Below are 57671 nucleotides of genomic sequence, written 5' to 3' on the forward strand. Positions count from 1 at the left end.
TGCCCTCGCACTGGCTAGGAAAGGAGTAACTTGAACCTTCGGACTTAGTGTCCGCAAGGAGCTGCTGTCGAAGATGATCTATTTCATTCGGCCAGTAATTCTGCTGTTTTAGAATCCATGCATGCAACATGGCCATGCCTATGCCGGGCGCTACGACCTTGTCCTGCTCGTGCTGGTAATGATCGAGCAGGCATAGTCCTTGGACCGGATAACCGGCCATGCCCAAGGTTGCGGCGCCTTTAAGTGCGACAGCCGGCCGTATTTTGCGATCCAATGCCTCAGTAAAGTCGTTCAAGGCCAGGTCGGGTTTCTTATCGACCAGCGCGATGCGTCCGCGCGCAAAGATGAAATCTTGCTGATAACCGGCGGCATCCAGGCGAGGGTTTTGCAACCCTGCATCGATAACATTCCGGATGTCCTGTAGGTTGAAGCCTGGGCAGCTTCCATCCCGTGCGATGGGCAAGACGCGATCGAACCAGTGCGTGAACAAACTGCTCATGCTCGACGTCGTTCGCATGGAAGTTAGTGCCGCTTCGATGTCCTCGTTGCTGACGCCGCCTGTCATGCAGCGAGCACCAAGCATATTCAAAGCGATTTGTGGCTCATTGGGATCTTTCTGCAGAGCGACTTCCAACCGTTGGAGCGCCTTCCGTGGTGCCCCGTTTTCCATTTCCACTTGCGCTGCGTGTGTTTGCGCACGAGGTGAGTCTGGATTGATGCGCGCCCAGATGAGGGCCTGTTCCTTTTCGTTTCCCCATATCTGAGCGGAGATATAGGTCATCGAAGCCAAGCCGAGTGGCAATACAGCCATCAGGATGTATTTAGGTACCGGCATGGAACGCAAGTCGGCCAGCCATAACCCGAGGGGCCAGAACATCAACAATGCCGGCACGTAATTACGATGCTCGTAATACAGTTCAAGCGGTATGGACGTGGATTCCATCAAATGTCCGGCAAAAAAGAACAGAATGGCCAGCGTCAATGCCGGGTGCTTGCGGCGTACCCCATAGCCATAGCCAATGAGAGCAGATACGGCGAGCAACCCGGTTAGTGTAGACATGGGATGCCATAACGAAGCGGACACTATGTATTGATCGTTGAAAAGTCCGCTCGAAAAAGGGCGGGGAAGCCATAGCAGAGAGAGGTAGTCCATGACGATGCGCGGCTCTGTCAAAAGCCTCTGCGCATAAGTCCACGAGCGCCCACTAGCGTTGCCGCCAGACAACATGCCATGCACGCCAATGTAAGCCAGATAGAGCAAGACAGCGGCAGTAGGTGCAACGCTCAACCATTGCATGATATTGCAATAGAGGCGCCTCGGTGCATCGGAAACTATCGCTTGGCGTTTGCTTAGCAGAACGGTTTCGATAAGAAGGGTATACAACGGCAGCAAGGCACCGTTGGCCTTGGAGAGTATGCCCAAGGCCGTGAAGAAAACCAGGCTGATCACGCAATAAGCGATGCCGAGTTTGCTGCGCCCCTCCGCAATATGTTGGCGACCCTGCAGCCAGGTCAGCAATCCTGCTAGCACGCAGGTGGCTGGCAGCATGGCTTCACGTTGCACAATGTATAGGGTGGTGGATACCAGCAAAGGATGGAGTAACCACAATGCGGTACCGATTAGAGCTGCGATGTAGGGACGTGCTGTCCGCGAATGGGTAAGTAATTGGCCCAGGCGTACCAATAGGGTATACAGCAGCACACCGTTGAACAGGTGTAACGCCAGATTTGAATACTTGAATGGGAGCGGACTGGTTGGCCAATGCCGCGCGTTAAGTAGGAACGTCAGCAAGGTCAGCGGTCGACCAGTAGGGTCGGCGGTGCCCGATGTGATATAGCGCCAAAAGGCCGGCCAATTATCGATCGGACCGCTATCGCCCAGAGCGGGTAAGTTGGCGAAATCGTCAAAAAGAAAGCCACCGTGCAAGCCTGGGCCATAGGCTGCGGCGGTGAGCAGCAAGACCATGGCCAGAATCAGCCATGCTCTGATGGGGGTCAAATGAGTAAACATCGGGATAATCTAAAAGAGAGAAGGGCCGCACAAGGCGGCCCTTCGATAGGCGGTCATGCTAAGCCTGTTATCAGCCGCCGTTACGGCAGCTAGTGGGCAGGTACTTCTGGGGAACGGTGGTTTGGGTGCTGCCGCAGTGCCAAACGATGCTGCCCGCACTGGTAATGGGCGACAGCGCAAAAATGTCACTATAGATGGCAGCGTTGGTGGCGGCCTGACTGAAGGCTGCGGTGATTCCGGTGCCGGCGACTGTAACGGAGCTGACGTACTTACCGGTGATGCTGGTGGACGCCGCGAGACCAGCAGAGGTGTTGTTGCCTGGCAGGCGGCCCGTATTGGTAAAGAACTCGCCTACAGCCGTCTTGGCGCCATCGGCTAGCACCGCACCTTCAGAAACTTGTGCGCGGATCAGGTAGTTCTGATAAGCCGGGATGGCAATGGCCGCTAGGATGGCAATGATCGCAACTACGATCATCAGTTCGATAAGGGTGAAGCCCTGCTGGATTTTCTTCATGGTAGTTCCTCTTATTACGTTTGGTTAGCTAACCGCTGTTGATGCCACCTGAACCCCAGCCCCGAATCCCTAGGCGGGATCAGGCTCCATGCAAGTGTAGTCAGGAATACCAGGAAGCGAGGAAGCAGCATATATGCCATGTATATGGTTGCTCTAGCAGTTCTGGCTCTGAGTTCTTGATTGCGTGGTGAGGTTCACGAAATTTGGATCTTTTTTTCACTGTGGTGAAGGGCGGATGTCACTGCAACAAGGTATTGGCGGCGAAATCGGTTATTTTGTGTCAATAAGTGACGTTGAATGTCACGTTAATAGTGGGGCGTGACGACTATTGGCGACCTGCTGGCGTTACGCGGTGGTTGACTGGATCGTAAGTCCATGCTGACACGGTGAAACACGTGCTGGCTCACCCGTTATTTATGGCAAGGGATGGGCAGGTATGTGGCGGGTATCGTGGTCTTGTCGGCGCAGTTCCAAGTAATGCTTCCCGCAGCAGTGATTGGCGACAGCACAAATAGATCACTCACGATAGCTGTATTCGTGTTGTTGGTGTTGAAAGTGACGGTGATCAATCCCGAGGTAACGGTGACCGAGGATACGTATTTGCCGACGATGGAGGAACTTGAAGTCAAGTCCGCCGATTGGTTGTTTCCGGGAAAGCGGCCAGTATTCGCGATAAAGTCCCCCACGGCATCCTTGGCCCCGGTGGCCAGGTCGATACCCTCCGATACCTGTGCGCGGATCAAGTAGTTCTTGTAGGCCGGTATGGCGATGGCTGCCAGGATGGCAATGATCGCGACCACGATCATCAGTTCGATCAAGGTAAAGCCATTGGAAATAGGTTGGCTGTGCATGATGAGACCCCGTTGACCCTCATCTATTCAGGCAGGATCCGTACCAGCTTTTGCCGTTGGATAGGGGGGGGCTTGTCGAAACGGTTTGTTAGGCCGGATGCTCGGTAGCGTGATCTGCATCACGAGAGCTTTGGCGTACGCGCCTCGCCCATAAGGTGGATGAAACAGTGGTTGGCAGAGACTGCTACATAGAATGATGAATTGATCTCCTGATTTAACATTTCATAAGCAATGGCAGGCGTGATTGGGATGAGTTTGGCGGTTGTTTCCGGCTGCGCGTACGGAGTTTAGGCCATTGTGCTATCAGCCAGTAAGCAGCGAAAACACCGAGCAAAATTTCAGCGCAGCGGTAAGGAATCGAATAGCGCGGTTCGGCCTGCAAGGCAGTATGAATGGCTGTAACGGTGAGAAGTAGCAGTGCGACACCCGCCATGCTCGAGTGATTGGATTTGCGCAAAGCCAACAGGCCCCCCGTCAGAGCGAGCAACGCAAGCACCCCATTGCCTCCATGGCACGCTGCTTCCACCGCACGCCACAACGGATTGTCGTCAAAAGGCGAGTGGTAGGTGACATAAACATAGATATCCCCAACACCGATACGGATACTCCAATCCCAAAGCATTGCTGGCTTTTGCAAATACCAGAGGATGTAGTAGCCAGGATCGCGTGACATACGTTCCAGCATCATTGATACTCCTGCTTTGCGATCAGCCTCGATGACCGCGATTTCGCTGTTGATCTGATTCATGATGTCGACGGCTTGTGGGTCATGCGAAAGGGTGCTGGCCATGTCCGCCTTGTGATACAGCGGCCATGAGCCTTCCACCAAGTTCATAAGTGCTCGATTCGCCGATGATGCTGGGCTGGGTGGCAGCCTGCTGTTGCGGATCAGCCATGGTGCGGTGAGACATAGTGTGCTTGCCATCAGCGCGACCCCGATCCAAGGCGGAAATTTTCGCCGGATCAGCATGTAAAGCATCAACAACACGGAAAAGGGAAGCAATACGCTATTTGTCAGCGCAGCCGCTGCAAAGCACGCGCCGCAGATAAGAGCCCAGCGGATGTTGGGTTTATCCACTCCCAGGCTATAGACAAACATGGCAAGCGCCACTAGGAAGCCGTAGAGGGTCTCCGAAAGAAGGTGGCTACTCATGGAAATGCTATGTGGCCACACCGCCATAAGCACGCCGGCGACAGTGAGCCATCTCCAGGGCATCCAATATCTTCCCACTCCTAGCCACAACATGACCGTTGCGGTGCTGAGAATGACCTGGCTGAAAATGATGGCGACATACCAGCTATCCCATTGCGGGAAGATCTTCATCCATGCCGCCATGAACACCGGATACCCGGGGTCGCGAAAACTGTCACTAACAGGGAGGGAATTACCTGGTGCTTCGACCGAGTAAATGCCATGCTGGACAAGGTTTCGGGCATAATTGTAGTACTGAACAGCGTTACCCTTGGCGCCGTGTGCATTGGCTGGCTGAAACATGACCACGTGGGTGACATAGTAAAAACGCAGCCCAAGCGCGAGCACTGAGAGTAATGTAAAACAAAGCCACCCATGCCTTGGAACACGTGCCGGCTTGGTGACACTTAGCAATGAGTCATTGCGCATATCTTGAGGTCGCAAGTTTTCGGTCTAGGGAGTTCTCATGAAACTGTTGTTCGCAGCGATGTTGCTGGCCGTCACAGGCATATCTTTGGCGGCAAGTGTTCCGGCCACCGGAGGCGTATTGATTGAAAGCCATTCCTCGCACCCTTTCGACATCAGTGATCTGGTGATGATGGATCGCGTCAGTGATCCGCAACTTTCCGCTGATGGCCGTTACGCTGCCTTCAGCGTGCGAAGCACCGACTACGCTGGCAACAAGGGTGTCAACGCGATCTACGTGCAGGACCTTGGTGCGAGCGGCAGTCAGCCTATCAGGGTTGTGTCGAAGCAGGCATCTTCCCCTCGCTGGTCCCCAGATGGACATAGTCTTTACTACGTATCACCCGCTGGGGACGTAGCGCAGCTATGGCGATTGGATTTTTCGGTGTCGGCACGTGGGTGGAGCCTGGATAGAGCAAGCGCTCCAGTACAGGTAACTCATGGTCCTCTGGATATCGAAAATTTCAAGCTTTCCCCCGATGGGAAAAGCGTGCTGCTTTCCTACGCTGTTTTCACCGACTGCAACGACCTGGCCTGCACCAAGGAACGCCTGGAGGGTCACGCCAGGGACAAATCCTCCGGCATGCTCTACAACAAACTGTTCGTGCGGCATTGGGACACTTGGTTGGATGGTCGTCGCAATCAGCTTTACATCGCCCGCTTTGGTGTCGATGGCACTCTGCCGGTTGAGCCGACTCTGCTAAGTCGCGGCATCGAAGGAGATGTTCCCAGCAAGCCGTTTGGTGACGAAAGCGAATTTGCGTTCTCGTCCGATAGCCATACGGTGTACTTCAATGCACGTATTGCCGGCGATAGCGAGCCATGGTCCACTAACTTCGATGTGTTCAAGGTGCCGGCGGATGGCTCTTCCGCCCCGCAGAATCTGACCGAGGCGAACAAGGCTTGGGATGCTTATCCAGTGCCTTCACCGGATGGCAAGACGTTATATTACCTTGCTATGAAGACGCCGGCTTTCGAAGCGGATCGTTTTGGTATCATGGCGATGGATTTGACCACCGGCGTCACGCGAGAAGTGGATCCATCATGGGATCACTCTGCTGGCAGTATGCAGATCAGCGCGGATGGCAAGACGTTATTCGTGACAACAGACGATGAAGGTCAGCATCCTTTGTTCACCGTGGACGTTGCCACCGGCAGGATCGACAAGCTGGTGGATAACGGTTCCGTGAGCGCGTACTCCATCTCCGACAAGCGCATTTTGCTGGCACGAGACGATCTCAAGCACCCTTCTGATCTCTATACGGTCTCTACCAATGGAAAGGATCTCAAGCAGATAACACGCTTTAATTCGGCACGCTTGATGAACGCCAAGATGGGTGATGTGCAATTCTTCACCTTCCAGGGTTGGAACAACGAAGCGGTGCAGGGTTATGTGGTGAAGCCTGTCAACTATAAAGCAGGCCATAAATACCCGGTCGCTTTCATCATTCATGGTGGTCCGCAGGGGGCGATGAACAACGACTGGAGCTATCGCTGGAATCCGCAGACGTACGCAGGACAGGGCTTTGCGGTGGTTACCATCAACTTCCATGGCTCGACCGGCTACGGTCAAGCTTTCACCGATTCCATTTCAGGTGACTGGGGTGGTAAGCCATTGGATGATCTCAAGCTTGGCTGGCAAGCTGCGTTGGACAAATACCACTTCTTGGATGGTGATCGTGCATGCGCGCTCGGTGCCAGCTATGGTGGTTACATGACATATTGGATTGCAGGCGTGTGGAACAAGCCATGGAAGTGTCTAGTGGATCACGACGGTGTGTTTGATACCCGCATGATGTACTACGCAACCGATGAGTTGTGGTTCGAAGAACATGAAAATGGCGGACGCCAGTTTGACGTGCCCGAGAATTACGAGAAATTCAACCCGCTCAATGACGTCAAGGATTGGCGTGTGCCCATGCTGGTGATCCACTCCGGCGATGACTTTCGCATCCCGATCACCCAGGGCTTGGGTGCGTTCACCGCGCTGCAACGCCAAGGCATCCCCAGCGAATTTCTCACCTTTCCGGACGAAAATCACTGGGTACTGAAGCCGCAGAACAGTGTGCAGTGGCACGAGGCGGTGAATGCTTGGCTGAAGAGGTGGACAGCCCCGAACGCCTCGTCCGTGGCCCCATAAAACCGTTCAGACTTGTTTGGTTTGCCTAAGCGCCCACGCCAGCGCCAGCCAGCAGGGTAGTGCGAAGAGAATCCACGGCTGGTTTTGCTGCACGACATCGGGCAGCAGGTGTAGAAGCATGGCTGCTAACAGCGCGATCAATTGAAGCAGCAGTGCACCGTTGGCGAATCGTGATAGCCCCACGCCGCGGCGTGCGCGCCAAAGCGGGCGTAGCCATGCAAAGGCGAATGGGTTGAATAGCAGCAGGTTGGCGTTGGCCCAGGCGGAGTGGTGTGTGGTGAGGGTCCACAGGATCAGCATCAGCAGGCCGGCAGCGCCTGCAAGCAGTAAGAACAATTCACTCAGTAGTGCGTAGATAAGCGGTGCGTGATGCCATGTCAGCACGATCAGTGCAGCCAGCAGCAAGCCGGCGATGCCTAGTGGAATGCGTAAATCCGGTGGTGTGGTGGGCGGTGCGCTGAGGCGGTTGGGGGATAGCAGTTCTTCGCTCTGTACCAGTGGCTGGGTAACGCCGTGGTTATCGGGGATGGTGATATGGCGAAGGTTCTTTTGTAGTTCTTCTGGCAGGAAGCTTTCCTGCCAGGCATTGAGCGGATGATCGGCGTACGGTCCTAGACCGAGATCGAGAATCAGCATCAGCCACGGCTGGGCGCTCATCAGGCGTACGGTTTGCTGGCGGTAGGTCATTCCGCTGGGCAGGGTGGTCAGGCGGGATTGGACGGCGCCGCCGAGCGCACGATCCAGCGCGTCGCGAACACGGGTGGTGCAATTGTCGACGTAGTAGTCGTAGTTGTAAACGGCGTTTTTGGGACGCAGGTTCCAGAACAGGAAATCGCGTAGTGCGACGGCTTGTGCGGGTGTGAGTGCAAGGCGTTGCTTGGTGATGGAACGGCCGGCTTGTTTGTAGAAATCTTCTTCGTCGCGGGTGACTTCGGCATTGATCAGGTAGTGCATCTGGCCGCGTGCGAAGTTGATAAAGAAGTTCTTCTCGTCGAAGTTGAAGACGCCGTAGTTGAAGTCGATTTCTTCGCCGCTGGCGGTGTCGCGTAGTTCGATGGCGTCGTGGCCGAAGCGTTCCCAGTAAATGTCGCCGGGGCCGTAGGTGATGAGTGAGACTTCGAGGTTGCTGCCGGAGGCTTCGCTGACGCTGGCCCATGCGTACGCGCTACACAGGAGCAAGGCAAGGGTCAGCAGCAGGCGGCTGGCGAGCTTCATGGGCGGAACCGATGGGGAGAAAGTGGGTAGCTTATCGGGAGATGGGTAGGGCGAGAGTCTCTCTCCCTCCGGGAGAGGGGAAAGCACTTAGTGGTGCACGACGCGGAATTGCTGCACGCGGCGATCATCTGCTTGCGTGACATAGAACTCGAAGTCGCCGATAGCGATCTGCTCGGCAACTTCCGGCAGGTGGCCGAATTCGGAGGTGACCATGCCGCCGATGGTATCGAATTCTTCGTCGGAGAAGGATGCGCCGATTTCTTCGTTGAAGTCCGCGATCGGGGTGAGTGCATCCACGATCCATTCGCCCTCGGCCTGGGCGTGCATCAGGTCGGGCTCTTCCTCGTCGTCGTGCTCGTCGTCGATTTCGCCGACGATTTCTTCCAGCACGTCTTCGATGGTGATCAGGCCGGCGACGCCGCCGTATTCGTCCACGACCAGTGCCATGTGGTTGCGGCTGCGGCGGAACTCGGCCAGTAGTACGTTCAGGCGCATGGATTCGGGAATCAGCACCGCTGGACGCAAGATCGCGCGGATGTCGAAGTCGTGGCCGTTACCGAAGTACTTCAGCAGGTCCTTGGCGAGCAGGATGCCGAGGATGTCGTCCTTGTCTTCACCATGCACCGGGAAGCGCGAGTGCCCGGATTCGACCACGGCGGCAAGGATGTCGGGGAGGGGGGCATCGACGTCGAGCATCACGATCTGTACGCGTGGCACCATCACGTCATCGACGTTGAGCTCGGTGACCCGCAGCGCGCCTTCCAGCATGGGAAGGGTGTCGGCGCCAAGTAGGCCGTTGGCCTGGGCGGTGCGCAACTCGTCGATCAGCTCTTCGCGGTTGCGGGGTTCGCCGGAAAACAAATGGCCCAGTCGATCCCACCATTTTCGGTGGACCGGGCCGCTGGTACTGCCAGGGTCCTCGTTCATTACTCTTGGAAAAACTGCCCGGATATGGGCGGGAGACAGAGTCTAGCGGAAAAGTCGTGACGATTCAGGAACAAGGCTTCAGGAAGCCGCGGAGCCGGGCCTTGGACGGTCCGGCTCAACCTATTACTAGGGAGATTGCTGCGGCCCTCCTGTCTGCCATATGGGTGTGAGCGCTGGGTGCCCGGGTTCCCGCCAGCCACCACCTAAGGCCTTGTACAGATTGACGTGGTTGACCGTTTGGTTCAGCTCCAGGCTCTCCCGTTTCTGCTAGGTGGCATAGAACGAATGCTGGGCATCCAGGGTGCCGACTAGGAAGCGATGTTGTGTGTTGTCCCACATCGAGCGGACGAAATCGCCTGCGAACTTTGCCTGCTTAGGTGTCGCGTTCAACGGCATAGGGATTGTCAATCCCAAGTTTGGCGAGGATGCGTGTTTCCAGTGCTTCCATCGCTTCCGCTTCGGCATCTTCGATGTGATCGTAGCCCAGCAGATGCAATACGCCATGCACGGTCAGGTGGGCCCAGTGATGGTTCGGGAGTTTGTTTTGCTCGACCGCTTCGCGAGCAACGACGGGGGCGCACATCGCAAGATCACCGATCAGCGGCAAGCTCACGCCGGGTGGTAGCTCGACAGGAAACGACAGCACGTTGGTGGCGTAATCCTTGTCGCGATAGTTACGGTTGAGGCGGCGACCTTCGCGCGTGCCGACGATGCGAATGGCCAACTCAGCGGGGGGGCGTCGCTTCGCACCCGCGAGCGCGGCGTCTACCCAACGGCGGAAGCTTAGTGCGGAAGGCAAGCCTTTGCGAGCCACGCCGTAGTTGAGGTGGACGATGGCGGGATTCGGGACCCGGGACCCGGGACTCGGCAAAGCGGCAAAACGGTGTTGGGTGGGCATAGGCGCTGGTTGGTTTGTCAGCGGTTGGGGTTCTGTTTTTCCCGGGTCCCGGGTCCCGCATCCCGCGTCCCGTCACTCTCTTCAAACGTTTCATACGCACGCACGATCTTCGCCACCAGCGGATGGCGCACGACATCGCGCGAGGTGAAGAAGGTGAAGCTGATGCCATCCACGCCACGCAGCACTTCGACCGCGTGGCGCAGGCCCGAGCGCACGTGATGGGGTAGGTCGATCTGACTGACATCACCGGTAATCACAGCCACCGAGCCGAAACCAATGCGGGTAAGGAACATCTTCATCTGCTCGACCGTGGTGTTCTGCGCTTCGTCCAGAATCACGTAGGAATCATTAAGCGTGCGACCGCGCATATAGGCCAGCGGCGCAATCTCGATCACGTTGCGCTCGATCAGCTTGGCGACTTTTTCGAAGCCGAGCATTTCATAGAGCGCGTCATAGAGTGGACGTAGATAAGGATCGACTTTCTGCGACAGGTCGCCGGGCAGAAAGCCGAGCTTTTCGCCGGCTTCCACCGCTGGACGTACCAGCAGCAAACGCTGCACGCGGTTGGCTTCCAGTGCCTCCACCGCACTGGCGACGGCGAGATAGGTCTTGCCGGTACCTGCCGGGCCCACGCCAAAGTTGATGTCGTGCGTGGTGATGGCATGCAGGTAGCGCGCCTGATTCGGGCCGCGGCCCTTGATCGTGCCGCGTTTTACTTTGATGACGACTTCCTGTGCGCCTTCGGCTGCTTCTTCGGTGATGGCGTCAATGCCCGATTCGGCGAGTTGCAAATGGATCTTCGCGCCGTTGAGCGATTCGTTTTCGGTGGTTGCGTAGAGCGCCTTCAATACTTTCTCGCCGGCGCGCGTGGCGCCTTCTTCGCCAATCACCTGGAACAGATTGCCGCGATGGTCGATTTCCACACCCAGGCGCAGTTCCACCAAGCGCAGGTGTTCGTCGAACGGGCCGCAAAGGTTGGTGAGCCGGGCGTTGTCTTCGGGGTCTAGGGCGAAGTCGCGTTGGTTCAGACCGTTATTCATAAAGACGCTGAGTCCAGGCCCTTGCCGGGACGACGGGTACATGTGAGGTTCGTATCGGCATGTATTTATTCGAGATTAAGACGATAGAAGCGCGTATCAATTGACATGAAAAAAAAGTTGTCCGGCAACGATTCTTTCTCAACTAACGTAAAGCCATGCTTTTCATAGAACCGATGCGCGGCACGAAATTTTTCCGTCGTGCCGAGCAGGACGCTAAGCACGGCATGCCGTCTTGCCCAACCCATCGCGGTATCCAGCAGCTTCGCCGCAACCCCCCATTCCGCGCCACGGTATTTCGCAGCTACGAACATCTTGCGCAAGGCCACCATCCGCCCGCCGATATCCTTCAGCGCAATCGTGCCGACCACGACATCACCATCCAGCGCCGCCCAGAAGTTCCCCGTGCCTGATTGATAGAACGTCGGGATTTCCGACAGATCCGGTTGTTTTGCCAGATCGATGTCGAAACCGAATTCGTCGCGTTGGATCGCGACAATCAAGCCCGTCGCCGCCTCGAAGTGCTCCGCCTGGTACGGCATCACGCGGATGCGTAAACCCGGGTTCGCAGGGGTTGCGCTCATGCCGACTCGGGCCGCTTGGCTGTCCCAACTGCCAATCCGTCCACGCAGCGAGTTGGTCATCGCTTCGGTGATCACTACGTCCACGAACTGGCCTATCAGTCTTGTTGGGCCAGGGAAGTTCACATAGCGCATGTTTTCGGTGCGGCCGGTCAGCTCGTTCGGATTCTTTTTGCTTGGTTTTTCCACCAGCACACGCTGCACCGTGCCCACCATCGCTTCGTTGATTTTCTTTGCGTTGGCGTTGAGCACGGCTTGCAGGCGCGCGAGGCGTTCGCTCTTCACCTCGGCCGGCGTATCGTCTGCCAGGTTCGCTGCCGGCGTGCCCGGGCGCGAGGAGAAAATGAAGGAGAAGCTCTGATCGAAACCGATGTCGTCGATCAGTTTCATGGTCTTGGAGAAATCTTCTTCCGTCTCGCCGGGGAAGCCGACGATAAAGTCGGAGGAGATGCAGATATCCGGACGCACCGCGCGCAGCTTGCGGATCTTCTGCTTGAACTCCAGCGCTGTGTAGTCGCGTTTCATCGCAGTGAGGATGCGATCCGAACCTGCCTGCACCGGCAGGTGCAGGAAGTTGGCGAGTTGCGGCACGTTGGCATACGCCTCGATCAACGAGTCGGAGAATTCTAGCGGATGCGAGGTGGTGAAGCGGATGCGGCCGATGCCTTCGATCTGCGCGATGGCGTGGATCAGCACGGCCAGGTCCGCCGTGCCGCCATCGTGCGTGGGGCCGCGATAGGCGTTGACGTTTTGGCCCAACAGGATTACTTCGCGCACACCCTGGTCGGCGAGCTGCGCTACTTCCACGATCACATCGTCGAGCCGGCGGCTGATTTCCTCGCCGCGAGTGTAAGGCACCACGCAGTAGGAGCAGTACTTGGAACAGCCTTCCATGATCGACACGAAGGCGGTCGGACCTTCGGCGCGCGGTTCGGGCAGGCGGTCGAACTTTTCGATTTCGGGAAAGCTGATGTCCACCTGCGGCTTGCCGGTGGTGCGCTTGGCCTCGATCAGCTCGGGCAGGCGATGCAGAGTTTGCGGGCCGAACACTAGGTCCACGTACGGGGCGCGCTTGATGATCGCCTCGCCTTCCTGCGAGGCCACGCAGCCGCCCACGCCGATCAGTACCGGCTTGCCACCTTGCTTGTATTCCTTCCAGCGGCCCAATTGGCTGAAAACCTTTTCCTGCGCCTTTTCGCGGATCGAGCAGGTATTGATCAGAATCACATCTGCTTCTGACTCGTCCTGGGTCAATTCCAGGCCATGCGACGCCTTCAGCACGTCGGCCATCTTGGCCGAGTCGTACGCGTTCATCTGGCAGCCGTGGGTCTTGATGAAAAGCTTGCCGCTCATGGCGTTCAATACCGTGGAATCGAAGGTTGGGCGCAGGTTGCGCCGAACCGCACATCTTACTAGTCGAGTGGGCAGGGTGCCACTGACAGCGCCGGTGGATCAAGCACTTGCGGATCGGCTTTTCTCCCGGTCTCCTTTGGCGGGGGAGATATGTTCCGGCTCACGAAATCAGCTATTTAGGCTTGGCACGGGTGTGCCATCGGGGCACACTGCCGCCATGTTCGCTGCCGTACGCCAAGGGGGAGGCGCCGGCCCCCGGACAAACCGCCTCTCCGCGCTTTTGTCGACCCTGTTCCAGGTCGTATTCGGCTGTGCCTTTTTCTTGCTGTTGCTGAGTGTCTTGCCTACACATGCGGGCACCATGTACCGCTGTGTCGGTTCGCAAGGGGAGGCGGTTTTTACCAGTAGCACCGTCGGCTATCACGATTGCAAGTCACTGGGTTCGTACGCCAGCGCGCTGTCGTCTGCGGGCGCGCGGCGAGGTGGTGCGAAGAAGGAAGTAGCCTCGCTCGCGTGGGTCATGGGCTGGGCAGATACCACGGCGCAGCCGATGGCGCCGATCGTGGTGTCGCTGGATCGGATCGAAGGTGGGATGGAAACGTCTGCGCGGGTAGTGCAGGCTGCTTCGCCTTTGTCGGGTAAGCCGGGACAGTGGACGTATAACGAGTCGCGCGACAACGCCTTGTCCTCGACACCGGACGTGGCCAGCAGTGCCCAGGATTCTCCAGACAATCGCGTGCTGCGCGGTGCGGTCTATCGCGTCGTGCACAAAGACGGCAGCGTGGAGTACACCAACATCATGCCGGCCGGCAAGTTGGCCCGTAACGTCACGCGGCTCTTCAGCTACATGGCCACCTGCATGGCGTGCAACCTGCATTCGCCGATCAACTGGGGCACGGTGCATTTGGATCTGACCGACTATGCGGACGTGATCCACAACGCGAGCCTGGAATCGGGTGTGGATGAAGCGCTGATTCGCGCCATCATCCATGCCGAAAGCGCGTTCAATCCGCGTGCGATGTCGCTGAAAGGCGCACAGGGCCTGATGCAGTTGATGCCCGGTACGGCCAATGATATGGGTGTGCTAGACGCTTTCGATCCCGCGCAGAACATCCGCGGCGGCACGCGCTACCTCGGCTTGCTGATGAAAAACTTCAACGGCGATGTGCGGCTGGCCGCGGCGGCCTATAACGCAGGTCCAGCGGCCGTGCTGTACTACAACGGGGTGCCCCCGTATGCGGAAACCCAGGTCTACGTGCGGCGCGTGGATGAATTGCTGCAGCGGTACAACAAGGCCATGCATCCGCCGGCGTCGGCGAGTCTCTAATGGGGTGTCTCAGAAATAACCTTGAGAGTGTTGTAGACCCACTGCGTATTACTGATTCAGCATTGCCTTAACTCAAGCGTGGCGCTGATTTGCGTTTCACGCCGGTGCCGAGTGCTCCAATCAACACCAGCGTAAGCAGCACTTCGATCAGTGCGGGCACACGCTCCTGCGCCGAACTCCAGCTTTCCGCAATGCCGTGGCAGAAATAGAACAGACTCAGGATGCCCGTCCACAGCAGTGCGCGACGCACGTTGCAAATGGCAAAGAAAGGCAGCCATAACGGAACCACTGTTATCGCCAGCACCAGCCACACCGATATGTGCTGTGGTGGAAACAACCACGCATACCACGCGCATTGCAAAACGATTAGCCCTATCCATGCGGCAATGCCGACGCGGGACGTGGCGGATAGCGGTGCGCTCATGTGTTTGTTGCCAGTTTACGCGCGGTGTCCGCCAAGCGGCGGCCCAGCGCGCGAGCCAATTCGCGCTCATGTTCGCTGATGGCATTCTCACCTTTGGCGCCAGCGACATGACTGGCGCCGTAAGGGGTGCCGCCGCTGAGTGTGCTGGTCAGTGCCGGCTCGGTATAGGGAATGCCCAGCAACAGCATGCCGTGATGAAACAGCGGCAACGCCATGCTCAGCAGGGTGGACTCTTGACCGCCGTGCATGGTGCTGGTGGCGGTGAACACGGAGGCCGGCTTGCCGACCAGGGCGCCGCTGGCCCATTCGGCACCAGTGCTATCCAGAAAGTACTTCAGAGGGGCGGCCATATTGCCGAAGCGGGTCGGGCTGCCCAGAGCCAGGCCAACGCACTCGTGCAGATCCTGCTTGGTGACGTAAGGTGCGCCATCTTCGGGCTCGGGAGGCTGTGCGACTTCTGTCACGGGAGCTACCGGGGGAACCTGCCGCAAGCGTGCGCGCATGCCGGGGATTTCCTCCACGCCGCGGGCGATCAAGCGGGCCAGTTGGGCGGTATGGCCGCTACGGCTGTAGTAGAGAACCAGGATGTCGTTCATGCGCGCTTTGGTCATTCAGTGTCTATGGGATAGTGTAAGCGCGTTACCAGGGATGTTGGCACCATGAACCTGCGCTTTGACCGTGACCGTATGCTGACCTTCGGCCATTTTCTTTGGCAGCGCTTCCTCGATGACAAGTGCTTCGAGACGGCTGGCGCCCTTTCCTACACCACGCTGGTCTCGCTGGTGCCGCTCACCGTGGTGGTGCTGACCATGTTCGCGGCATTCCCGATGTTCGAGGACGCCCGCGACACGCTGATCAATTTCGTTTTCAGCAATTTTGTACCCGCAGCGGGCGAGACGGTGCAGAACGCGCTGATCGACTTTGCTTCCAACGCACGCAAACTCACCGGCATAAGCATCTTGGTGATGCTGTTCAGTGCCGTGTCGATGATGATCAGCATCGAGGATCGTCTCAATCGCATCTGGAACGTGCACATCCATCGCCCATGGGGGCCGCGCCTGCTGTTGTATTGGGCCGCGCTGACGTTGGGGCCGGTGCTGGTCGTGGGCGGCATTGCGCTGACGTCTTATGTGGCGGCGGTGCCGATGCTGCGTAGTGCGACGGAATCGCTGGGCATCGCTCAACAGTTGCTCAAGGCGATGCCTTTTGTGGTGACGTTCCTAACGTTGTGGCTGTTGTACACCACCGTGCCCAACCGCCGCGTCAACAAGAAGCATACGGCGATGGGCGCCGTGCTTGGCGCGCTGTTGTTCGAGATCGCGCGCTGGGGGTTTACCCACTACGTGCGGCATGCACAGAACTACCAGGAAATCTATGGCGCGTTGGCGATCATTCCGCTGTTATTGCTGTGGATCTATCTATCGTGGGTGATTGTGATTTTGTGTGCATCGATGGCGGCATCCGTGTCGGCGTTCGAATACCAAAAGCCGTGTGATGCCCTGCCGGAAGGTGCCGAGTTTCTTGGCCTGCTGGTGGTGTTGCGTCACTTTATTGATGCGCAGCGTGCCGGACGCAGTGTTGATCCCACGGTCATACGGGCTGCCGAACCCTGTCTGCGCAGCACGGCCATTGTCACTTATTTCGAGGATCTGTCGCGTGCCGGGTTGATCCAGCGCAACGAAACGGGCTACTGGCTGCTGACACGCAGCCTGGATTCCACGGATCTGCTGCATGTCTATCGGCACAACCGTTACCGCATGCCCTTGAATCCGGTCGAACAGGCGGCTTCCGCGGGCATCGAATTGCCATCCGAGTTGCTGTCGCTGCTAGCCAAGGTGGCCAATACGCTGCATGCGACCATGGGCACACATCTGGACAAGGTTTATCCTGTCAATGAGCCTGCCATGTCCAGGCGCCTCCTTTCACAAACCCAGGAATCGGAAACATGAAGTTGTTGGCATCCTCGTTGCTGCTAGCCGCATGCGTGTTGGCGGCCCCCGCCTTTGCCGCGATGCCCGTGCAGCCGTCGCTGAAAGTCACGACGCTGGACGGCAAGCCGTATAACATCGCCTCGCAACGTGGCCATTGGGTGATTGTGAATTTCTGGGCGACCTGGTGTGCACCATGCGTGAAGGAACTGCCGGATATTTCCCATTTCGTGGCGACGCATAAGAATGTCAAGGCGATCGGCATTGCGTATGACGATACGGATCCGGCGGACATTCGTGCCTTCCTGAAAAAGCATCCGGTAAGTTTTCCCGTGGCGCAGGTCACGATGGACAAGCCGCTGCAGGACTTCGATCAACCGCTGGGCCTGCCCACGACCTGGCTGATTGGCCCGGATGGCAAGGTGGCCAAGCACTTCATGGGGCCGATTACACCTGCTTCGCTGAGTACGGCCATCGGAAAATGACATGAGCGGCGTACGGTTCATCGTCAGCGGCCGGGTACAAGGGGTGTTCTTTCGCGCGAGTGCACGCAACGAAGCGCTCAGGCTGGGATTGAATGGCCATGTCCGCAATCTGGTTGATGGCCGGGTGGAGGTGGTGGCCTGTGGCCGGTCTGAAGCGGTGCATGAACTGGAGCAATGGTTATGGCAAGGCCCGCCGGCTGCACGAGTAGACGATGTGGTGCGCAGTGAATACCGGGAACCGATAGCGAACGGGTTTGCGGTGGGTTGATCGCGCAGTGCGCATGGCCCCTGACTTAGCGCATTGCGCGTTAGGCGATCACGGAATCAGGGGTGTGTTGGCTCAAATGAGCTTTTATGCACAAAAACGCGGAAAAAATGTGGAAAAGCCCCCAGACACCAGGGCTTTTTATGGCGTTGCAAAAGGGGCATGCCGCGGCGATCGGCGCCTACGGGGAACTACTGAAGCCATTACTCGAGGAAGCCCGAGCCCCGTTCCTCGTCACGCTCTTGTCACGCTGCGTGAAGCAAAAGATGCAAACGGTATGTCGGTGGCCTCGCTGAAGGGTCATGTCGAGGCAATCTGCCGTAGTCATGTCGCTTAATACGGCAAAAAAACAGAGCATGGCACGCTCCACCCTATGAATCCATAAACCAACCGTGGAATGAACACATGGAACGCATAAATCCTTCTAAGTTTTCCTTACCAAGCGATTCATCGAACTCGCAGGAACACGCCGTATACCAGGAAACGGTACAAGGCCACACTCGTAGGGACGTTAATGGTTCAGCCCTTGTCAAGGACCGCGCCATGGTGACTGCCAAGCAGGGCGCCGTGATCACGGCGCAAGACTATGCAACCGTGTGGGCAGAGTCAGGCTCAACGGTGAACGCCTCTGGTAGGGCCGTCGTACACGCGTATCGAGGTGCGACGGTTAATGCGCATGGCGGGCCCACCGTCACGGTGTATCGGCATTCACACGTCACGGTGGGTAGGGGAGCCACCGCGATACTCAACAACGATGTAGCGCTTGATGCGAAGAAAGGTGCTTTCGTGCAATTGCCCAATGGCGCCCTCGTGGTCGTCACCGGCGATACGCACTTAACACTAACGGGCCATATAATGACGGCGGACGGCGATACGGTTCGGGTGGATGCCCCGGGCGATGGCACGACGATAATCCACACGGTTAGCCACTCTCCCGAAAGCTTGCATGATGAAGCCGGCAACGTCGACTTAAACCATTTCGGTTCTGTCGAACAAGTCGCTCAGCCTGTAACTATTCAACCCCACCCCGACTTAGATCTACTCCCGCCGATGCCCCCGAAGCCACCAAGCACCTCCGCTCTCGCGAGCAAACTGCCGAATACGGTAGAGGGCTGCCATGAGCTGATCGGGGAACTGGTGCGTGAGTACCGAGTGCTGCGGGCGCGTGTGCGTGAGCTGGAAGAACAGCTCAAGCTCGACTCTCACACTTCATTCAAACCGCCCTCAAGCGATGGTCCAGGTGCGGACGGTCGTCGCCCCGGCAAAGCCTAAGAGCGAGCGTAAACCCGGTGTGTAACCGGGCCACAAGGGCAGCTGAAGGGTGACGCGACGGTTAGGCTACATCAGGACTGGTGAGGGTCCGGGCGAAGCGAGCGCTTCAGTTCTTGCGCATGTCGTTCTCGCACAAATCTTTGTTTTCGCGCCCTGGCCGCACCCTCACCCCAACCCCTCTCCAGAAGGGAGAGGGGTTCACGCCGTACTCACCCGGCCTGAGATCGAAAAAAGATGTGTGTCATCGGATGCTTTTAGCCACCAGCCAGCGATTTCAGTTCGTCGGCCTGATGTTCGCGGGTAAGGGTTCTGATCATCTCATCCAGGTCGCCCTGCATGATTTCCGACAGGCGGTGCAGGTCCAGGCCGATCCGATGGTCGGTCACCAGATTGTCCTTGTAGCGATACGTGCGGATCCGTTGGCTGCGATCGCCGGTGCCGACCTGCAAGCGGCGTGACTGGGCCTGTTCGGCGCGTTGCTTGGACTGTGCCTCGTCGAGCAGGCGTGCCTTGAGCAGGCTCATGGCACGAGCGCGATTCTTGTGCTGGCTACGTTCGTCCTGGCATTCCACCACGATGCCGCTGGGCAGGTGAGTGATGCGGATGGCCGAATCGGTCTTGTTGACGTGCTGGCCGCCAGCACCCGACGCACGGAAGGTGTCGATTTTCAGATCGGCCGGGGCAAGCTCGATTTCCCCGATCTCGTCCAGTTCGGGCAATACGGCCACGGTGGTGGTCGAGGTGTGCACGCGGCCTTGTGATTCAGTCAACGGCACGCGTTTCACGCAATGCACCCCCGATTCGAACTTCAGGCAGGAGAACGCGCCCTTGCCTTCGATGCGGGCGACGATTTCCTTGTAGCCGCCGTGCTCACCTGGGTTCTCGCTCAGCACTTCGACCTGCCAGCGCTGGCGCTCGGCGTAGCGGGTGTACATGCGGAACAGGTCGCCGGCGAAGATCGCTGCTTCGTCGCCACCAGAGCCAGCGCGCACTTCTAGGAACAGGTTGGCTTCGTCGTGCGGATCCTTAGGGATCAGCAGTAGCTGCAACTCGCTTTCCAGCTCGATAGCGCGTGCTTCCAAGCGAGCAATGTCATCTTCGACCATCTCGCGCAATTCCGGATCATCGAGCATGGCGCGGGCGTCGGCCAGCTCGCGTTCGATGCCGGTCTGCTCGCGCATGGCGTCGGCTACCGGTTCCAATTGTGCGTATTCGCGCGAAAGTTCGCGAAAGCGGGTGTTGTCGGCCAGGACTTCTTCCTGGCTGAGCAGCAGGCCGATTTCTTCGTGGCGTTCGGCAATGACTTCGAGTTTGCGGCGGATGGAAGGTGTCATGGATGGGCAGGAGACAAGGGGCTAGCGACGGATGGATGAAAAACGGATGGATGAAAAACGTGCGGACGCGGCAACCAGCCGCCCTCGCTACTCGTCACTCGTCTTTATTTTCTTGTCTTCGTCCAGCCCGTAGAGCCGTCCTGCCGCATGCAGCAGGTCGTGATCACCGCTGAGTGTCGCTTCGCGCAGACGTGCGCTGGGATGGTGCAGCAGCTTGTTGGTCAGTGTATTGGCCAGGAACGACAGTGCTTCGTCCGCGGATTTGCCGCGGGCTAGCATGGTGCGTGCCTTCTCCAGCACCTGGTCGCGATAGGTTTCGGCGTGCTGGCGAAGGTCCAGTGCCGGGTTTTTCACCGTGAGCACGCGACGCCAGGCCATGTGGCGTTCGACTTGCAGGTCGATGATCGCGTTGGCTTCGCGTGCCGCGTGCTCGCGTGAGCGGCGGTTGTCGTCGATCACCTGCCGCAGGTCGTCGATGCCGTAGAGATAGACGTCGTCGAGTTCGCCCACGGCCGGTTCGATATCGCGCGGTACGGCAATGTCGACCATGAACATCGGCTTGCGGCGACGGGTGGCGATGGCCTTTTCCACCATCGCGCGGGTCAGTACCGGCTGGCGTGCGGTAGTGGAGGCGATCACGATGTCCGCTTCGGCCAGATGCCGCGGAAGATCGTGCAGGGCAATGGCGTAACCGCCGTGACGGCTTGCCAGCTCCTGTGCATTCTCCAGCGTGCGGTTGGCGACGATCAGGCAGCGCACCTGTTTTTCCGCCAGGTGGCGTACCACCAGCTCGATGGTGTCGCCGGCTCCGATCAGCAGTACACAAGCCTGACGCAGGTCGGTGAACACCCGTTCGGCCAGGCGTACGGCAGTAAAAGCAACCGATACCGTATGCGCGCCGATGCGGGTGTCGGTACGTACCCGCTTGGCCACGGCAAAGGTATGTTGCAGCAGGCGGTCCATGGGCGTTTTGAGTGCGTTTGCTTCACGAGCCTGCTGGTAGGCGTCCTTCACCTGGCCGAGAATCTGCGGCTCGCCGATCACCATCGAATCCAGCCCGGTGGCAACCCGAAACATATGCCTCACAGCCGCTTCGTCATCATGCCGGTAAAGGAACTCGTCAAGCTTGCCAGGAGTCAGACGATGGTGACGATTGAGCCATTCCTGCGGAACGTTTTCCGCGCCGGTCGTGACGCTTACGTAAAGCTCGGTGCGATTGCAGGTGGAGAGGATCATTGCTTCATCGACGCCGGGCTCGTGCGCCAGTTCGCGCAGCGCCGCGGTGGTCGCATCTTCGTCGAACGCCACCTGCTCGCGCAGGCTGACCGGCGCTGTGAGATGGTTGAGCCCGAGGGCGATCAGCTTCATGGCGTAATGAGATGGAGGGCGATGGGCGTTGGCCAGCGTAGACTAGGCATGGCCGGATATGACCGGAACCGACAGAAGACGTGGAGGAATAGTGTGCTGAGCGGAGCGGTCAAGTTCAAGCAAGTGCGGCAGTATGTGGCGGTAGGGTTAGTCGCGCTTGGCGTGGCCGGATGCGCCGCAATACCCGATCGGGCCGGTGTCAACGCGAAGGCATCGCCGCAGCCGCTCGCGCGGATGACAGTGGCCAAGCCAGACCCGGATCACGATCTGCTGACCCAGCTCATGGCCGGTGAATTGGCGTTGTCGGGGGCGGATCTCAAGACGGCCTCGCAGGCTTATGGCAAGGCCATGATGATTTCCAGTGATCCGGAAGTGGCCGGCAAGGCAGCCGCTCTGGCCATCGCGATCCATGACCCGGATGCCGCGCGGAACGCCATCGGTCGCTGGCAAGTCTTGGGGGCGAAACCGGCACAATTGGCTCAGGCACGCGCCGAGCTGGCGGTGGAGCAGGGGCAGACGGAAGAGGCCGAGCGTCAGCTCTCGCTGTTGCTGGCCAGTGGTGACAAGGACGCTTGGCACATGTTCGGACGCGTGCTGGTCGGTAGCCGTGATGCCGCCTTGGCCTCCAGCCTCCTGCAATCGCTGGCCACCCCCGACAAACTGCCGTCGGACCCCAAGGCCTGGCTGGCGATGAGCGAACTTGGCGAACAACTTGGCCGCCATACCTATGCCCAGCAGATTGCCGATGGCGCGTTGAAGCGCTTTGGCACCGCCGAGACCTATACCTGGGCCGCCCAGCTCAAGCTCAACCATGGCGATCGCACGGGCAGCCTGAGCCTGCTGAAGCAGGCTCAGGTGAAAGATCCCAGCAACATTGGCTTGCGCCTGACTTATGCATCCCTGCTTGGACAAAGCGGGCAGTACGCCCAGGCCACAAAGCTGTTGGAGAAGGGGCCGCAGAATGCGCAGACCTATGCCATGCGCGCGGCACTTGCCGCCAGTGCCAAGAACAACAAGTCACTCGAGCAGGTCTACAAGCAACTGTCGCAGGCGCCGGAAGATGTGCGTACGGCCAGTGCGTACCTGCTTGGGCAGTTGGCCGAAGTGCTTGATCGCAAGGAAGAGGCGCTGAAGTGGTACGACCAGGTGCCGGACGACGACGATCATGCATTCGATGCCGATTTGCGTACCGCGATCCTGCTGCAGGACCTGGGGCGCAGTGCCGAAGCGCATCAACAATTGGCCGAGATGCAGACCGATTACCTGGATCAACCGGCGCAGCTTCGTCGTGCTTATGAAGTGGATGCGGATTTGTATATGCGCGACAAGCGTTACGCGGAAGCCGCTGACGCTTACAGCCACGCCTTGCAGGTCGCACCGGATGACCCGGATCTCTTGTACGGACGTGGCTTGGCCTATGCCGAAATCGGCAAGATCGATCAGGCGGTAGCTGACTTTCGCCGCTTGCTGCAAATCAAGCCGGACGATATCGATGCCACTAATGCACTTGGTTTTACGCTGGCTGACGCGGGACGTGATCTGCCAGAAGCGGAAAAGCTGATCGCCACTGCACGTGCCGCGAAACCCAACGATCCTTCGATTGCCGATTCCTGGGGTTGGATGCAATACCGGCTGGGTCATCTCGACGAAGCGGCGCAGGTGTTGCGCGGCGCCTGGCAATCCGGCAAGGATGCGGACGTTGGTGTGCATCTGGGTGAAGTGCTGTGGAAGCAGGGGCAGCATGAGCAGGCACAGCAAGTGTTCGATGAAGTGCGCCGCATGGATCCACATAACAACAGCCTGCAAGAAACCTTGAAGCGTCTTCGCCCATGAAATCATCTTTTCGTTTTCTCGCAGCGCTAGCTCCGCTGCTGTTGGCTGCTTGCGCCCCCCAGCAACTCGTGCGCAACAAAGGCGATGCCGCTTCGCTGGCGCAGCAAGTTGCGCGTGAGCAGCAACTGGCCAATGCCAATCACTGGACACTGCAAGGGCGGATTTCCATCACCAATGGCAAGGACGGCGGCCCTGGCTCGCTGACCTGGACACAGGATGGGGATCACTACGAATTTACCTTCCGCACGCCGATCATCGGCAAGAGCTTCCGTCTTACCGGTGGTCCGGATAACGCCTTGCTGGAAGGCCTGGATGGTGGTCCGTTGCAGGGTCCTAATGCGGAGGCGCTGATGCGCCATGCGTTGGGTTGGGATGTGCCGCTGGATGAGTTGCGGGCATGGGTGTTGGGGGTGCGCATGCCAGGAACGAATGCCGAGCTGAGCTTTGGTAACGACAAATTGCCGTCATTGCTGCAGCAGGATGGCTGGGCGATCAGCTATCCCGTCTGGGACAACGCGCGCCAGCCGCCGTTGCCAACCAAAGTGTTTGCTGAGAAACCACCTTACTCCGTCAAGTTGATGATCAGCACCTGGACAATCCAATAGGCTGCGTTGCCCATGTCATTCCGTATCGAGCGTGCCAACACAGCGCATGTCCAGGCGATTTGCACCATCGAGCGCACCGCTATCGAGCTGTTTCGCGAACACCGGGCGTGGCCTTTTTACTCGGTCGTTTCGATTCCGCCGGAGCAGCTAGAAGAAGCGATTCAGCAAGGTCTCGTTTGGGTCGCTTTGCCAGACGATAGAGACGAGCCCGTGGGTTTTGTATGGCTCGATACCGAGCAAGGCAGCGAAGTCGCCGGAATTGCCGAAATCGATGTGCTGCCCGAATACAGTCGGCGAGGCATGGGGGCTGCATTGCTGGAGCACGCCTGTGATTGGGCCAGATCGGCGGGCTATCGCAGAGTCGATCTTGGCACGCTGGCGGATGTGCCCTGGAATGCGCCTTTTTATGCCAAACACGGCTTTGTCGTCGTGGACAAGAACGATCCTGCGTTTGCTTATGCGCGCGCGCGGGATCGCGAAAACGGCTTTCCCGACACGCTGCGCGTCTTCATGTCGCGCACTTTAAGGCAGCGCTGAATCACATCTGGTGTTGCGATCTGGAGATCAATGCTCTGACTGATCTTGCCCGGCATCTGGATTCGGATGTGTCGATCTTCGTGCGTGGCCGTTCCGCATGGGTGACTGGCGCGGGCGAGCGCAGCAAGCCCATCAAGCTGCCGCGCCGCTGGTATGTGGTGCTGGATTCGCGCGAAAACGTACGAATCGATGAATTATTTCAAGCAACTGAATTGACACGCATTGCGCCCCCCGCCACAATTTCATCCTTTGCTTCCGGCGAAACGTTGGAGAACGTGTTCGAGCCAGTTGCTCGCACGCGTTACCCTCGGGTTGCTGCGGCATTGGATTGGCTCGGAAGCCACTACCACGCGCGGCTTTCCGGTAGCGGTGGTTGTGTTTTTCTCGAAACGGCAACGTCCGAACGGGCTGAAGCAGTCACCGGGTGCTGTCCGGCAACGTTCGCGGCCTCGGTGGCCGAGGGCGTCGGGTTGCACCATTGCATCGGGTGCTCGCACGTCACGTTGCGGTGGGTTAGCCGGCCGCTGGGGAGCAGACTACAAAACTGAGTAACACTGGGGCGTCGCCAAGCTGGTTAAGGCACGGGATTTTGATTCCCGCATGCGTAGGTTCGAATCCTACCGCCCCAGCCATATAAAACAGGGTTTTTGACCCCTGTTTGCGCAATCCATGGATGGATTGCCGCGAATCACGCACGACAGTGCGTGATAAAGCGGAGCTTGGTTCGGACATGCGTCAAACCAGGTGAGTTGAAAAAGCGCAGAAAAGCGCTTTTTCAACGATCAGCTAACTCAATGGCCTGATTTCTGAGGAAACAACCGTGGATACGTCCAGCCCGATGCTGTTTGCCGGCAACGCTCACCGTGCCTTGGCTGAAGATGTCGCTCATCGACTGGGGGTGCCGCTGGGCAAGGCGCTCGTCGGCAAGTTCAGCGACGGTGAAGTGCAGATCGAGATCGAAGAGAATGTTCGTCGGCAGGAAGTGTTCGTGCTGCAGCCTACGGGGGCACCGAGCGCCGAGAATCTGTTCGAGCTGCTGACCCTGGTCGATGCGCTCAAGCGTGCTTCCGCCGCCAGTGTTACCGCGGTCATTCCCTATTTCGGCTACGCCCGCCAGGATCGCCGTCCACGCTCGGCTCGCGTGCCGATCACCGCCAAGCTGGTCGCCCGCCTGATCGGCACGGCCGGTGTGGACCGCGTGCTGACAGTGGATCTGCACGCTGACCAGATCCAGGGCTTCTTCGATGTGCCGGTGGACAACGTCTACGCCTCGCCGATCCTGTTGGCCGACATCTGGCGCAGCTACAGCATGGACGACCTGATCGTGGTCAGTCCGGACGTAGGCGGCGTGGTCCGCGCCCGCGCCATCGCCAAGCGCCTGGACGACGCCGACCTGGCCATCATCGACAAGCGCCGTCCCAAGGCCAACGTGGCCACCGTGATGAACATCATCGGCGATGTCGAAGGCAAGACTTGCGTGATGGTGGACGATATCGTCGATACCGCCGGCACCTTGTGTGCCGCTGCGGCCGCCTTGAAGGAGCGTGGCGCCCGCAAGGTGGTTGCCTATTGCGTGCACCCGGTGCTGTCTGGCGCGGCGATCCGCAATATCGAAGGTTCCCAGCTCGACCAGCTCGTAGTGACCAATACGCTGCCGCTGCGTGAGGACGCTAAGGGCTGCGCCAAGATCCGTCAGCTTTCGGTGGCCGAGCTACTGGCCGAGACGATCCGCCGTATTGCCTTTGGTGAGTCGGTCAGTTCGCTCTACATCGACTAAGTCTCTGCTTTTCCTCCTCCCCTCCCGGGAGAGGGAGCAAGAGTGTTTGATTTTCTGTATACTTGCAAGCTTTTCCGTCCGCTTAGGACGGGCAATTCGGCTCCTCTGGTCGCGGGGGAGTCAGTCCAGTCGCCGCGAGGCGGCTTCTCAAAACCTAAGGCAATACTGACATGGCTAAGACTCATGAGATTCTGGCTCAGAGCCGCAAGGACGAGGGGAAAGGTGCGAGCCGCCGCCTGCGTCGCGCGGCTTTTGTACCGGCCGTTGTTTACGGTGCGGGCCAGCCCGCAGAAAGCATCCAGGTCGAGCACAACACCATTCTGCTCGCCGCTCGCAACGAGTGGTTCTTCTCCTCGGTGCTCGACTTGAACGTCGACGGTAAGGTACAGAAGGTGCTGGTGCGTGACTGGCAGAAGCATCCGTTCAAGCAGCAGATGCTGCACATGGACTTTCTGCGCATCAACGAGAACGAAGCCGTTCGCGTGAATGTGCCGATCCACTTCCTGAACGAAGACAAGTCCCCGGCTGGCAAGACCGCTGGCGTGGTCATCTCGCACAACCTCAACGAAGTGGAAGTGTCCTGTTTGCCGAAGGACCTGCCGGAGTTTATTGAACTCGACTTGGCCGATCTCAAGCCCGGCGACATCGTTCACTTGGCGCAACTCAAGCTGCCGGCCAATGTCGATATCCTGTCCCTGCACCTGGGCGCCGATCACGACGTGGCCGTGGTTACCGCTGCGTTCGTGCAGGAAGAAGTCGACGAAGCCCCGACAGCCGAAGGCGAAGGCGAAGCCAAGCCGGCCGGCGACGTTGCCAAGAAATAAGCCGCTTCTTGCCTCCTCTCCCTTAAGGAAAAGCACGCTTTTCTCCCTCTCCCCGGGGGGGGTGAGGTGAGGGGCCAATCTTGTGGCAAGGTGAGCGACCCTACACATGGCAGGTCTACGACTCATCGTCGGACTGGGCAATCCCGGTACCGAATACCTCCGAACCCGGCACAACGCCGGGTTCTGGTTTGTTGACGCCCTGGCGTCAGGGCAGGGTGAGCGCTTCGGCTTCGACGGTAAGTTGCACGGTGAAACCTGCAAAATACGCATCGGCGGCCAGCCGATGTGGCTGCTGAAGCCCGCCACCTTCATGAATAAAAGCGGCATCGCCGTCGCCTCGGCGCTGCGCTACTACAAAATCGAGCCCGAAGAATGCTTGGTCGCACATGATGATTTGGATCTTGCCGCCGGCATCGTGCGCCTGAAATTCGATGGCGGCCATGGAGGCCAGAACGGTCTGCGGGACATCATGGCTCATCTCGGACATGGCAAATTCCATCGCCTGCGCGTTGGTATCGGTCATCCGGGTCACCGCGATCAGGTGACGCCGTGGGTACTGGGCCGCCCCTCTGCCAAAGATGAGGACGCCATCGTCGATGGCGTCAGCCGCGCGCTGGGTGTGCTGACGCTGGCGGTTGATGGGCAGTTCGACAAGGCGATGCAGCAGCTTCATACAAGCGAGACCCGGGACCCGGGACCCGGGACCCGGTAATAGCTGTTGCATCTTCACTATCTCGTAATCTTTCAAATCATTTGGATTTACCCCACACATGAATCAGCGCGCCGCTCTTCCGAGTCCCAAGTCCAGAGTCCCGAGTCCCGCAGCAAAAGCAGGGGCACGCCATGGGCATTAAGTGCGGCATCGTCGGACTGCCTAACGTCGGCAAGTCCACCCTGTTCAACGCGCTCACCAAGGCAGGCATCGCCGCCGCCAACTTCCCGTTCTGCACCATCGAGCCGAACGTGGGCGTGGTGCCGGTGCCCGATCCGCGCCTGCAAGCGCTGTCGGATATCGTCAATCCGCAGAAAGTGATTCCCACCGCGGTGGAATTCGTCGATATCGCCGGACTCGTCGCTGGCGCCTCGAAGGGTGAAGGCCTGGGCAACAAGTTCCTGGCGCACATCCGCGAAGTGGATGCCATCGCGCACGTGGTGCGCTGCTTCGAACACAGCGACATCGTGCATGTGGCCGGCAAGGTCGATCCCATCGCCGATATCGAAACCATCGACACCGAGCTGGCCCTGGCCGACCTCGATTCCGTCGAAAAAGCACTCAACCGCGCCGAGCGCGCCGCCAAGGCCAACGACAAGGAGGCACTGGCCAAAAAGCCCGTGCTGCAAAAACTTGCCGCCGGCCTCAACGAAGGCAAGATCGCACGTAGCCTCGGCCTGGATGAGGAAGAAAAGGCACTGGTGCGCGACCTGTTCCTGCTCACCTTGAAGCCTTTGATGTACATCGCCAACGTGCGCGAAGACGGCTTCGAAAACAATCCGCATCTCGACGCCGTGCATGCGCGGGCAGCGGCCGAAGGTGCCGAAGTGGTGCCAGTCTGCGCCGCCATCGAAGAAGAGTTGTCACAGCTTGACGACGCTGACCGCGACGAATTGCTCAAGGATTTCGGTCTGGAAGAACCCGGCCTCAACCGCGTCATCCGCGCTGGCTACAAACTACTCAACCTGCAAACCTATTTCACCGCCGGCGTGAAAGAAGTGCGCGCCTGGACCATCAAGCGCGGCTTCACCGCACCGCAAGCCGCCGGCGTGATCCACACCGATTTCGAGCGTGGTTTTATCCGCGCCGAAACCGTGAGCTATGACGATTTCATCCAGTACAAGGGTGAATCCGGCGCCGCCGCGGCGGGCAAGTTGCGCAAGGAAGGCAAGGATTACGTTGTGAAGGATGGCGACGTGCTGCACTTTCTGTTCAATGTTTGAGAGGTTTCACGCGGGGGCTTGCTCTTCTTAGGTCTGGGCTAAGCAAAAGGGGCGATGCCGAAAGGCCGCCTCTTGTCGCCGGCATAGTTCCGCATCACCATGGAATTCGACCTTCACTGACAGGGTGCAGCAGGACAGACCATGCAGATCGAGTCCATTGCCATCAAAAACTACCGGCTCTTCAGGGACACGAGGCTGGAGAACATTCCCCGTTTGTGCGTCCTGGTCGGGGCCAACGGCACTGGCAAATCCACCCTGTTCGATGTGTTCTCCTTCCTCAAGGATGCCTTGTCGATGAATGTAAGCAAGGCGCTTACCAAGCGCGGTGGTTACCGCGAGGTGGCCAGCAGAGGGTTTGCGCAGGAGCCCATCGAGCTGATCCTGCAATTTCGTTTGGAAATTGCAGGGCACGAGCGGCTCGTGACTTACATGCTCAAAATGGGGGTTGGTAACGACCGGAAGCCGGTGGTGGAGCGCGAGGTTCTGCGTTACAAACGTGGTGCTCATGGCGCACCTTTTCACTTCCTCGATTTCTCCTGTGGCAAGGGCTACGCCATCACCAACGAGGAAGATTTCTCCAAGCCGGACCAGGATCTTCGGCGCGAAGAACAGGAGCTGGATGCGCCCGACATCCTTGCTATCAAGGGCCTGGGGCAATTCGAGCGCTTCAAGGCCGCCAGTGCCTTCCGCTTGATGATCGAGAGCTGGCATATCTCTGATTTCCACGTCTCCGAGGCTCGGCCCAGCCAGGAGGAAGGCTTTGCCGAGCATCTATCGACACGAGGGGACAACCTGCCACTGGTTGCCAATTTTCTCTACGAGCACCATCGTGACCGCTTCGATCGGGTGCTTGACGCCATGAAGCGACGTGTACCTGGCGTGTCGATTGTTGAGCCCAGGCAGACCGAAGATGGCCGTCTCGTGCTGCGTTTTCAGGATGGGAGCTTCAGGGACCCCTTCATTGCCCGCTATGTCTCGGACGGCACCATCAAGATGTTTGCTTATCTGGTGCTACTCAACGATCCCAAGCCTTTCCCTCTGCTGGCGGTTGAGGAGCCGGAGAATCAGCTCTATCCGGAACTGTTACCTGAGTTGGCCGAGGAATTTCGCGATTATGCAGAGCAGTGGTGGCCAAGTGTTCATTTCCACGCACTCGCCCGATTTCCTCAACGCATTAACGCTGGATGAAATCTACTGCCTACGCAAAAGTCAGGGCTTCACCACGATCAACCGGGTCAGTGATTCAGAAAACCTGAGCGCGCTGTTCAACGCCGGCGACCTCCCGGGTTACTTGTGGAAACAGGGCCTGTTTGAAGGATTGAACAAGGACGTGTGCTGATGCAGGGGCGGATCATCTTTCTGCTCGAAGAGCCATCCATGAAGGCGCTGCTGAACGACTGGCTACCGCGTCTTTTTTCAGGTTGGGAAGAGGGACGGCACTTCCAGTGCCTTGCGCATGAGGGCAAAAGCGATCTGGATCGCAGCATTCCGCGCAAATTGAAGGCTTGGCGCATTCCCGGTGATCGCTTCGTGATTGTGCGCGATAACGACAACGCGGATTGCGTTGCACTGAAAGCACGATTGCGCGACCTATGCAAGCAAAGCGACCGCCCGCAGACGCTGGTACGACTTGTTTGTCAGGAGCTGGAAAGCTGGTATCTGGGAGATTTGCGCGCGTTAGCTGTCGCCTTTGATGCGCAGCATGTGGACAAGCCAAGCCAGCGCAAGCGCTACGACCAGCCAGACGAGCGGCGCAAGCCTTCGGTGGAAGTGAAGCGCCTAGTGCCTTCGTTCCAGAAAATCAGTGGTGCACGCGCCATGGCGCAGCATCTCGATCCTGCCATCAATCGCTCGCGCAGCCTGCAGGCGTTCGTTCAGGGTGTTCGCCGAATAGCTGTCCAAATGGGGCATGCCTGAGTTGTTCAATCTCAACTGATGAGAGAAAGGTCATCCAAGATGACGTCCCCACCCAAGATTGCAAATCAAACCCATGAGTGAATACCAATATTACGAATTCGTCGCCATCGATCGCCCGCTCAGCAAGGCGGAAATGATCCACCTGCGCGAGCGCTCCTCACGGGCAAAAATCACCCCAAGCAGCTTCGTCAATGAATACAACTGGGGCGATTTGAAAGGCGATCCGGCAGATTGGATGCGCCGCTACTTCGACGCCTTCGTTTACACCGCCAACTGGTGCAGTTGCCAACTGGCGCTGCGCTTTCCGCTGGAAACGTTCACACGGACCGAGATTGCGCCTTATGTCGCGGATGCTGCGTTGACGATGGATGCCTCAAAAACACATTGGATCATCAATTGGTCCTTGAACGAAGGCCAGGATTACGACCGTTTCGCTATGGAGGGTGGTGAAGGCTGGATGGGGCGCCTGATGCCGCTGCGCGACGAACTGCTGTGCGGTGACCTGCGGCCGCTCTATCTCGGCTGGCTCGCCGGCGTCACGGCCGGTGAAGTCGGTGAGGATGATCTGGAGCCGGAAGTCCCGCCCGGCATGGCGCAACTGACGGCGGCCCAACAAGCGTTGGTGGAATTTCTGGAGATCGATCCTGATCTGCTGGCTGCCGCAGTGAGTGGCAGTCCGCCCGCCTGGGAAGCTGACGACAGCGCCGAATGCTGGATTGCAGGTCTTTCCAGGAGCGAGATATTCAGCATGATCTCGCTCATGCTGAATGGCACGGCTCAACAAGCGCAACGCAAAGTGCAATCGGAGTTCGCCACCTGGCTGAAGGAAAGCGGCTCGATCGAATCCTCTACTGCCGAACTCAGAACGGTGGCAGAACTATTCGAGCACGCCAAGGCCGCAGAATCCGTCCGAGTTGCCGAGGAAGCCAAGGAGCTGGCGCGGCAGGAAGCAAAGCACCACAAGCAACGCGAAACCTATCTTTCCTCGCTTGCGCAGGACTTCGCCAAGCACTGGAAAATGGCTGATCAGCACGCCGAACGCGGTGTCGCATCAGGCTATGACGATGCCAAACGAATGATCGCGGATCTCGCCGATGCCTATCAATTCAAATCGGACAAGGCGACCTTCGATCAGGCCATGCGTCGTTTCATGACACGCCATACCAAACGCGGGGCATTCGTCCGCCGTTTGGTCGAAGCTGGTCTGTGGCAGAAATAGGACGTCACAGCTCGGCTGTTGTGAAAGAGCAGCGGTGAGGCAGTGTGAGCGGCTAGGCAACATGTGCGCCTGCCTGTGCGCCCATCGACTTTCAGGTGTTTACGACGTTTCGTTGCGTACATTGAAGTCGCTTGTATAGGCTTGCCTGGGATCGCGAGCGGAGGTGAAGGCGGGCCGCAAGACGCCCTCTTGAATCATGGGCGTCAGTGTCCGCTTGCGGAGATCGTCCGGATCGCGCTGCAGTACGTGCGCCAGCACGCGCAAGCCTAGGAAGCGCTCTTTGCAGAGCGACAGCGTAACTGTACGGAGCACCTGAGCATCAACGCGTCTGTGCACGGCGACCGGCTCGGCCAGGATTTGCAACTCCATCTGTAAAGGTACAGGAATGGCGTCCCAGTCGAGGTAGGTCGCTAGCTTCGGTGATTCGGTACCGAGCTCCGGTGGTTCAGTACCGAGCTCCGGTGGTTCGATAGGTTCCGGGGGTTCGACTTCCGTAGACTCAAAGGCAATGGCCACCGCCTGACGCTGCCAAGGCAGGAAGTAGACCATGCCCCGCCCGGCGCCGTCAGGCGTTAAAAAGCCATCGCGAACCAATTGGCTCAGAAGCTTGGTCAAGTCTGCGGGGTGATCGGTCGTAATCTCCTTGAGTCGGTCATGGCTGACTTGTCCCTCCACTTGTGCCGTAATCAGCGCGAGCCGTGCGGTTTCGCGAAGTGCCGTGAACCGGTTGCCCCAATAGTGTGACAAGTCTTCGACGGCAGCCTCGGGTACCAGGCTACTCATCCGCAATTCCATCAAGGTCTGCTCAGGTTCGGTCAATTCATAAAGCAGTGGCTTACGCCAATGCTGACCGGCCCAGTTCGTGTAGATTTTGGGTAGCCCAGAGCCTGCATGGTCGCCATAGCCCACCAACTGGAACATGGTTTGCAGGCGCCGATTGCGGCAGTCGCTATTGCCTCCTCGGATGGCCATTTCCAGTGGAATACGCATCCGTCCTGGGTTGCGAAAGCCAAACATGTCCGGACGCTTTACCACCAATACCGAAACGCGCCCAGAATAGTCTGCATGGATCAAAGTATTGACCAAGGCTTCACGGAGGGCTTCGTGCACTGGCGTGTCTTCAATGCGTTGCCCGTCCTGCAGTTGAAACGGTACTTTCAGATCTGCAGTCAGTTTCTGATAGACCTTGCGGAAGAAGTCGTAGACATTGCCTGACCAGCTCCCGTCAGGTATCAACCTGTCGATCCAGCGTTTTTCGGCTTTCGGTTCGGACCGTTCTTGAAAGTCGACCATGTAATGGGGAAGCGCATCGCGAATGACTTCGGCACGGCCAAACATCAGCAAGCCAGCCAGACGCAGGCCGTCGTAACCTTCATCGCGATCCCTGCCCCAGGCGCCTATGCGCTCCAGGAACGCATCCGTAGGCAAATCGGTCCACACATGGCCAGGCTTTACTGCCGCGAAGCGATTACGATATGCGGCGACCGTGTCCATATTCAGGTCACGAAAATCATAACCTTTCAGCACACGCTCATCGCGAGAGTCTTCCACGCGCTCGGCAAGCAGGCGCCGCACGTTTTCATCATCGGCTTGGTAATCGCCCTCGTGGCGTCGAAGATAAGTGCCGCCAAATGGATTTGTTCCAAGATGCACCGGCCGTTGCTGGCGTGATGCACGCGGCACCCGTATGCGCAGCACGGTCTTGCCGTCTACTGGAATCGGCGTTACGTGGTCTTCGGTTAGCAGGTTGACGCTGATTTGTTTGCGGTTGTGCAGGTTGTCCCACAAGGCCTTGCGCACGCGTTCGACATCAGGCACACCCAACACCAGGAACTGACCGGGCGGCTTTTCCTTTATGCCCAGCAAAATCACGCCGCCGTCGGTATTGGCCATGGCGCTATAGGTCTTCCAGACATCCTCCGGCAACTCGCCCTGACCGTCGCGACCTTGCGCAGCCTTGCATTCCATGTCCTGCGATTCCGCAAGGCTGCTGATGTCCAGATCGTGCTGGTGCTTGTTCATGTAGACACCTCTTTCAGTCATTTCGCCGGCTGGCGCCGATTTTAGGCTGCACCACCTAAGCGCTTACGCATCCGCCGCTTTGCGTCCACGTCCTCTTTTCGCAGTTGCTGAAGGCTGACTTTCCGCAAGCCGGCGTAGCAGCTCGCTGGCGGGTTCATCGTTGGGATCTTGCGGCACCAGTTCGCCGCGGAAGGCTTTGGCCAATAGAGCAGGAGTTAGGCGGTCGGTGGCGGCATGCGGGCCGTGTTTCTGTCCCAGTTGATGCAAGTGGTGATGCAATTGGCTGGGTGGCAAGCCCCATTGCTGTTCGAGTTCGCTCAGGCGGTCCTTCAGTTTGGGGAGTTTTTCCGCTTTGTACTCGGCATCGCGCAGCACGCGCATCAATTTCTGGTTGAGTTGGTCCAACACGTCATGCGCGTGGGTCTGGCTTTGGCGGCTGCCGGCGACTTCATAAGAAGTGGGGTTGTTCAATTCATCCAGCAGTTGCTCGATGGTGATGTTGGGGTCTTTGACCAGCGGCTGCATGGTGTTGACAGATTGCAGCGAGGCGTACAGATCCACCGGGTCGTATATCTTGAATACGGTTTTGCCGATGTTGTCGCAACGGCGGGTGGCGCGTCCGATCATCTGTTCGTACAAGATGCGCGATTTCACCCGGCGCAGAAACACCAGATGGCAGATCGGCGGCACGTCGATGCCGGTGGTGAGCAGGTCGACGGTGATGGCGATGCTGGGGTGGCGCTCGTTTTTGTAGCGGCGGATCAGTTGATCCACCTTGTCAGAGGCGCTGGTGATTTTTTCGACCGCGGCTTGGTTGTATGGCTCGCCGTAGAGGTTTTTGAATGCTTGGTTCAGTAGGCGCTTGACCATGTCAGCATGCGTGTCGGTGGCGCAGAAGATCATGGTTTTTTCTTCGCCCATGGGGTCCAGCTCCTGGGCGAGTTGCTCGCAGATCACGTGGTTGAAATCCTCGTTGATCACGCGGCGGTTGAAGCTTTCCAGCTCGAAGTTGAGTTCGTCGTCCAGCTCAGAGGTTTCGATGTCGCCGGTGGCGAGATTGACCGCTTCCACGGCTTCGCCTTTGGCGAAGTGGATGCCGTGCTTGCTGAGTAAGGTTTCATAGCGGATGGGTGGTTCGTGGTCGATCAGCCAGTCGTCGGCGACGGCTTCGCGGTAGGAATAGGTGTAGACCGGTTTGCCGAAGATGTCGGTGGTGTGGCGCGCCGGGGTGGCGGTCAGGCCGATCTTTACTGCGTCGAAATAGTCAAGCACGCGCCGGTAGGTGGAGAGGTATTGGGACTGATCGCGCAAGGCGAGTTCTCCTTCGGTGGTGGAACCATAAGGCCACTTCACGTGCGACCTTCAAGGACTCCAGGCCTTCGCGGTAGCCGATCTTGTGATCGACCCGGTGGGCCGCTTCATTACCGCGCCGCCGAAGCAGATGCAGCATCTGGCGCACCTGTGGGTCCAGGCCCAGGCGTTGATCCACGGCGCGTAACAGCTCGGCCTGAGTGGGGTCGATCCATTGCACGCCGATCCGCGAGGCAACTTCCTGGGTTAGTGCTTCGGCCAGCAGGCGCAATGTCAGCACGCAGCTGGATGGGTCGTAGGGGTAGAGCTTTTCTGCGGTAACGCCGAGCTCGGCCAGTAGTGGTGAATACTCGGCAAGAAAGCTGAAATTGCTTGGACTCATCCTGACTCCCTGATGCCTGGGGCTTTGCCGTGGCTTGGCGAGGCAGCATGTCGTCCTTCCCCAGCCTGTTTGCCTGAAAATAATAGCTGGGATAGCCAGCGTGGGCGTGAGAAATGCCACTGGGAATTTGCCGACGAACTTTCAGGTGGGCGTGGAGCAGGGGCGATGTCGCAAAACTTGCTACGGATACGGCTCGCGCGGACGAATGATGCACGGGCAATAGGCGTGCTGGTCCGCCGCGTCTTGCGCCGCTGGGTGCTGGCGGATCAGCCGCGCAAAGTAGGGGTAGCGCTGCTTGCACGCAGTAGTGCTAAGTCGTTGCGCGGTGCCGGTCTATAGGCGACTGGGATTTTGTGCCGTTGGGGCGGAGCGGCCTTCACCAATGGGTGTAATCACTACTGGTATTTACGTTACCGAGGGTAAGGCGTAAACGCGCATAATGCTGGCCTTGCCCATCACACTGTGGTTATCGGAGACGGCATGCCAGGCCAGCAACACGAAGTGACCTTCCGTTTCCTAGCCCAACCCACCGACGTCAATTTCGGTGGCAAGGTGCATGGTGGCATGGTGATGAAGTGGATCGATCAGGCCGGCTATGCCTGCGCTGTGGGCTGGAGCGGGGCGTATTGCGTGACGGCGGCGGTTAGTGGCATCCAGTTCGTCAAGCCGATTTTGATTGGTGATTTGGTGGCGGTGCGGGCCAAGCTAATCCATACCGGTCGTTCCAGCATGCAGATGGCGGTGGATGTGCTGGCGCGGGACCTGCGCACCGGCGAGGAGCGGCTGGCGACCAGTTGCGTGATGGTGTTCGTGGCGCTAGACAAGCCTGATGGCAAGCCTACGCCGGTGCCTCCATGGACGCCGCGTGATGACAATGAACGTCGCTTGCAGGAGAAGGCGCTGCATTTGCTCGAACTTTCCAAAAGCGTGGAGCAACTTGTTGATACGCGAGGCGCCGGAAATGACTGAGCCGTTGTATCGGTTTGATCGGAAAAGGCTCGAAAAACCCGCCGTTCAGCATCGTTAAGGTGTTGACACATCCAGCCCCGATCCACACAATAGCCGTTCTTTGTTGGAGGGATACCCAAGCGGCCAACGGGGGCAGACTGTAAATCTGCTGGCTCACGCCTTCGGTGGTTCGAATCCACCTCCCTCCACCAGACTGTTTCAAGGTATTAAGATTGGCAGGGCCGCGAATCGGAGTCTTGAAGGTGGATTTGAACCACCGATTTCAAGATTACGGTTCGATAAAATCGCAGGAAGCGATTTTGAACGCGACGCGAAAGCGGCGCGGCCTAAAGGGCGGAGGGCAGGATGCCCGGAGTCATGCACCTACGTCCATCAGTCATTGTTTCGGGTAGCCGGACGGGCTGAAAAGTAGGTTTGCAAGCGCGAACGGAAGTACGCTGTTGCGGTCTTAGACGAGTTCCGCGCAGTGCGGGAGTAGTTCAATGGTAGAACCTCAGCCTTCCAAGCTGATGGTGCGGGTTCGATTCCCGTCTCCCGCTCCATTGATCTCGTCGCTGTGCTTTTGTGCTCATGTAGCTCAGTCGGTAGAGCACTTCCTTGGTAAGGAAGAGGTCGCTGGTTCGATTCCAGTCATGAGCACCACCGCATGCGGTTGTCGCGGTATCGCCTGAATATCTAGTTTCCTTCTACTCACACTGACTCCATCGGGATTTAACGCTCATGGCAAAGGGTAAATTCGAACGCACCAAGCCGCACGTGAACGTGGGCACGATCGGTCACGTGGACCACGGCAAGACGACGCTGACGGCGGCGCTGACGAAGGTTGGTGCAGAGCGGTTTGGCGGTGAGTTCAAGGCCTACGACGCGATTGACAAGGCGCCGGAAGAAAAGGCGCGCGGTATCACGATTTCGACCGCGCACGTGGAATACGAATCGCCGACCCGCCACTACGCCCACGTGGACTGCCCGGGTCACGCGGACTACGTGAAGAACATGATCACGGGTGCGGCTCAGATGGACGGCGCGATCCTGGTGTGTTCGGCTGCGGACGGCCCAATGCCGCAGACGCGCGAACACATCCTGCTGAGCCGTCAGGTGGGCGTGCCGTACATCCTCGTGTTCCTGAACAAGGCCGACATGGTGGACGACGCTGAGCTGCTTGAGCTGGTGGAGATGGAAGTGCGTGAACTTCTGTCCAAGTACGAGTTTCCAGGCGACGACACCCCGATCATCAAGGGTTCGGCCAAGCTGGCGCTGGAAGGCGACCAGTCGGAAATCGGCGTGCCGGCCATCGTCAAGCTGGTGGACGCGCTGGACAGTTACATTCCGGAGCCGGTGCGGGTGCTGGACAAGCCGTTCCTGATGCCGGTGGAAGACGTGTTCTCGATTTCCGGCCGCGGTACGGTGGTGACCGGTCGTGTGGAAACGGGCATCATCAAGGTCGGCGACGAAGTCGAAGTGGTGGGTCTCCGCCCGACCCAGAAGACCACGGTGACCGGTGTTGAAATGTTCCGCAAGCTGCTGGACCAAGGGCAGGCGGGCGACAACGTTGGCCTGCTGGTACGCGGCCTGAAGCGTGATGACGTGGAGCGCGGCCAGGTGCTGGCCAAGCCGGGTTCGATCACCCCGCACACGGACTTCGAATGCGAGATCTATGTGCTGTCAAAGGATGAGGGTGGTCGTCATACGCCGTTCTTCAGCAACTACCGCCCGCAGTTCTACTTCCGCACCACGGATGTGACCGGCGAGATCAAGCTGTCGGAAGGCACGGAGATGGTGATGCCGGGCGACAACGTGAAGATCTCGGTGTCGCTGATTGCGCCGATCGCGATGACGGAAGGCCTGCGCTTCGCGATCCGCGAAGGTGGCCGTACCGTCGGTGCCGGCGTCGTCGCCAAGATCACCAAGTAACAGTAAAATAAAAAGTCGCCCGTAATGCGGGCTGTAGAGCGCAAGGGCGGGGCATCTACCCAACCCTTGCAGCGCAAAGCGCAGCTTTACAGCAAGCAAAGCGAGCGACTTCACTTTTAGCTATCAAAACGTACGCCAGTAGCTCAATTGGCAGAGCAGCGGTCTCCAAAACCGCAGGTTGGGGGTTCGAGTCCCTCCTGGCGTGCCATCTTTTCGAGGAATGATTACGGGTGTGCCGCAATCGGTCGCAAGACAGATCGCAGCAAATATCCGAACGATGCGCATGAATACCAAGGCTGAACAGACCAAAGGCACAAGCGGCGCCGATATCGGCAAGTTGGTGTTGGCCGTTGTGGTGCTGGCGGCCGGCATTGTTGGATACACCTACCTCGGCAACATGGGGGCTGCGTCGCCGCTGCGTCTGATCACCATTCTAGTGGCGGTGGTTGCTGCGGGTGCCATTGCTGCGTTCACGGCGCCTGGGCGCCGTGCTCGTCATTTCCTGGGTGAGTCGCAATTTGAATTGCGCAAGGTGGTCTGGCCCACACGGGATGAGACTATCAAGACCACAGGTATCATTATTGCCGTGGTGATCGTGCTTTCACTGCTACTGGGTTTGATTGACCTTATCTTGAAGTCGGTCGTGCTCGACTGGCTGCTCAAGCTGGGTTCGTGAGGAGCGTGCGATGAGCAAACGTTGGTACGTCGTCCATGCCTATTCCGGCTTCGAAAATCAAGTAAAGAAGTCGCTGGCGGAGCGCATTATGCGTGCGGGCATGGAAGAGAAGTTCGGCGAAGTGCTGGTGCCCACCGAAGAAGTCGTTGAAATGCGCAGCGGCCAGAAGCGCCGTAGCGAGCGGAAATTCTTCCCTGGCTATGTGCTGGTGCAAATCGAGACCGATACCGAAGGCAAGGCCCCTCGTATTGATGACGAATGTTGGCACTTGGTGAAAGAAACCCCGAAAGTTATGGGTTTCATTGGCGGCACTGCCGATCGCCCGCTGCCGATCCGTGACAGTGAGGCTGATACTATTCTCAGTCGTGTCCGTGAAGGCGTAGAGAAACCCAGGCCCAAAGTATTGTTCGAGCCGGGTGAGATGGTTCGCGTGACCGATGGTCCCTTCAATGACTTCAATGGCGTGGTCGAGGAAGTCAACTACGAAAAGAGTCGTCTGCGCGTCGCAGTGTTGATTTTCGGGCGTTCGACCCCGGTCGAGCTGGAATTCGGTCAGGTTGAAAAAGCCTGACTTAGAGGCGAGCCTATGTGGCCGGCCTTGGCAGGCACGGGAGCCTGCCACTACGGCAGCACTTTTTTGTCGTCTGGGTGATGCCTCCGGCACAGGGCTTGCTTAAAGCCCGCTTCATCTCTAAACTACTTGGTTCACGCCGGGGTCTTTCGATCCGGTGTGTTCGTATTTCTGGATTTCGCCGGATCGCGGGGTCCCCTCCCACCAGGGATTGTGCATGGCGAGGAGCCGTAAGGCGCTTGAACTCGCGAGGAAACTCCAATGGCAAAGAAAGTTGTCGGTTATATCAAGCTGCAGGTCAAGGCCGGTCAAGCCAATCCGTCGCCACCCGTGGGCCCGGCCCTCGGTCAGCGCGGCCTGAATATTATGGAATTCTGCAAGGCGTTCAATGCCGCTACGCAGAAAATGGAGCCGGGTATGCCGATCCCGGTGATCATCACCGCCTATTCGGATCGTAGTTTCACCTTTATCACCAAAACCCCGCCGGCCACTGTATTGATCAAGAAGGTCACTGGCGTTGCCAAGGGCTCATCCAAGCCGAACACCGACAAGGTGGGCAAGATCACCCGCAAGCAACTGGAAGACGTTGCGAAGCAGAAGGAGCCGGATCTCACGGCTGCTGATCTGGATGCCGCGGTGCGCACCATCGCCGGTAGTGCGCGCAGCATGGGTTTGGTGGTGGAGGGCTAAGACATGGCAAAGCTTACAAAGCGTATGAAGGCCGCTCAGGCGGCAGTGCAGCCGGGCAAGATGTACGGTCTTGAAGAAGCCCTCAAGATCGTCAAGGACAACGCCAAGGCCAAGTTTGTCGAGTCGGTGGACGTGGCGGTACGTCTAGGCATCGATGCGAAGAAGTCCGACCAGGGTGTGCGCGGCTCCTCTCTGCTGCCGCACGGTACTGGCAAGACCGTCAAAGTCGCCGTGTTCTGCCCGGCCGGTGAGAAGGCTGAAGCTGCTAAGGCTGCCGGTGCCGATGCCGTCGGCATGGACGACCTGGCCGAGCGCATGCAGGCCGGCGATCTCGACTTCGGTCGCGTGATCGCTACGCCGGACGCGATGCGCGTGGTCGGTAAGCTGGGTCAGCTCCTCGGTCCCCGTGGTCTGATGCCGAATCCGAAGGACGGTTCGGTCACCGCCGATGTCGTCACGGCCGTCAAGAACGCCAAGGCTGGTCAGGTGAAGTTCCGCAATGACAAGGCGGGCATCATTCACGCCACCATCGGCAAGGCCAGTTTCGAAGCCAATCAGTTGGCAGACAACCTGAACGTGCTAATCGGCGACCTGCTGAAAGCCAAGCCGTCCACGGCCAAGGGTCAGTACCTGCAGAAAGTTGCGCTGTCCAGCACTATGGGTGTGGGCGTGCCGGTCGATACCTCGACCCTGTCGGCGGCCTCGGCCAAGTAACAAGTTAGAGCTCTGCGCGGAACACCGTTCCGCGCAGGCACGTTTTTGAGGGTAGCCCCGGCGAAAGCTGGAGCCGCCGTTAAAGACCGCAGGCGCGACTTACGCGCGACGACGACGGGCAGGGAGCTTGATCTGCAAAGGAATCGCCGCCGCCGCTAACGGAGTCGCTTAATTCGACACCTGCGTAGATGGTGCTGCCCCTTCTGGAATCGCTCTGGAAAGGCCACCTCCCGGGGCTCCCGAGCCCCCGATGTCAGGGAGGTCATCGCTCAGGACCGCAAACGGCAGGAGCCGTGAGCGGAATTCATAAGAGGAGTGAAACATGGCTCTGAATCTCTCTCAGAAGCAAGAAGTAGTCGCCGAACTGGCCGAAGTTGCCGCGAAGGCTCACTCCTTGATCGCCGCCGAGTATGCAGGCACCACGGTCGAACAGATGACGGTGATGCGCAAGAAGGCTCGCGAGTCAGGTGTGTACTTGAAGGTTGTCAAGAACACGCTCGCTGCGCGCGCCGTGGCTGGTACCGAGTTCGAGGTCGTCAAGGACGCCCTGACTGGTCCGCTACTGTATGCATTTTCGACGGAAGAACCCGGTGCCGCCGGTCGTTTGATCAAGGAATTCGCCAAAAGCAACGACAAGCTGAAGGCGAAAGTTGTATCGGTGGAAGGCAAGTTGCTGCCGGCCGCGCACGTTGAAGTGCTGGCCTCGCTGCCGACCCGCGAACAGGCCCTAGCCATGCTGGCCTGCGTGCTAGCCGAACCCGCTGCGATGTTTGCCCGCGCCGTCAAGGCCGTGGCCGACAAACAGGGTGGTGGCGAAGCTGCACCGGCCGAAGCTGTGTCTGCCTAAGTCCGACGCCGATCTAAACCGAATCCATTTCTAGAGGTAAATCAAAATGTCCCTTTCCAACGAACAGATCGTTGAAGCTGTTGCCGCCAAGTCGCTCATGGAAGTGATGGAGCTGGTCAAGGCCATCGAAGAAAAGTTTGGCGTGTCCGCCGCCGCCCCGGTTGCCGTGGCAGCCGGCCCGGCTGCTGCCGGCCCGGCTGCTGAAGAGCAGACCGAGTTCGACGTCATCCTGAAGAGCGCCGGCGACAAGAAAGTCGACGTCATCAAGGCTGTCCGCGCCATCACCGGCCTGGGCCTGAAGGAAGCGAAGGATCTCACCGAAGCAGGTGGCGTCGTGAAGGAAGCCGCTTCGAAGGAAGACGCCGCGAAATTCAAGAAGGACCTCGAAGCTGCCGGCGCCACGGTCGAACTGAAGTAATTGGCGCTCTTGCGCGCCGTCAGTTTGATCTAGCGCAAGCCAAGCCTGGGGGCGTAAGTCCCTGGGCTTTGGCCGCTTCAGTGATTCATCGGAGTCCGGTCGTTGACCGGGCGAGCCTAAAAGGGGCAGGAACCCTTTGTAGACACCTCAAGCACGGATGCTCTGGATGTCGGGCATCGCGAATAGGGTTTTTTTGAGCAAGAGCCGCTATTCACGATCCCCCAGATCCAAGCTTTCCCCATTTAGCCGGTGTGTGCACCACCGGCGCCACAGCGAACCGAGGCGTCACCGACCATGACCTACTCGTTTACCGAGAAGAAGCGCATCCGCAAGGATTTCGGCAAGCGTCCGCCCGTACTGGGCGTACCCAACCTGCTGACGATCCAGACCGATTCCTACCGTGAATTTCTACAGGAGTTCGTTGCTCCCAAGCAGCGCGAAGACAAAGGTCTGCACGCGGCATTGAAATCAGTGTTCCCGATTGTGAGCTATTCGGGGAACGCCGCCCTTGAATATGTTGACTATCGTCTCGGTGAGCCGCCGTTCGACGAACGCGAGTGCCGGAACCGCGGCATGACATTTGGCGCGCCGCTGCGCGTCACCGTGCGTCTGGTGATCTACGACAAAGACAGCCCTGCCTCGAAGAAGGCCGTGAAGTACGTGAAGGAGCAGGAAGTCTACATGGGCGAAATTCCGCTTATGACCGACACCGGCACCTTCATCATCAATGGTACCGAGCGCGTGATTGTGTCGCAGCTCCACCGTTCGCCGGGCGTGTTTTTCGATCATGACCGCGGTAAGACCCACAGTTCAGGCAAGCTGCTGTTTTCAGCACGTGTGATTCCCTATCGCGGCTCCTGGCTCGACTTCGAGTTCGACCCCAAGGACGCGCTGTTCACCCGTATCGACCGTCGCCGCAAGCTGCCGGTGACGGTGCTGTTGCGCGCGCTGGGCTACAGCAACGAAGAGATGCTGGCCATTTTCTTCGAACACAACGTGTTCCACCTGGGCAAGAAGGGTGGCACCACGCTAGAACTCGTGGCCGAGCGCCTGCGCGGCGAAACACTGAGCTTCGATTTGATGATTGGCGACAAGGTGCTGGTGGAGGCCGGTAAGCGTATTACTGCTCGTCACGTACGCCAGCTTGCTGCCGAAAATATCACTGCGCTGGAAGTGCCGGATGATTATCCAGTGGGTCGCATCCTGGCTACAGACATCGTCGATGCAAAGACCGGCGAACTGCTGGCTTCGGCGAACGACGAAATCTCGGCCGAACAGCTCGAGAACTTCCGCAAGGCTGGCATCGAAACGTTGCCGACCCTGTACGTGAATGATCTGGATCGCGGCGCCTACATCTCGCACACCCTGCGCATCGACAACACCAAGACACAGCTCGAAGCGTTGGTGGAAATCTATCGCATGATGCGTCCAGGCGAGCCGCCGACCAAGGAAGCCGCGCAGAACCTGTTTTTCAATCTGTTCTTCACCTTCGACCGCTACGACCTGTCGGCGGTGGGTCGTATGAAATTCAACCGTCGCGTAGGCCGCAAGGACATCCTCGGTCCGGGTGTACTGTATGACTACAAATACTTCGGCGATCGCAAGGAAGAGGCGTCGCAGGTACTCGTTGCTTCGCAGGGCGAGACCTCAGACATCCTTGACGTGTTGAAGGTACTGATCGAGATCAAGAACGGCCACGGTACCGTCGACGACATCGATCACCTCGGCAATCGTCGCGTGCGTTCGGTCGGTGAAATGGCGGAGAACACCTTCCGCATCGGTCTGGTGCGCGTGGAACGTGCTGTGCGTGAACGTCTGTCGCTCGCTGAAGCCGATGGCCTGACCCCGCAGGATCTGATCAACGCCAAGCCGGTCGCAGCGGCAGTGAAGGAGTTCTTTGGTTCCTCACAGCTCTCGCAGTTCATGGACCAGAACAATCCGCTATCGGAAGTGACGCACAAGCGTCGTGTGTCCGCACTGGGTCCGGGCGGTTTGACCCGTGAGCGCGCCGGCTTCGAAGTGCGTGACGTGCATCCGACCCATTATGGCCGCGTCTGCACTATCGAAACACCGGAAGGTCCGAATATCGGCCTGATCAACTCGCTCGCCGTGTACGCGCGCACCAATCAATATGGCTTCCTCGAGACGCCGTATCGCAAGGTCGTGGACGGCAAGGTCACCAACCAGGTGGATTACTTGTCGGCGATCGAAGAAGGCGACCACGTCATTGCGCAGGCGAACTCTCCACTCAGCAAGGACGGTGGTTTCGTCGAAGACTTCGTGTCCTGCCGTTTCCGTGGCGAGTCCGAGTTGCGTCCGTCAGCCGAGATCAACTACATGGACGTCTCGCCGATGCAGACTGTGTCGGTCGCGGCGGCACTGGTGCCATTCCTTGAGCATGACGATGCGAACCGCGCGCTGATGGGCGCGAACATGCAGCGTCAGGCCGTGCCGACCCTGCGTTCGCAGACCCCGCTGGTCGGTACCGGCATCGAGCGCGCCGTGGCGCGTGACTCGGGCGTTATCACCAGTGCCAAGCGCGGCGGTGCGATCGACCAGGTCGATGCGGGCCGTATCGTGGTGCGCGTGAACGAAGAGGAAGTGGGTGACAATGACGCCGGCGTCGATATCTACACGCTGACCAAGTACACCCGCTCCAATCAGAACACCAACCTCAACCAGCGCCCGTTGGTGAACGTGGGTGACGTGGTGGCGAAAGGCGACACACTGGCCGATGGGTCGTCGACCGATCTGGGTGAGCTGGCGCTCGGCCAGAACATGTTGATCGCCTTCATGCCATGGAACGGCTACAACTTCGAAGACTCGATCCTGCTCTCTGAGCGCGTCGTGCAGGAAGACCGCTACACCTCGATCCACATCGAGGAACTGTCCTGCATCGCGCGTGACACGAAGCTCGGTGCCGAAGAAATCACGGCCGACATTCCGAATGTGGGCGAGCAGGCGCTGGCTCGTCTGGACGAATCCGGCATCGTGTACATCGGTGCGGAAGTGAAGGCCGGCGACATCATGGTCGGCAAGGTCACGCCGAAGGGCGAAAGCCAGCTCACGCCGGAAGAAAAGCTGCTGCGTGCGATCTTCGGTGAGAAGGCGTCCGACGTGAAGGACAGCTCGCTGCGCGTGCCGCCGGGCATGGACGGTACCGTGATCGATGTGCAGGTGTTCACGCGTGATGGTATCGAAAAGGACAAGCGCGCGCGCCAGATCGAGGAAATGGAAATCAAGCGAATCCGCAAGGACTTCGATGATCAGTTTCGCATTCTCGAAGGCGCGATCTATAACCGGATGCGTGCACAGCTCGTCGGAAAGGTCGCCAACAGTGGCCCGGCTGGCCTGAAGCGTGGCGTGGAAATCACCAACGATTACCTCGACGGCTTGAAGAAGGACGAGTGGTTCAAGATCAACGTCAAGGACGAGGAAGTCACCGAGTTCCTTGAGCGTGCGGCCGATCAGGTCAGGCGTCACAAGGAAGAATTCGACAAGCGCTTCAAGGAGAAGCAGGGCAAAATTACCCAGGGTGACGATCTCGCGCCGGGCGTGCTCAAGATGGTCAAGGTGTTCCTGGCTGTGAAGCGTCGCATCCAGCCGGGCGACAAGATGGCCGGTCGCCACGGTAACAAGGGCGTGGTGTCCAACGTGGTGCCGGTGGAAGACATGCCGTACATGGCTGACGGTACATCGATCGACATCTGCCTGAATCCGGTAGGTGTGCCTTCGCGTATGAACATCGGCCAGATTCTGGAAGTGCACCTTGGCTGGGCCGCAAAGGGCTTGGGCAAGAAGATTCAGCAGATGCTCGAAGTGCAGGAGAAGGCGGCGAAAATCCGTGAGTTCCTCGATCAGATCTATAACCATCACGTCGCCGGTGCCGTGCAGCATGTCGACCTGAAGTCGCTCACCGATGAGGAAATCCTCACGCTGGCGAACAACCTTCAGGAAGGTGTGCCGATGGCAACGCCGGTGTTCGACGGCGCTGAAGAAACCGAAATCAAGGCGATGCTGAAGCTGGCTGATCTACCAGAATCTGGTCAGACCATGTTGTTTGACGGACGTACTGGCGAAGCCTTCGATCGTTCGGTCACCGTCGGCTATATGCACTACCTGAAACTCAACCACTTGGTCGACGACAAGATGCATGCCCGTTCGACGGGTCCATACTCACTCGTCACGCAGCAGCCGCTGGGTGGTAAAGCGCAGTTCGGCGGTCAACGTTTCGGCGAAATGGAAGTCTGGGCACTCGAGGCCTATGGTGCGGCTTACACCTTGCAGGAAATGCTCACGGTGAAGTCCGACGACGTGCAGGGCCGCAACCAGATGTACAAGAACATCGTCGACGGCAACCACGAGATGGCGGCGGGTATGCCGGAATCCTTTAACGTGCTCGTGAAGGAAATCCGTTCGCTCGGCATCGATATCGATTTGGAAGAAATCAAGTGATTTTGGTCGGGACTCGGGACTCGGGATTCGAGACTCGTGAAGAGCTAGAAGCCGCGTGCTTTTGCTTCTCCGAGTCCCGAGTCCCGGGTCCCGGGTCCCGGAAAAGCTAACCCCGGTAATTCCGCGGAACCCGACCATAGAGATTGCTCCAATCGGAGACCCACATGAAAGATTTGCTCAATCTATTCAATCAGCAGCGCACCACGCCCGAGTTCGATTCGATCAAGATCGCGCTGGCGTCGCCGGAGCTGATCCGTTCCTGGTCGTACGGCGAGGTGAAGAAGCCTGAAACGATCAACTACCGCACCTTCAAGCCGGAGCGTGACGGTCTGTTCTGTGCGGCCATCTTTGGTCCGATCAAGGACTATGAATGCCTGTGCGGTAAGTACAAGCGCATGAAGCATCGCGGCGTAGTCTGCGAAAAGTGCGGCACCGAAGTCACCTTGGCCAAGGTACGTCGCGAGCGCATGGGCCACATCGAACTGGCGTCGCCGACCGCGCACATCTGGTTCCTCAAGTCGCTGCCGTCGCGCATCGGCTTGATGCTGGACATGACCCTTCGCGACATCGAGCGCATCCTATACTTCGAAGCCTTCGTGGTGATCGATCCGGGTTTGACCGCACTTGAGCGTGGCCAACTGCTCAGCGAAGATCAGTACCTTGAAGCCGTGGAAGAACACGGCGACGAATTCGACGCCCGCATGGGTGCCGAGGCCGTGTACGAGCTGCTGAAGTCGCTCGATCTGCCAGGTGAAGTGATTCGCCTTAAGGAAGAGATCGCTTCCACCAACTCCGAAACCAAACTCAAGCGCCTGACAAAGCGCGTGAAGCTGATCGAAGCCTTCCTCGAATCCGGCAACCGTCCGGAGTGGATGGTGCTGACCGTGTTGCCCGTATTGCCGCCGGATCTGCGCCCGTTGGTGCCGCTGGATGGTGGCCGCTTCGCGACCTCCGATCTGAATGATCTGTATCGCCGCGTCATCAACCGCAATAACCGTCTGAAGCGTCTGCTCGAACTCAATGCACCCGACATCATCGTGCGCAACGAGAAGCGCATGTTGCAGGAGTCAGTCGATGCACTGATGGACAACGGCCGTCGTGGTCGTGCCATCACCGGCACCAACAAGCGTGCGCTGAAATCGCTCGCCGATATGATCAAGGGCAAACAGGGTCGTTTCCGTCAGAACCTGCTCGGCAAGCGTGTGGACTACTCCGGCCGTTCGGTCATCGTGGTTGGTCCGACCCTGCGCCTGCACCAGTGCGGTCTGCCCAAGAAGATGGCGCTGGAACTGTTCAAGCCTTTTATCTTTGCCAAGCTGCAGAACCGTGGTGAAGCCACCACGATCAAGGCCGCCAAAAAGCTGGTCGAGCGCGAAGAAGGTCAAGTGTGGGACATTCTCGAAGAGGTGATCCGCGAACATCCCGTGCTGCTCAACCGCGCACCGACCTTGCACCGTCTTGGCATCCAGGCGTTTGAGCCGAAGCTGATTGAAGGCAAGGCCATCCAACTGCATCCGCTCGTGTGTACCGCGTTCAACGCGGACTTCGACGGTGACCAGATGGCCGTGCACGTACCGCTGTCGATCGAAGCACAGCTCGAAGCACGTGCACTAATGATGTCATCCAACAACATCCTATCGCCCGCCAATGGTGAGCCGATCATCGTGCCGACCCAAGACGTGGTGCTGGGTCTGTACTACATGACGCGCGAACTGGTCAATGCGAAGGGCACCGGCATGGTGTTCTCTAGCATCGCTGAAGTGCGCCGTGCGTATGACAATCGTGTCGTCCAGTTGCATGCCAAGATCAAGGTTCGCATGAAGCAGGTGCACGTGCACGATAGCGGTGAGCGCATCGGCACGATCTCGCTAGTGGATACCACGGTGGGTCGCGCGCTGCTTGCCGAAATTATGCCTGAAGGTCTGCCGTTCGAACTTGCCAACACCGAGTTGTCGAAGAAGGCCATCTCGCGCCTGATCAACGCCAGCTACCGTCGTCTGGGTCTGAAGGACACCGTGGTCTTTGCCGACCACCTGATGTACACAGGCTTCCGTTTTGCAACGCGCGCCGGTATCTCGATTGGCATCGATGACATGATCATCCCGGCTGAGAAGAAGGGCATTCTGGAAGAAGCTGAAAAGGAAGTGGTCGAGATCCAGGAGCAGTATCAGTCCGGTCTCGTGACGGCGGGCGAACGCTACAACAAGGTGGTCGACATCTGGTCGCGTACCAATGAGCAGGTCGCCAAGGCTATGATCGACGGTATCGGTACCGACAAGGTCACCGATACCGAAGGCAAGACGGTCAACCAGAAGTCCATGAACTCGCTGTACATCATGGCCGACTCCGGCGCACGTGGTTCGGTGGCGCAGATTCGTCAGCTGGCTGGTATGCGTGGTCTGATGGCGCGTCCGGACGGTTCGATCATCGAGACGCCGATCAAGGCGAACTTCCGCGAAGGCTTGAACGTTCTGCAGTACTTCAACTCGACCCACGGTGCTCGTAAGGGTCTGGCCGATACCGCGTTGAAAACGGCGAACTCCGGTTACCTGACCCGTCGTCTGGTCGACGTGGCGCAGGATGTGGTCATCACCTCGACCGATTGCGGTACCGAGGAAGGCTTAATCATGCAGCCGATCGTGGAAGGCGGTGACGTGGTCGAGCCGCTGCGCGAGCGCGTGCTCGGCCGCGTGGTGGCTGAGGATGTCTATGCGCCGGGCGGCGACGACGAGCCGATCGTCACGCGCAACACGCTGCTGGACGAAGCTCTGGTCGAGAAGCTCGATAAGGCCGGCGTGCAGTCGATGCTGGTGCGTTCGTCGATCACCTGTCAGGCCAGTCATGGCGTTTGCGCACTATGTTACGGTCGCGACCTCGCCCGTGGTCACCTGGTGAACATGGGTGAAGCCGTGGGCGTGGTGGCTGCGCAGTCGATCGGTGAGCCTGGTACCCAGCTGACCATGCGTACGTTTCACATCGGTGGTGCGGCGTCGCGTGCGGCTGCGGTGGACAACGTCTCGGTGAAGACCACCGGCACGCTGAAGTTCAACAACCTCAAGACTGTGCAGCATAACCAGGGTAACCTGGTGGCCGTGTCGCGTTCGGGCGAAGTATCGGTCATTGACGCTAACGGTCGCGAGCGTGAACGCTATAAGGTGCCTTACGGCGCCACCATCTCGGTCAAGGATGGCGCGCCGGTCAAGGCTGGCCAGGTCGTCGCAAACTGGGACCCGCACACCCATCCGATCGTGTCGGAAGTGGCCGGTGTGGTGCGCTTCATCGACTTTATCGATGGCGTTACCGTGCAGAGCCAGACCGACGAACTCACCGGTCTGGAATCGGCGGTGGTGACCGATCCGAAGCGTCGCGGTACTGCAGCTAAGGACCTGCGTCCGATCGTGCGTCTGGAAGACAACAAGGGTCGCGAGCTCAAGCTGCCGGGTACCGACGTCGCCGCGCAATACTTCCTGCCGGCCGGCGCGATCGTGTCGATCCAGAACGGCGCCGAAGTGGGCGTGGGTGACGTGGTTGCCCGTATCCCGCAAGAAACCTCCAAGACCCGTGACATCACCGGCGGTCTGCCGCGCGTGGCCGACTTGTTTGAGGCGCGCAAGCCGAAGGAACCGGCGATTCTCGCCGAGCGTTCGGGCGTAGTCAGCTTCGGCAAGGACACCAAGGGCAAGCAGCGCTTGATCATCAAAGATAGCGAGGGTAACGAGCACGAAGAGCTGATTCCGAAGTGGCGCCAGGTCATCGTGTTCGAAGGCGAGCACGTGGAAAAGGGCGAGACCATCGTCGACGGCGAGCCCAATCCGCACGACATCCTGCGCTTGCTGGGTGTCGAGCCGCTGGCGGCTTACCTGGTCAAGGAAATCCAGGATGTCTACCGTCTGCAAGGTGTGAAGATCAACGACAAGCACATCGAAACGATCATTCGTCAAATGCTGCGCAAGGTCGAGATCACCGAGCCGGGCGAGAGCCACTACCTGCGCGGCGAGCAGGTGGAGCGCGTGCGGATCAACGCCGAGAACGATCGTGCGAATGCTCGCGACGAACGTCCGGCCGAGTTCCAATCCGTGTTGCTGGGTATCACCAAGGCATCGTTGGCGACCGAGTCCTTCATCTCGGCGGCTTCGTTCCAGGAAACCACGCGCGTTCTTACCGAAGCCGCGGTTCGTGGCACACGCGATACCTTGCGTGGTCTGAAGGAAAATGTTATTGTTGGACGTCTTATTCCGGCTGGTACGGGTTTGGCGTATCACGCACAGCGTCATCGCCAAGGTGATCTGACCGCCTCGGAGCTGGAAGCCCTCTCCAATTCTGCAGCTCAGATATCCTTTGGGGAGGCGCCAATAGGCAGTGATGCAAGTGTTGAGTAAGCCCCGAGCGGTTTTGCTCACCGACATACGAAATGAGGCGCATCGAATGCGCCTCGTGTTCGAGTCAAGGATGACGGGCCCGTTCTTGCCCGGTGACTTCTTGCCTGAGGTAAGGCGCCCATGTTAAATTTCCGCTTCTCGGCAGACCGGTTTATTTCGGCCTGCCTTTATGTTTCCCAGGAATAGTTTCGCATGACGACAGTCAATCAGTTGGTGCGCAAATCCCGCAGCCCGAAGAGCTACAAAAGTGCCTCTCCGGCCCTGCAAAGTAGCCCGCAGCGCCGCGGCGTTTGCACGCGCGTGTATACCACCACCCCGAAAAAGCCGAACTCGGCCCTGCGTAAGGTTGCCAAAGTGCGCCTGACCAATGGTTACGAGGTCATCAGCTACATCGGTGGTGAAGGTCACAACCTTCAGGAGCACTCGGTGGTGCTCATCCGTGGTGGCCGTGTGAAGGATCTGCCGGGTGTGCGTTACCACACCGTTCGTGGCAGCCTCGACTGCGCCGGCGTCACCAAGCGCCGCCAGGCTCGTTCGAAGTACGGCGCCAAGCGCCCGAAGAGCTAAGTTAAAGGACACGAAACATGTCGCGTAAAGGTTCACATCCCGCCCGCCTAGTCCTGCCCGATCCCAAGCACGGCAGCCAACTCATCGCCCGTTTCATCAATATGGTGATGAAGAGCGGCAAGAAGTCCGTGGCCGAAGCCATCGTTTATGGTGCGCTGGATCACCTCGGTGAAAAGCATGCCGAGCCGGTTCAGCTCGTCGAAAAGGCGCTGGGCAACATCGCTCCGGCTGTCGAGGTGAAATCCCGTCGTGTCGGCGGTGCTACCTATCAGGTGCCGGTCGAAGTACGTCCTGGTCGCCGTATGGCTCTTGCCATGCGCTGGGCGATCGAAGCCGCGCGCAAGCGTGGCGAGACATCCATGCCGCGCAAGTTGGCTGCAGAATTGTTGGAGGCTTCGGAAAATCGCGGTGGCGCGATCAAGAAGCGTGAGGAAACGCACCGCATGGCGGAAGCCAACAAGGCCTTCTCGCACTATCGTTGGTAAGCAGTATCGTACGGATTCGAGGTTAATGCCGTGGCACGCACCACTCCCATCGAGCGCTATCGCAATTTCGGCATCATGGCCCACATTGATGCCGGTAAGACCACGACCACGGAGCGCATCCTGTTCTACACCGGCGTCAGTCACAAGATTGGCGAGGTGCACGACGGTGCTGCGACCATGGACTGGATGGAGCAGGAGCAGGAGCGAGGCATCACTATTACATCGGCGGCAACGACGACGTTCTGGAAGGGCATGGATCGCTCCTTGCCCGAGCATCGCTTCAACATCATTGATACACCAGGTCACGTGGACTTCACCATCGAAGTTGAGCGTTCTCTGCGCGTGCTCGATGGTGCAGTGTTCGTGCTCTGTGCCGTGGGTGGTGTGCAGCCGCAGTCGGAAACCGTTTGGCGTCAGGCCAACAAGTACAGCGTGCCTCGTCTTGCATTCGTCAACAAAATGGATCGCACTGGCGCCAACTTCAACAAGGTTGTCGAGCAGTTAAAGTCGCGCCTCGGCGCGCATCCAGTGCCGATGCAGATGCCCATCGGTGCCGAAGACAATTTCGAAGGTGTGATCGACCTGGTCAAGATGAAGGCGATCGTTTGGGACATGGAGTCCCAGGGTATGAAGTTCGAGTACACGGATATTCCGGCCAATCTGAAGGATGCTGCTGACGTCGCGCGCAACTTTATGGTCGAGTCTTCAGCCGAAACTTCCGAAGAACTGATGAACAAATACTTGGAAGAGGGCAATCTCTCCGAAGAAGACATCATCAGTGGCCTTCGCGCCGGTACACTAGCCAACAAGCTTATCCCCGTATTCTGCGGTACCGCATTCAAGAACAAGGGTGTGCAGGCCATGCTCGATGCAGTGATTCATTTGCTGCCATCGCCGGCCGATCGGCCACCGGTCAAGGGCATTGATGAGAACGAGAAGGAGGCGAGTCGCAGTGCTGACGACAGCGCTCCGTTCTCCTCGCTGGCGTTCAAGATCATGACCGACCCATTTGTGGGTTCGCTCACCTTCTTCCGCGTTTACTCGGGCGTGCTGAATTCCGGTGATGCCGTGTACAACCCAGTGAAGTCGAAGAAGGAGCGCATCGGCCGTATTCTGCAGATGCATGCCAACGAGCGGCAGGAAATCAAGGAAGTCCGTGCGGGAGACATTGCTGCCGCAGTTGGACTGAAGGATGTCACTACAGGTGACACACTTTGCGCGCAGGATCATGTCATTACCCTGGAGCGCATGACGTTCCCGGAGCCGGTGATCTCGATGGCGGTTGAGCCGAAGACCAAGTCGGACCAGGAAAAGATGGGTGTCGCCCTCGGCCGTCTGGCTGCGGAAGACCCGTCGTTCCGTGTTCGTACCGACGAAGAGTCCGGGCAGACCATCATCTCTGGTATGGGTGAGCTTCATCTGGACATCCTTGTTGATCGCATGAAGCGCGAGTTCAACGTGGAGGCTAACGTTGGTAAGCCGCAGGTGGCTTATCGTGAAACCATCCAGGGAGCCTACAAGGCGGATTTCAAGCACGCCAAGCAGTCAGGCGGTAAAGGTCAGTACGGTCACGTAGTCATCGAGTTCTCAAAGATGGCTGATGAAGACCACAAGAATCCGAACGTGAAGGACGATTTCCTATTCGTCAACGAAATTACAGGCGGTGTGGTTCCGAAGGAATACATTCCGTCGGTGGAAAAAGGTCTGCGTGAATCCATCACCAGCGGCCAGCTTGCTGGTTTCCCAGTGGTGGGGGTGAAGGCCAAGCTGGTATTCGGTTCATACCATGATGTTGACTCGTCAGAAATGGCGTTCAAGATCGCTGCCCATGGCGCGTTCAGAGAGCTCTTCAAAGAAGGTGCGAAGCAATCGCAGCCAATCTTATTGGAGCCGATCATGAAGGTCGAAATTGTGACGCCCGAGGACTATCTCGGTGATGTTATGGGTGACGTAAATCGTCGCCGCGGTGTGTTGCAGGGTTCTGATGATACGCCGTCGGGCAAGACCATCAATGCGATGATCCCGCTTGGTGAAATGTTTGGCTACGCTACGGCACTCCGTTCGCAGACACAGGGTCGTGCCACGTTTACGATGGAATTTGATCATTACGAACCGGCGCCGAACAACATCGCCGAACAGGTTATGAAGAAGGCGTGATTATTGCGATTTGTTCGGATCGTAATAATCAGTAAGCGGCCCTTCGTCGTCGCACCGCTGAATTAATGCGATCATTTGTGATTGCGAATATCAAAAAGCGGCCTGGCCGCACTCTCAAAATTGATTAACAAGGTTCTTTAAGAGGTTTAGGCCATGGCAAAGGGTAAATTCGAACGCACCAAGCCGCACGTGAACGTGGGCACGATCGGTCACGTGGACCACGGCAAGACGACGCTGACGGCGGCGCTGACGAAGGTTGGTGCAGAGCGGTTTGGCGGTGAGTTCAAGGCCTACGACGCGATTGACAAGGCGCCGGAAGAAAAGGCGCGCGGTATCACGATTTCGACCGCGCACGTGGAATACGAATCGCCGACCCGCCACTACGCCCACGTGGACTGCCCGGGTCACGCGGACTACGTGAAGAACATGATCACGGGTGCGGCTCAGATGGACGGCGCGATCCTGGTGTGTTCGGCTGCGGACGGCCCAATGCCGCAGACGCGCGAACACATCCTGCTGAGCCGTCAGGTGGGCGTGCCGTACATCCTCGTGTTCCTGAACAAGGCCGACATGGTGGACGACGCTGAGCTGCTTGAGCTGGTGGAGATGGAAGTGCGTGAACTTCTGTCCAAGTACGAGTTTCCAGGCGACGACACCCCGATCATCAAGGGTTCGGCCAAGCTGGCGCTGGAAGGCGACCAGTCGGAAATCGGCGTGCCGGCCATCGTCAAGCTGGTGGACGCGCTGGACAGTTACATTCCGGAGCCGGTGCGGGTGCTGGACAAGCCGTTCCTGATGCCGGTGGAAGACGTGTTCTCGATTTCCGGCCGCGGTACGGTGGTGACCGGTCGTGTGGAAACGGGCATCATCAAGGTCGGCGACGAAGTCGAAGTGGTGGGTCTCCGCCCGACCCAGAAGACCACGGTGACCGGTGTTGAAATGTTCCGCAAGCTGCTGGACCAAGGGCAGGCGGGCGACAACGTTGGCCTGCTGGTACGCGGCCTGAAGCGTGATGACGTGGAGCGCGGCCAGGTGCTGGCCAAGCCGGGTTCGATCACCCCGCACACGGACTTCGAATGCGAGATCTATGTGCTGTCAAAGGATGAGGGTGGTCGTCATACGCCGTTCTTCAGCAACTACCGCCCGCAGTTCTACTTCCGCACCACGGATGTGACCGGCGAGATCAAGCTGTCGGAAGGCACGGAGATGGTGATGCCGGGCGACAACGTGAAGATCTCGGTGTCGCTGATTGCGCCGATCGCGATGACGGAAGGCCTGCGCTTCGCGATCCGCGAAGGTGGCCGTACCGTCGGTGCCGGCGTCGTCGCCAAGATCACCAAGTAATGAAATAGAGAAGGCCGCCTGCCTTGCAGACGGTTTTCTTTGATGCTTGTCATGTGGCTGTGAATAGGCTATAGTACATAAGTTGTAGTCGCTGGAAATGCCAACGACATACCGCGAAATGAGGTACAGGATGTGCTTCGAGTTCGCTAACAAGGATGTTGCGGTCCCGGAGTGGAGCTGAGGCTCTATCGCCAAAAAGGTTTCCGCATGTGCTATTTGTTCGAGCAGGCCGCAAAACGGCCTGCTCGGTGTTTTGAGGTCTCTTGAGCGTAAATCTCAAAGGGTCTTGCAGGGTGTAAGGGTTGTGCGGAGTAGCGAGAAGCTACCCCGATTCACAGATTTGTTCTTTAGATAATAGGACACGGTTATGGCGAACCAAAAGATTCGCATTCGGCTCAAGGCGTTCGATCATCGTCTGATCGATCGTTCGGCCAGTGAAATCGTCGAGACGGCCAAGCGCACTGGTGCTACGGTTCTCGGTCCGATTCCGCTTCCGACCAAGATTGAGCGCTACACCATTCTGGTGTCGCCGCACGTCGACAAAGACGCTCGCGATCAGTATGAAACCCGCACCCACAAGCGCGTGCTGGATATCGTCGATCCCAATGACAAAACCGTGGACGCGCTCATGAAGCTTGATCTCGCCGCTGGCGTCGATGTTCAGATCAAGCTTGGTTGAGCGATAGACAGGATACGAACATGAGTATCGGACTGGTTGGTCGTAAGTGTGGCATGAGCCGACTCTTCACCGAAGATGGACGCTCTATTCCGGTGACGCTGATCGAAGCGACGCCGAACCGCGTGACGCAGGTGAAGACGGAAGATAACGATGGTTACAGCGCGGTGCAGCTTGTCGCGGGCGTCAAGCGCGCAAGTCTGCTGAACAACGCTGAGAAGGGTCATTACGCCAAGGCCAAGGTTGAGCCGGGTCGTGGCCTGTGGGAATTCCGCTTGAATGCGGCCGATCTCGGCAAGTATGCCGTGGGCACCGAAATCAAGGCTGATGAAGTATTTCAGGTCGGCCAGGTCGTCGACGTGGCCGGCGTCAGCAAGGGTAAGGGCTTCCAGGGCACGATCAAGCGCCATAACTTTAAGATGGGTGACGCCACCCACGGTAACTCGCTGTCGCATCGTGCACCGGGTTCTATCGGTCAGCGTCAGACGCCGGGTCGCGTGTTCCCGGGCAAGAAGATGTCGGGCCACATGGGTGCGGTCAATCGCACCGTACAGGGTCTGGAAGTGGTCAAGGTTGACGCTGAGCGTCATCTGATTGCGGTGAAGGGCGCGGTGCCGGGTGCAACCGGTGGCGACGTCGTTATCCGTCCGACCACCAAGAGTTGAGGAGAGAAGGCATGGAACTCAATGTAATTGGCGCAACATCGCCTAATAAGGCAGCGCTTAGCGTATCGGACGGAGTGTTCGGTGGCGAGTTCAAGCAAGCCCTGATTCATCAGGTGATTGTTGCCTATCAGGCAGGCGGTCGCGCGGGTACCAAGGCCCAACTCTCGCGTGGCGAACTGTCCGGTACCACAAAGAAGT

Annotated in this window: 49 protein-coding genes, 5 tRNA genes and 2 pseudogenes (2 of these 56 cut by a window edge); 39 read left to right on the forward strand and 17 right to left on the reverse strand. The window is 58.5% G+C overall.

Annotation, left to right across the window (positions count from 1 at the left end; genetic code table 11):
- The 4 genes from EO087_RS15060 to EO087_RS15075 all read right to left on the reverse strand — a co-directional run.
- Positions 1-1519, reverse strand: the 5' portion of a protein-coding gene (locus EO087_RS15060; protein ID WP_240669069.1) for a tetratricopeptide repeat protein. It extends 14 nt beyond the left edge of the window; only the first 1519 of its 1533 coding nucleotides appear in the window; it begins with the start codon at positions 1517-1519; the stop codon falls past the left edge of the window.
- Positions 1520-2081: 562 nt separating this feature from the next.
- Positions 2082-2525 (reverse strand): pilin, encoded by a 444-nt coding sequence (locus EO087_RS15065; RefSeq protein WP_128899580.1) that lies wholly within the window; start codon positions 2523-2525, stop codon positions 2082-2084.
- A gap of 410 nt (positions 2526-2935) precedes the next feature.
- Positions 2936-3376 carry a pilin gene (locus EO087_RS15070; protein ID WP_128899581.1) on the reverse strand — a complete coding sequence of 147 codons (441 nt, stop codon included), beginning with the start codon at positions 3374-3376 and terminating at the stop codon, positions 2936-2938.
- Between the two features lie 214 nt (positions 3377-3590).
- A complete protein-coding gene (locus EO087_RS15075) occupies positions 3591-4871 on the reverse strand; it encodes a glycosyltransferase family 39 protein (protein ID WP_164931867.1) in 1281 nt (426 codons plus the stop codon).
- Between the two features lie 163 nt (positions 4872-5034).
- Between EO087_RS15075 and EO087_RS15080 the strand changes: the two genes are divergently transcribed.
- Positions 5035-7173 carry a S9 family peptidase gene (locus EO087_RS15080; RefSeq protein ID WP_128899583.1) on the forward strand — a complete coding sequence of 713 codons (2139 nt, stop codon included), beginning with the start codon at positions 5035-5037 and terminating at the stop codon, positions 7171-7173.
- Positions 7174-7179: 6 nt separating this feature from the next.
- Here the strand turns inward: EO087_RS15080 and EO087_RS15085 are convergent, their stop codons facing one another.
- The 6 genes and pseudogenes from EO087_RS15085 to miaB form a co-directional block, all read right to left on the reverse strand.
- A complete protein-coding gene (locus EO087_RS15085) occupies positions 7180-8388 on the reverse strand; it encodes a DUF4105 domain-containing protein (RefSeq protein WP_128899584.1) in 1209 nt (402 codons plus the stop codon).
- A gap of 87 nt (positions 8389-8475) precedes the next feature.
- Entirely contained in the window at positions 8476-9315 is an 840-nt protein-coding gene (locus EO087_RS15090; protein ID WP_128899585.1) for a transporter associated domain-containing protein, read from the reverse strand.
- A gap of 373 nt (positions 9316-9688) precedes the next feature.
- On the reverse strand, positions 9689-10213 hold the full coding sequence (ybeY, locus tag EO087_RS15095; protein WP_128899586.1) for an rRNA maturation RNase YbeY: 525 nt from the start codon (positions 10211-10213) through the stop codon (positions 9689-9691).
- Positions 10214-10230: 17 nt separating this feature from the next.
- Positions 10231-11253: a PhoH family protein gene (locus tag EO087_RS15100; protein ID WP_128899587.1), complete on the reverse strand. Its 1023-nt coding sequence runs from the start codon at positions 11251-11253 to the stop codon at positions 10231-10233.
- A gap of 65 nt (positions 11254-11318) precedes the next feature.
- Entirely contained in the window at positions 11319-11894 is a 576-nt protein-coding gene (locus EO087_RS16845) for a GNAT family N-acetyltransferase (protein WP_343133218.1), read from the reverse strand.
- Positions 11868-13184, reverse strand: a pseudogene (gene miaB, locus EO087_RS15105) (tRNA (N6-isopentenyl adenosine(37)-C2)-methylthiotransferase MiaB); the annotation flags it as partial. The gene EO087_RS16845 and the pseudogene miaB, both read right to left, overlap by 27 nt.
- A gap of 340 nt (positions 13185-13524) precedes the next feature.
- Here miaB and EO087_RS15110 point away from each other — a divergent pair.
- The gene (locus EO087_RS15110; protein WP_240669070.1) at positions 13525-14511 is read left to right on the forward strand and encodes a lytic transglycosylase domain-containing protein; all 987 of its coding nucleotides are present in this window, start codon (positions 13525-13527) and stop codon (positions 14509-14511) included.
- Between the two features lie 67 nt (positions 14512-14578).
- On the opposite strand, the gene EO087_RS15115 is transcribed toward EO087_RS15110, so the two are convergent.
- Both EO087_RS15115 and wrbA read right to left on the reverse strand, forming a co-directional pair.
- On the reverse strand, positions 14579-14935 hold the full coding sequence (locus tag EO087_RS15115; protein WP_128899590.1) for a DUF2069 domain-containing protein: 357 nt from the start codon (positions 14933-14935) through the stop codon (positions 14579-14581).
- On the reverse strand, positions 14932-15531 hold the full coding sequence (wrbA, locus tag EO087_RS15120; protein ID WP_128899591.1) for an NAD(P)H:quinone oxidoreductase: 600 nt from the start codon (positions 15529-15531) through the stop codon (positions 14932-14934). The genes EO087_RS15115 and wrbA overlap by 4 nt, the downstream gene beginning before the upstream one ends.
- Positions 15532-15594: 63 nt before the next feature.
- Here wrbA and EO087_RS15125 point away from each other — a divergent pair, with 63 nt between their 5' ends.
- From EO087_RS15125 to EO087_RS15140, 4 genes are all read left to right on the forward strand, one after another.
- A complete protein-coding gene (locus EO087_RS15125) occupies positions 15595-16884 on the forward strand; it encodes a YihY family inner membrane protein (RefSeq protein WP_128899592.1) in 1290 nt (429 codons plus the stop codon).
- Complete coding sequence (locus EO087_RS15130) at positions 16881-17348, forward strand: TlpA disulfide reductase family protein (protein ID WP_128899593.1); 468 nt, start codon at positions 16881-16883, stop codon at positions 17346-17348. The genes EO087_RS15125 and EO087_RS15130 overlap by 4 nt, the downstream gene beginning before the upstream one ends.
- Position 17349: 1 nt before the next feature.
- Positions 17350-17616, forward strand: coding sequence for an acylphosphatase (locus EO087_RS15135; RefSeq protein WP_128899594.1), 267 nt, complete (start codon positions 17350-17352; stop codon positions 17614-17616).
- 540 nt (positions 17617-18156) lie between these two features.
- Positions 18157-18885 carry a DUF6444 domain-containing protein gene (locus EO087_RS15140; protein ID WP_128899595.1) on the forward strand — a complete coding sequence of 243 codons (729 nt, stop codon included), beginning with the start codon at positions 18157-18159 and terminating at the stop codon, positions 18883-18885.
- Positions 18886-19139: 254 nt separating this feature from the next.
- Here the strand turns inward: EO087_RS15140 and prfA are convergent, their stop codons facing one another.
- Both prfA and hemA read right to left on the reverse strand, forming a co-directional pair.
- Positions 19140-20219, reverse strand: a complete 1080-nt coding sequence (gene prfA / locus EO087_RS15145; protein WP_128899596.1) for a peptide chain release factor 1 — start codon at positions 20217-20219, stop codon at positions 19140-19142.
- Between the two features lie 87 nt (positions 20220-20306).
- Positions 20307-21587 (reverse strand): glutamyl-tRNA reductase, encoded by a 1281-nt coding sequence (hemA, locus tag EO087_RS15150; RefSeq protein WP_128899597.1) that lies wholly within the window; start codon positions 21585-21587, stop codon positions 20307-20309.
- Between the two features lie 93 nt (positions 21588-21680).
- On the opposite strand from hemA, the gene EO087_RS15155 reads away from it, so the two are divergent.
- The 12 genes and pseudogenes from EO087_RS15155 (at position 21681) to EO087_RS15205 (ending at position 32234) form a co-directional block, all read left to right on the forward strand.
- Positions 21681-23420, forward strand: a complete 1740-nt coding sequence (locus tag EO087_RS15155) for a tetratricopeptide repeat protein (protein ID WP_240669071.1) — start codon at positions 21681-21683, stop codon at positions 23418-23420.
- On the forward strand, positions 23417-24025 hold the full coding sequence (gene lolB / locus EO087_RS15160; RefSeq protein WP_128899599.1) for a lipoprotein insertase outer membrane protein LolB: 609 nt from the start codon (positions 23417-23419) through the stop codon (positions 24023-24025). Before EO087_RS15155 ends, lolB begins: the two co-directional genes overlap by 4 nt.
- Positions 24026-24037: 12 nt before the next feature.
- On the forward strand, positions 24038-24562 hold the full coding sequence (locus EO087_RS16850) for a GNAT family N-acetyltransferase (protein WP_240669072.1): 525 nt from the start codon (positions 24038-24040) through the stop codon (positions 24560-24562).
- Between the two features lie 68 nt (positions 24563-24630).
- On the forward strand, positions 24631-25110 hold the full coding sequence (locus tag EO087_RS16855; RefSeq protein WP_240669073.1) for a hypothetical protein: 480 nt from the start codon (positions 24631-24633) through the stop codon (positions 25108-25110).
- Positions 25111-25117: 7 nt separating this feature from the next.
- A tRNA-Gln gene (locus tag EO087_RS15170) sits at positions 25118-25194 on the forward strand.
- A 206-nt stretch (positions 25195-25400) separates the two neighbouring features.
- Entirely contained in the window at positions 25401-26339 is a 939-nt protein-coding gene (locus EO087_RS15175; protein ID WP_128899985.1) for a ribose-phosphate diphosphokinase, read from the forward strand.
- A gap of 170 nt (positions 26340-26509) precedes the next feature.
- A complete protein-coding gene (locus EO087_RS15180) occupies positions 26510-27163 on the forward strand; it encodes a 50S ribosomal protein L25/general stress protein Ctc (RefSeq protein WP_128899600.1) in 654 nt (217 codons plus the stop codon).
- A gap of 106 nt (positions 27164-27269) precedes the next feature.
- Positions 27270-27875: an aminoacyl-tRNA hydrolase gene (pth, locus tag EO087_RS15185; RefSeq protein WP_128899601.1), complete on the forward strand. Its 606-nt coding sequence runs from the start codon at positions 27270-27272 to the stop codon at positions 27873-27875.
- A gap of 131 nt (positions 27876-28006) precedes the next feature.
- On the forward strand, positions 28007-29098 hold the full coding sequence (gene ychF / locus EO087_RS15190; protein ID WP_128899602.1) for a redox-regulated ATPase YchF: 1092 nt from the start codon (positions 28007-28009) through the stop codon (positions 29096-29098).
- Between the two features lie 141 nt (positions 29099-29239).
- Positions 29240-30437, forward strand: a pseudogene (locus EO087_RS15195) (AAA family ATPase).
- Between the two features lie 38 nt (positions 30438-30475).
- Positions 30476-31015, forward strand: coding sequence for a DUF4276 family protein (locus EO087_RS15200; protein WP_240669075.1), 540 nt, complete (start codon positions 30476-30478; stop codon positions 31013-31015).
- A gap of 73 nt (positions 31016-31088) precedes the next feature.
- Complete coding sequence (locus EO087_RS15205; RefSeq protein WP_128899604.1) at positions 31089-32234, forward strand: hypothetical protein; 1146 nt, start codon at positions 31089-31091, stop codon at positions 32232-32234.
- A gap of 99 nt (positions 32235-32333) precedes the next feature.
- On the opposite strand, the gene EO087_RS15210 is transcribed toward EO087_RS15205, so the two are convergent.
- The 3 genes from EO087_RS15210 to EO087_RS15220 form a co-directional block, all read right to left on the reverse strand.
- The gene (locus tag EO087_RS15210) at positions 32334-34256 is read right to left on the reverse strand and encodes an RNA-binding domain-containing protein (RefSeq protein WP_128899605.1); all 1923 of its coding nucleotides are present in this window, start codon (positions 34254-34256) and stop codon (positions 32334-32336) included.
- 63 nt (positions 34257-34319) lie between these two features.
- On the reverse strand, positions 34320-35567 hold the full coding sequence (locus tag EO087_RS15215) for a helicase-related protein (protein ID WP_240669076.1): 1248 nt from the start codon (positions 35565-35567) through the stop codon (positions 34320-34322).
- Positions 35521-35949 (reverse strand): DUF4145 domain-containing protein, encoded by a 429-nt coding sequence (locus EO087_RS15220; protein ID WP_128899607.1) that lies wholly within the window; start codon positions 35947-35949, stop codon positions 35521-35523. The genes EO087_RS15215 and EO087_RS15220 overlap by 47 nt, the downstream gene beginning before the upstream one ends.
- A 480-nt stretch (positions 35950-36429) precedes the next feature.
- On the opposite strand from EO087_RS15220, the gene EO087_RS15225 reads away from it, so the two are divergent.
- The 21 genes from EO087_RS15225 to rplD form a co-directional block, all read left to right on the forward strand.
- The gene (locus EO087_RS15225; RefSeq protein ID WP_128899608.1) at positions 36430-36918 is read left to right on the forward strand and encodes an acyl-CoA thioesterase; all 489 of its coding nucleotides are present in this window, start codon (positions 36430-36432) and stop codon (positions 36916-36918) included.
- Positions 36919-37023: 105 nt separating this feature from the next.
- A tRNA-Tyr gene (locus EO087_RS15230) sits at positions 37024-37109 on the forward strand.
- A 277-nt stretch (positions 37110-37386) separates the two neighbouring features.
- A tRNA-Gly gene (locus EO087_RS15235) sits at positions 37387-37460 on the forward strand.
- Positions 37461-37484: 24 nt separating this feature from the next.
- A tRNA-Thr gene (locus tag EO087_RS15240) sits at positions 37485-37560 on the forward strand.
- Positions 37561-37638: 78 nt separating this feature from the next.
- Positions 37639-38829 (forward strand): elongation factor Tu, encoded by a 1191-nt coding sequence (gene tuf, locus EO087_RS15245; RefSeq protein ID WP_128899609.1) that lies wholly within the window; start codon positions 37639-37641, stop codon positions 38827-38829.
- Between the two features lie 132 nt (positions 38830-38961).
- Positions 38962-39037, forward strand: a tRNA-Trp gene (locus tag EO087_RS15250).
- Between the two features lie 75 nt (positions 39038-39112).
- Complete coding sequence (secE, locus tag EO087_RS15255) at positions 39113-39505, forward strand: preprotein translocase subunit SecE (protein ID WP_128899610.1); 393 nt, start codon at positions 39113-39115, stop codon at positions 39503-39505.
- Between the two features lie 10 nt (positions 39506-39515).
- A complete protein-coding gene (gene nusG, locus EO087_RS15260; protein ID WP_128899611.1) occupies positions 39516-40076 on the forward strand; it encodes a transcription termination/antitermination protein NusG in 561 nt (186 codons plus the stop codon).
- Between the two features lie 261 nt (positions 40077-40337).
- Positions 40338-40766: a 50S ribosomal protein L11 gene (rplK, locus tag EO087_RS15265; RefSeq protein ID WP_128899612.1), complete on the forward strand. Its 429-nt coding sequence runs from the start codon at positions 40338-40340 to the stop codon at positions 40764-40766.
- 3 nt (positions 40767-40769) lie between these two features.
- Positions 40770-41480 (forward strand): 50S ribosomal protein L1, encoded by a 711-nt coding sequence (gene rplA / locus EO087_RS15270; RefSeq protein WP_128899613.1) that lies wholly within the window; start codon positions 40770-40772, stop codon positions 41478-41480.
- A gap of 322 nt (positions 41481-41802) precedes the next feature.
- A complete protein-coding gene (rplJ, locus tag EO087_RS15275) occupies positions 41803-42327 on the forward strand; it encodes a 50S ribosomal protein L10 (protein ID WP_128899614.1) in 525 nt (174 codons plus the stop codon).
- A 46-nt stretch (positions 42328-42373) separates the two neighbouring features.
- Positions 42374-42745 (forward strand): 50S ribosomal protein L7/L12, encoded by a 372-nt coding sequence (gene rplL, locus EO087_RS15280; protein ID WP_128899615.1) that lies wholly within the window; start codon positions 42374-42376, stop codon positions 42743-42745.
- A gap of 294 nt (positions 42746-43039) precedes the next feature.
- Positions 43040-47200, forward strand: a complete 4161-nt coding sequence (gene rpoB, locus EO087_RS15285) for a DNA-directed RNA polymerase subunit beta (protein WP_128899616.1) — start codon at positions 43040-43042, stop codon at positions 47198-47200.
- Positions 47201-47364: 164 nt separating this feature from the next.
- Complete coding sequence (gene rpoC / locus EO087_RS15290; RefSeq protein WP_128899617.1) at positions 47365-51579, forward strand: DNA-directed RNA polymerase subunit beta'; 4215 nt, start codon at positions 47365-47367, stop codon at positions 51577-51579.
- A 192-nt stretch (positions 51580-51771) separates the two neighbouring features.
- The gene (gene rpsL, locus EO087_RS15295) at positions 51772-52146 is read left to right on the forward strand and encodes a 30S ribosomal protein S12 (protein ID WP_115479997.1); all 375 of its coding nucleotides are present in this window, start codon (positions 51772-51774) and stop codon (positions 52144-52146) included.
- Positions 52147-52163: 17 nt separating this feature from the next.
- Positions 52164-52631, forward strand: coding sequence for a 30S ribosomal protein S7 (gene rpsG / locus EO087_RS15300; RefSeq protein WP_128899618.1), 468 nt, complete (start codon positions 52164-52166; stop codon positions 52629-52631).
- Positions 52632-52661: 30 nt separating this feature from the next.
- A complete protein-coding gene (gene fusA / locus EO087_RS15305) occupies positions 52662-54788 on the forward strand; it encodes an elongation factor G (protein WP_128899619.1) in 2127 nt (708 codons plus the stop codon).
- Between the two features lie 153 nt (positions 54789-54941).
- Positions 54942-56132: an elongation factor Tu gene (gene tuf, locus EO087_RS15310; protein ID WP_128899609.1), complete on the forward strand. Its 1191-nt coding sequence runs from the start codon at positions 54942-54944 to the stop codon at positions 56130-56132.
- Positions 56133-56499: 367 nt separating this feature from the next.
- Positions 56500-56811, forward strand: coding sequence for a 30S ribosomal protein S10 (gene rpsJ, locus EO087_RS15315; protein ID WP_014402136.1), 312 nt, complete (start codon positions 56500-56502; stop codon positions 56809-56811).
- A 20-nt stretch (positions 56812-56831) separates the two neighbouring features.
- Positions 56832-57473 carry a 50S ribosomal protein L3 gene (gene rplC, locus EO087_RS15320; protein WP_128899620.1) on the forward strand — a complete coding sequence of 214 codons (642 nt, stop codon included), beginning with the start codon at positions 56832-56834 and terminating at the stop codon, positions 57471-57473.
- A gap of 11 nt (positions 57474-57484) precedes the next feature.
- A protein-coding gene (rplD, locus tag EO087_RS15325; RefSeq protein ID WP_128899621.1) for a 50S ribosomal protein L4 crosses the window boundary here: on the forward strand, positions 57485-57671 show its start. Its footprint extends 431 nt past the window's final position; the window shows 187 of its 618 coding nt (coding positions 1-187); its start codon is at positions 57485-57487; the stop codon falls past the right edge of the window.

Origin of the sequence: Dyella sp. M7H15-1, assembly GCF_004114615.1 — a bacterium.
Lineage (GTDB): Bacteria > Pseudomonadota > Gammaproteobacteria > Xanthomonadales > Rhodanobacteraceae > Dyella_B.

Excerpts from the sequence above, each read along its gene's own strand:
- rplL (WP_128899615.1), top strand. The coding sequence starts at position 42,374 with ATGTCCCTTTCCAACGAACAGATCGTTGAAGCTGTTGCCGCCAAGTCG.
- EO087_RS15065 (WP_128899580.1), bottom strand. The coding sequence starts at position 2,525 with ATGAAGAAAATCCAGCAGGGCTTCACCCTTATCGAACTGATGATCGTA.
- wrbA (WP_128899591.1), bottom strand. The coding sequence starts at position 15,531 with ATGAACGACATCCTGGTTCTCTACTACAGCCGTAGCGGCCATACCGCC.
- EO087_RS15090 (WP_128899585.1), bottom strand. The coding sequence starts at position 9,315 with ATGAACGAGGACCCTGGCAGTACCAGCGGCCCGGTCCACCGAAAATGG.
- ychF (WP_128899602.1), top strand. The coding sequence starts at position 28,007 with ATGGGCATTAAGTGCGGCATCGTCGGACTGCCTAACGTCGGCAAGTCC.
- EO087_RS15220 (WP_128899607.1), bottom strand. The coding sequence starts at position 35,949 with ATGAGTCCAAGCAATTTCAGCTTTCTTGCCGAGTATTCACCACTACTG.
- rplA (WP_128899613.1), top strand. The coding sequence starts at position 40,770 with ATGGCAAAGCTTACAAAGCGTATGAAGGCCGCTCAGGCGGCAGTGCAG.
- rpsG (WP_128899618.1), top strand. The coding sequence starts at position 52,164 with ATGTCGCGTAAAGGTTCACATCCCGCCCGCCTAGTCCTGCCCGATCCC.
- nusG (WP_128899611.1), top strand. The coding sequence starts at position 39,516 with ATGAGCAAACGTTGGTACGTCGTCCATGCCTATTCCGGCTTCGAAAAT.
- prfA (WP_128899596.1), bottom strand. The coding sequence starts at position 20,219 with ATGACACCTTCCATCCGCCGCAAACTCGAAGTCATTGCCGAACGCCAC.
- EO087_RS15225 (WP_128899608.1), top strand. The coding sequence starts at position 36,430 with ATGCCAGGCCAGCAACACGAAGTGACCTTCCGTTTCCTAGCCCAACCC.
- rpsJ (WP_014402136.1), top strand. The coding sequence starts at position 56,500 with ATGGCGAACCAAAAGATTCGCATTCGGCTCAAGGCGTTCGATCATCGT.
- hemA (WP_128899597.1), bottom strand. The coding sequence starts at position 21,587 with ATGAAGCTGATCGCCCTCGGGCTCAACCATCTCACAGCGCCGGTCAGC.
- rplJ (WP_128899614.1), top strand. The coding sequence starts at position 41,803 with ATGGCTCTGAATCTCTCTCAGAAGCAAGAAGTAGTCGCCGAACTGGCC.
- EO087_RS15115 (WP_128899590.1), bottom strand. The coding sequence starts at position 14,935 with ATGAGCGCACCGCTATCCGCCACGTCCCGCGTCGGCATTGCCGCATGG.
- rplC (WP_128899620.1), top strand. The coding sequence starts at position 56,832 with ATGAGTATCGGACTGGTTGGTCGTAAGTGTGGCATGAGCCGACTCTTC.
- EO087_RS15080 (WP_128899583.1), top strand. The coding sequence starts at position 5,035 with ATGAAACTGTTGTTCGCAGCGATGTTGCTGGCCGTCACAGGCATATCT.
- EO087_RS15140 (WP_128899595.1), top strand. The coding sequence starts at position 18,157 with ATGGTGACTGCCAAGCAGGGCGCCGTGATCACGGCGCAAGACTATGCA.
- EO087_RS15075 (WP_164931867.1), bottom strand. The coding sequence starts at position 4,871 with ATGTTTCAGCCAGCCAATGCACACGGCGCCAAGGGTAACGCTGTTCAG.
- tuf (WP_128899609.1), top strand. The coding sequence starts at position 37,639 with ATGGCAAAGGGTAAATTCGAACGCACCAAGCCGCACGTGAACGTGGGC.
- rpoC (WP_128899617.1), top strand. The coding sequence starts at position 47,365 with ATGAAAGATTTGCTCAATCTATTCAATCAGCAGCGCACCACGCCCGAG.
- rpsL (WP_115479997.1), top strand. The coding sequence starts at position 51,772 with ATGACGACAGTCAATCAGTTGGTGCGCAAATCCCGCAGCCCGAAGAGC.
- pth (WP_128899601.1), top strand. The coding sequence starts at position 27,270 with ATGGCAGGTCTACGACTCATCGTCGGACTGGGCAATCCCGGTACCGAA.
- rplK (WP_128899612.1), top strand. The coding sequence starts at position 40,338 with ATGGCAAAGAAAGTTGTCGGTTATATCAAGCTGCAGGTCAAGGCCGGT.
- EO087_RS15175 (WP_128899985.1), top strand. The coding sequence starts at position 25,401 with ATGCTGTTTGCCGGCAACGCTCACCGTGCCTTGGCTGAAGATGTCGCT.
- EO087_RS15125 (WP_128899592.1), top strand. The coding sequence starts at position 15,595 with ATGAACCTGCGCTTTGACCGTGACCGTATGCTGACCTTCGGCCATTTT.
- EO087_RS15070 (WP_128899581.1), bottom strand. The coding sequence starts at position 3,376 with ATGCACAGCCAACCTATTTCCAATGGCTTTACCTTGATCGAACTGATG.
- EO087_RS16850 (WP_240669072.1), top strand. The coding sequence starts at position 24,038 with ATGTCATTCCGTATCGAGCGTGCCAACACAGCGCATGTCCAGGCGATT.
- lolB (WP_128899599.1), top strand. The coding sequence starts at position 23,417 with ATGAAATCATCTTTTCGTTTTCTCGCAGCGCTAGCTCCGCTGCTGTTG.
- EO087_RS15180 (WP_128899600.1), top strand. The coding sequence starts at position 26,510 with ATGGCTAAGACTCATGAGATTCTGGCTCAGAGCCGCAAGGACGAGGGG.
- EO087_RS15135 (WP_128899594.1), top strand. The coding sequence starts at position 17,350 with ATGAGCGGCGTACGGTTCATCGTCAGCGGCCGGGTACAAGGGGTGTTC.
- EO087_RS15205 (WP_128899604.1), top strand. The coding sequence starts at position 31,089 with ATGAGTGAATACCAATATTACGAATTCGTCGCCATCGATCGCCCGCTC.
- secE (WP_128899610.1), top strand. The coding sequence starts at position 39,113 with ATGAATACCAAGGCTGAACAGACCAAAGGCACAAGCGGCGCCGATATC.
- EO087_RS15130 (WP_128899593.1), top strand. The coding sequence starts at position 16,881 with ATGAAGTTGTTGGCATCCTCGTTGCTGCTAGCCGCATGCGTGTTGGCG.
- ybeY (WP_128899586.1), bottom strand. The coding sequence starts at position 10,213 with ATGCCCACCCAACACCGTTTTGCCGCTTTGCCGAGTCCCGGGTCCCGG.
- EO087_RS15100 (WP_128899587.1), bottom strand. The coding sequence starts at position 11,253 with ATGAATAACGGTCTGAACCAACGCGACTTCGCCCTAGACCCCGAAGAC.
- EO087_RS15210 (WP_128899605.1), bottom strand. The coding sequence starts at position 34,256 with ATGAACAAGCACCAGCACGATCTGGACATCAGCAGCCTTGCGGAATCG.
- EO087_RS15085 (WP_128899584.1), bottom strand. The coding sequence starts at position 8,388 with ATGAAGCTCGCCAGCCGCCTGCTGCTGACCCTTGCCTTGCTCCTGTGT.
- EO087_RS15200 (WP_240669075.1), top strand. The coding sequence starts at position 30,476 with ATGAAGGCGCTGCTGAACGACTGGCTACCGCGTCTTTTTTCAGGTTGG.
- tuf (WP_128899609.1), top strand. The coding sequence starts at position 54,942 with ATGGCAAAGGGTAAATTCGAACGCACCAAGCCGCACGTGAACGTGGGC.
- rpoB (WP_128899616.1), top strand. The coding sequence starts at position 43,040 with ATGACCTACTCGTTTACCGAGAAGAAGCGCATCCGCAAGGATTTCGGC.
- EO087_RS16845 (WP_343133218.1), bottom strand. The coding sequence starts at position 11,894 with ATGACCAACTCGCTGCGTGGACGGATTGGCAGTTGGGACAGCCAAGCG.